Source organism: Pseudomonas sp. JE3303 (genome assembly GCF_056312565.1).
Genome location: NZ_JBWGIF010000005.1, coordinates 1 through 57288, shown reverse-complemented (window position 1 = coordinate 57288; position 57288 = coordinate 1). Strand labels below are relative to the sequence as shown.

General features: G+C 62.6%; 48 protein-coding genes and 2 tRNA genes. 34 read left to right on the top strand and 16 right to left on the bottom strand.

From position 1 onward, the window contains the following. Nucleotides 1-73: 73 nt before the first annotated feature. From carA to AC0ZZU_RS08595, 4 genes are all read left to right on the top strand, one after another. Nucleotides 74-1210, top strand: a complete 1137-nt coding sequence (gene carA, locus AC0ZZU_RS08610; protein WP_476340086.1) for a glutamine-hydrolyzing carbamoyl-phosphate synthase small subunit — start codon at nucleotides 74-76, stop codon at nucleotides 1208-1210. A 107-nt stretch (nucleotides 1211-1317) separates the two neighbouring features. After that, entirely contained in the window at nucleotides 1318-4539 is a 3222-nt protein-coding gene (carB, locus tag AC0ZZU_RS08605) for a carbamoyl-phosphate synthase large subunit (protein ID WP_476340084.1), read from the top strand. Then, on the top strand, nucleotides 4536-5012 hold the full coding sequence (gene greA / locus AC0ZZU_RS08600; protein ID WP_476340083.1) for a transcription elongation factor GreA: 477 nt from the start codon (nucleotides 4536-4538) through the stop codon (nucleotides 5010-5012). Before carB ends, greA begins: the two co-directional genes overlap by 4 nt. Continuing rightward, nucleotides 4990-5436: an MFS transporter gene (locus tag AC0ZZU_RS08595; protein WP_476340081.1), complete on the top strand. Its 447-nt coding sequence runs from the start codon at nucleotides 4990-4992 to the stop codon at nucleotides 5434-5436. The genes greA and AC0ZZU_RS08595 overlap by 23 nt, the downstream gene beginning before the upstream one ends. 11 nt (nucleotides 5437-5447) lie before the next feature. On the opposite strand, the gene yhbY is transcribed toward AC0ZZU_RS08595, so the two are convergent. Further along, nucleotides 5448-5756 carry a ribosome assembly RNA-binding protein YhbY gene (gene yhbY / locus AC0ZZU_RS08590; protein WP_158461694.1) on the bottom strand — a complete coding sequence of 103 codons (309 nt, stop codon included), beginning with the start codon at nucleotides 5754-5756 and terminating at the stop codon, nucleotides 5448-5450. A gap of 103 nt (nucleotides 5757-5859) precedes the next feature. Between yhbY and rlmE the strand changes: the two genes are divergently transcribed. From rlmE to AC0ZZU_RS08510, 16 genes are all read left to right on the top strand, one after another. Further along, nucleotides 5860-6483 (top strand): 23S rRNA (uridine(2552)-2'-O)-methyltransferase RlmE, encoded by a 624-nt coding sequence (gene rlmE / locus AC0ZZU_RS08585; RefSeq protein WP_158461693.1) that lies wholly within the window; start codon nucleotides 5860-5862, stop codon nucleotides 6481-6483. A gap of 211 nt (nucleotides 6484-6694) precedes the next feature. Beyond that, nucleotides 6695-8602 (top strand): ATP-dependent zinc metalloprotease FtsH, encoded by a 1908-nt coding sequence (ftsH, locus tag AC0ZZU_RS08580; protein ID WP_476340080.1) that lies wholly within the window; start codon nucleotides 6695-6697, stop codon nucleotides 8600-8602. 8 nt (nucleotides 8603-8610) lie between these two features. Further along, on the top strand, nucleotides 8611-9462 hold the full coding sequence (gene folP / locus AC0ZZU_RS08575; RefSeq protein ID WP_476340079.1) for a dihydropteroate synthase: 852 nt from the start codon (nucleotides 8611-8613) through the stop codon (nucleotides 9460-9462). A 17-nt stretch (nucleotides 9463-9479) separates the two neighbouring features. Then, nucleotides 9480-10820 (top strand): phosphoglucosamine mutase, encoded by a 1341-nt coding sequence (gene glmM / locus AC0ZZU_RS08570; protein WP_476340078.1) that lies wholly within the window; start codon nucleotides 9480-9482, stop codon nucleotides 10818-10820. A 65-nt stretch (nucleotides 10821-10885) separates the two neighbouring features. Further along, nucleotides 10886-11641 (top strand): triose-phosphate isomerase, encoded by a 756-nt coding sequence (gene tpiA, locus AC0ZZU_RS08565; protein ID WP_476340077.1) that lies wholly within the window; start codon nucleotides 10886-10888, stop codon nucleotides 11639-11641. Between the two features lie 3 nt (nucleotides 11642-11644). Continuing rightward, on the top strand, nucleotides 11645-12037 hold the full coding sequence (gene secG, locus AC0ZZU_RS08560) for a preprotein translocase subunit SecG (protein WP_476340076.1): 393 nt from the start codon (nucleotides 11645-11647) through the stop codon (nucleotides 12035-12037). A 20-nt stretch (nucleotides 12038-12057) separates the two neighbouring features. Next, nucleotides 12058-12143 (top strand) — tRNA-Leu (locus tag AC0ZZU_RS08555). Nucleotides 12144-12241: 98 nt separating this feature from the next. Then, nucleotides 12242-12318, top strand: a tRNA-Met gene (locus AC0ZZU_RS08550). A 129-nt stretch (nucleotides 12319-12447) separates the two neighbouring features. Then, nucleotides 12448-12906 carry a ribosome maturation factor RimP gene (gene rimP, locus AC0ZZU_RS08545; protein ID WP_158461718.1) on the top strand — a complete coding sequence of 153 codons (459 nt, stop codon included), beginning with the start codon at nucleotides 12448-12450 and terminating at the stop codon, nucleotides 12904-12906. 59 nt (nucleotides 12907-12965) lie between these two features. Further along, nucleotides 12966-14447: a transcription termination factor NusA gene (gene nusA / locus AC0ZZU_RS08540; protein ID WP_158461687.1), complete on the top strand. Its 1482-nt coding sequence runs from the start codon at nucleotides 12966-12968 to the stop codon at nucleotides 14445-14447. Nucleotides 14448-14474: 27 nt separating this feature from the next. After that, nucleotides 14475-17000: a translation initiation factor IF-2 gene (gene infB / locus AC0ZZU_RS08535; RefSeq protein WP_476340074.1), complete on the top strand. Its 2526-nt coding sequence runs from the start codon at nucleotides 14475-14477 to the stop codon at nucleotides 16998-17000. Between the two features lie 121 nt (nucleotides 17001-17121). Further along, a complete protein-coding gene (gene rbfA / locus AC0ZZU_RS08530) occupies nucleotides 17122-17520 on the top strand; it encodes a 30S ribosome-binding factor RbfA (RefSeq protein ID WP_476340072.1) in 399 nt (132 codons plus the stop codon). 3 nt (nucleotides 17521-17523) lie between these two features. Continuing rightward, nucleotides 17524-18441: a tRNA pseudouridine(55) synthase TruB gene (gene truB / locus AC0ZZU_RS08525; protein WP_476340071.1), complete on the top strand. Its 918-nt coding sequence runs from the start codon at nucleotides 17524-17526 to the stop codon at nucleotides 18439-18441. Nucleotides 18442-18590: 149 nt separating this feature from the next. Further along, entirely contained in the window at nucleotides 18591-18860 is a 270-nt protein-coding gene (rpsO, locus tag AC0ZZU_RS08520; RefSeq protein ID WP_158461683.1) for a 30S ribosomal protein S15, read from the top strand. 250 nt (nucleotides 18861-19110) lie between these two features. Continuing rightward, nucleotides 19111-21216: a polyribonucleotide nucleotidyltransferase gene (gene pnp / locus AC0ZZU_RS08515; RefSeq protein ID WP_158461682.1), complete on the top strand. Its 2106-nt coding sequence runs from the start codon at nucleotides 19111-19113 to the stop codon at nucleotides 21214-21216. 266 nt (nucleotides 21217-21482) lie between these two features. After that, on the top strand, nucleotides 21483-21836 hold the full coding sequence (locus AC0ZZU_RS08510) for a BON domain-containing protein (RefSeq protein WP_476340069.1): 354 nt from the start codon (nucleotides 21483-21485) through the stop codon (nucleotides 21834-21836). A 116-nt stretch (nucleotides 21837-21952) separates the two neighbouring features. Here the strand turns inward: AC0ZZU_RS08510 and AC0ZZU_RS08505 are convergent, their stop codons facing one another. The 12 genes from AC0ZZU_RS08505 to dksA form a co-directional block, all read right to left on the bottom strand. Then, nucleotides 21953-24898 (bottom strand): DUF748 domain-containing protein, encoded by a 2946-nt coding sequence (locus tag AC0ZZU_RS08505; RefSeq protein WP_476340068.1) that lies wholly within the window; start codon nucleotides 24896-24898, stop codon nucleotides 21953-21955. A gap of 245 nt (nucleotides 24899-25143) precedes the next feature. Continuing rightward, complete coding sequence (gene acs, locus AC0ZZU_RS08500) at nucleotides 25144-27078, bottom strand: acetate--CoA ligase (RefSeq protein WP_476340066.1); 1935 nt, start codon at nucleotides 27076-27078, stop codon at nucleotides 25144-25146. Between the two features lie 106 nt (nucleotides 27079-27184). Beyond that, on the bottom strand, nucleotides 27185-28849 hold the full coding sequence (pgi, locus tag AC0ZZU_RS08495; protein WP_476340065.1) for a glucose-6-phosphate isomerase: 1665 nt from the start codon (nucleotides 28847-28849) through the stop codon (nucleotides 27185-27187). 127 nt (nucleotides 28850-28976) lie between these two features. Continuing rightward, nucleotides 28977-29837 (bottom strand): pantoate--beta-alanine ligase, encoded by an 861-nt coding sequence (gene panC / locus AC0ZZU_RS08490; protein WP_476340064.1) that lies wholly within the window; start codon nucleotides 29835-29837, stop codon nucleotides 28977-28979. Then, the gene (gene panB, locus AC0ZZU_RS08485; RefSeq protein ID WP_476340063.1) at nucleotides 29834-30634 is read right to left on the bottom strand and encodes a 3-methyl-2-oxobutanoate hydroxymethyltransferase; all 801 of its coding nucleotides are present in this window, start codon (nucleotides 30632-30634) and stop codon (nucleotides 29834-29836) included. Before panB ends, panC begins: the two co-directional genes overlap by 4 nt. A gap of 245 nt (nucleotides 30635-30879) precedes the next feature. Beyond that, nucleotides 30880-31359: a 2-amino-4-hydroxy-6-hydroxymethyldihydropteridine diphosphokinase gene (gene folK / locus AC0ZZU_RS08480; protein ID WP_476340061.1), complete on the bottom strand. Its 480-nt coding sequence runs from the start codon at nucleotides 31357-31359 to the stop codon at nucleotides 30880-30882. A gap of 3 nt (nucleotides 31360-31362) precedes the next feature. Then, a complete protein-coding gene (locus AC0ZZU_RS08475) occupies nucleotides 31363-32760 on the bottom strand; it encodes a polynucleotide adenylyltransferase PcnB (protein WP_476340060.1) in 1398 nt (465 codons plus the stop codon). A gap of 680 nt (nucleotides 32761-33440) precedes the next feature. Next, nucleotides 33441-34880, bottom strand: a complete 1440-nt coding sequence (locus AC0ZZU_RS08470; protein ID WP_476340059.1) for a sigma-54-dependent transcriptional regulator — start codon at nucleotides 34878-34880, stop codon at nucleotides 33441-33443. A 4-nt stretch (nucleotides 34881-34884) separates the two neighbouring features. Continuing rightward, a complete protein-coding gene (locus AC0ZZU_RS08465) occupies nucleotides 34885-37860 on the bottom strand; it encodes a sensor histidine kinase (RefSeq protein WP_476340058.1) in 2976 nt (991 codons plus the stop codon). Then, complete coding sequence (locus tag AC0ZZU_RS08460; RefSeq protein WP_003250005.1) at nucleotides 37844-38020, bottom strand: hypothetical protein; 177 nt, start codon at nucleotides 38018-38020, stop codon at nucleotides 37844-37846. Before AC0ZZU_RS08460 ends, AC0ZZU_RS08465 begins: the two co-directional genes overlap by 17 nt. 259 nt (nucleotides 38021-38279) lie before the next feature. Then, nucleotides 38280-39167 (bottom strand): tRNA glutamyl-Q(34) synthetase GluQRS, encoded by an 888-nt coding sequence (gene gluQRS, locus AC0ZZU_RS08455; protein WP_476340057.1) that lies wholly within the window; start codon nucleotides 39165-39167, stop codon nucleotides 38280-38282. A gap of 86 nt (nucleotides 39168-39253) precedes the next feature. Beyond that, entirely contained in the window at nucleotides 39254-39700 is a 447-nt protein-coding gene (gene dksA / locus AC0ZZU_RS08450; protein ID WP_476340056.1) for an RNA polymerase-binding protein DksA, read from the bottom strand. 211 nt (nucleotides 39701-39911) lie between these two features. On the opposite strand from dksA, the gene AC0ZZU_RS08445 reads away from it, so the two are divergent. Together AC0ZZU_RS08445 and sfsA are read left to right on the top strand one after the other, a co-directional pair. After that, nucleotides 39912-41084 carry a pyridoxal phosphate-dependent aminotransferase gene (locus AC0ZZU_RS08445; protein ID WP_476340055.1) on the top strand — a complete coding sequence of 391 codons (1173 nt, stop codon included), beginning with the start codon at nucleotides 39912-39914 and terminating at the stop codon, nucleotides 41082-41084. Beyond that, on the top strand, nucleotides 41084-41797 hold the full coding sequence (sfsA, locus tag AC0ZZU_RS08440; RefSeq protein WP_476340054.1) for a DNA/RNA nuclease SfsA: 714 nt from the start codon (nucleotides 41084-41086) through the stop codon (nucleotides 41795-41797). The genes AC0ZZU_RS08445 and sfsA overlap by 1 nt, the downstream gene beginning before the upstream one ends. Here the strand turns inward: sfsA and AC0ZZU_RS08435 are convergent. Continuing rightward, nucleotides 41787-42110, bottom strand: coding sequence for a Rieske (2Fe-2S) protein (locus AC0ZZU_RS08435; RefSeq protein ID WP_476340334.1), 324 nt, complete (start codon nucleotides 42108-42110; stop codon nucleotides 41787-41789). The genes sfsA and AC0ZZU_RS08435 overlap by 11 nt on opposite strands. A gap of 165 nt (nucleotides 42111-42275) precedes the next feature. On the opposite strand from AC0ZZU_RS08435, the gene AC0ZZU_RS08430 reads away from it, so the two are divergent. From AC0ZZU_RS08430 to AC0ZZU_RS08420, 3 genes are read left to right on the top strand one after another with little or no spacing between them, the layout of a single operon-like run. Next, nucleotides 42276-43154, top strand: a complete 879-nt coding sequence (locus tag AC0ZZU_RS08430; protein WP_476340053.1) for a heme/hemin ABC transporter substrate-binding protein — start codon at nucleotides 42276-42278, stop codon at nucleotides 43152-43154. A gap of 50 nt (nucleotides 43155-43204) precedes the next feature. Next, nucleotides 43205-44188 carry a FecCD family ABC transporter permease gene (locus tag AC0ZZU_RS08425; protein WP_476340333.1) on the top strand — a complete coding sequence of 328 codons (984 nt, stop codon included), beginning with the start codon at nucleotides 43205-43207 and terminating at the stop codon, nucleotides 44186-44188. Further along, nucleotides 44188-44955 carry a heme ABC transporter ATP-binding protein gene (locus tag AC0ZZU_RS08420; protein WP_476340052.1) on the top strand — a complete coding sequence of 256 codons (768 nt, stop codon included), beginning with the start codon at nucleotides 44188-44190 and terminating at the stop codon, nucleotides 44953-44955. Before AC0ZZU_RS08425 ends, AC0ZZU_RS08420 begins: the two co-directional genes overlap by 1 nt. A gap of 200 nt (nucleotides 44956-45155) precedes the next feature. Here AC0ZZU_RS08420 and AC0ZZU_RS08415 read toward each other — a convergent pair whose 3' ends face one another. Together AC0ZZU_RS08415 and AC0ZZU_RS08410 are read right to left on the bottom strand one after the other, a co-directional pair. Further along, nucleotides 45156-45428, bottom strand: a complete 273-nt coding sequence (locus tag AC0ZZU_RS08415) for a TfoX/Sxy family protein (protein ID WP_476340051.1) — start codon at nucleotides 45426-45428, stop codon at nucleotides 45156-45158. Between the two features lie 151 nt (nucleotides 45429-45579). Further along, nucleotides 45580-47142 carry a bifunctional aminoglycoside phosphotransferase/ATP-binding protein gene (locus AC0ZZU_RS08410; RefSeq protein WP_476340050.1) on the bottom strand — a complete coding sequence of 521 codons (1563 nt, stop codon included), beginning with the start codon at nucleotides 47140-47142 and terminating at the stop codon, nucleotides 45580-45582. Between the two features lie 116 nt (nucleotides 47143-47258). On the opposite strand from AC0ZZU_RS08410, the gene mrcB reads away from it, so the two are divergent. The 9 genes from mrcB (at nucleotide 47259) to msrQ (ending at nucleotide 57104) form a co-directional block, all read left to right on the top strand. Beyond that, a complete protein-coding gene (gene mrcB, locus AC0ZZU_RS08405) occupies nucleotides 47259-49580 on the top strand; it encodes a penicillin-binding protein 1B (protein ID WP_476340049.1) in 2322 nt (773 codons plus the stop codon). Between the two features lie 4 nt (nucleotides 49581-49584). Next, entirely contained in the window at nucleotides 49585-50361 is a 777-nt protein-coding gene (locus tag AC0ZZU_RS08400) for a tetratricopeptide repeat protein (RefSeq protein ID WP_476340048.1), read from the top strand. After that, on the top strand, nucleotides 50358-50690 hold the full coding sequence (locus AC0ZZU_RS08395; RefSeq protein WP_476340047.1) for a YqcC family protein: 333 nt from the start codon (nucleotides 50358-50360) through the stop codon (nucleotides 50688-50690). The genes AC0ZZU_RS08400 and AC0ZZU_RS08395 overlap by 4 nt, the downstream gene beginning before the upstream one ends. Nucleotides 50691-51098: 408 nt before the next feature. Continuing rightward, a complete protein-coding gene (locus AC0ZZU_RS08390) occupies nucleotides 51099-52823 on the top strand; it encodes an acetolactate synthase 3 large subunit (protein WP_476340046.1) in 1725 nt (574 codons plus the stop codon). A gap of 1 nt (nucleotide 52824) precedes the next feature. Beyond that, the gene (ilvN, locus tag AC0ZZU_RS08385; RefSeq protein ID WP_116551972.1) at nucleotides 52825-53316 is read left to right on the top strand and encodes an acetolactate synthase small subunit; all 492 of its coding nucleotides are present in this window, start codon (nucleotides 52825-52827) and stop codon (nucleotides 53314-53316) included. 53 nt (nucleotides 53317-53369) lie between these two features. Beyond that, a complete protein-coding gene (gene ilvC / locus AC0ZZU_RS08380) occupies nucleotides 53370-54386 on the top strand; it encodes a ketol-acid reductoisomerase (protein WP_158461657.1) in 1017 nt (338 codons plus the stop codon). A gap of 147 nt (nucleotides 54387-54533) precedes the next feature. After that, nucleotides 54534-55385, top strand: a complete 852-nt coding sequence (gene pssA / locus AC0ZZU_RS08375) for a CDP-diacylglycerol--serine O-phosphatidyltransferase (protein ID WP_158461656.1) — start codon at nucleotides 54534-54536, stop codon at nucleotides 55383-55385. Nucleotides 55386-55461: 76 nt separating this feature from the next. Continuing rightward, the gene (msrP, locus tag AC0ZZU_RS08370) at nucleotides 55462-56475 is read left to right on the top strand and encodes a protein-methionine-sulfoxide reductase catalytic subunit MsrP (RefSeq protein ID WP_476340045.1); all 1014 of its coding nucleotides are present in this window, start codon (nucleotides 55462-55464) and stop codon (nucleotides 56473-56475) included. Further along, a complete protein-coding gene (gene msrQ, locus AC0ZZU_RS08365; RefSeq protein ID WP_476340044.1) occupies nucleotides 56475-57104 on the top strand; it encodes a protein-methionine-sulfoxide reductase heme-binding subunit MsrQ in 630 nt (209 codons plus the stop codon). Before msrP ends, msrQ begins: the two co-directional genes overlap by 1 nt. Nucleotides 57105-57288 lie beyond the last annotated feature (184 nt).

Below are 57288 nucleotides of genomic sequence, written 5' to 3'. Positions count from 1 at the left end.
TGACGTTCATACGTCATTCCGCTTTTTTGCAACCTGCGATCGCCCCTTCAGGCTTGATTTACGGGAGGTCTTCTTGACTAAGCCAGCCATACTCGCCCTTGCCGATGGCAGCATTTTTCGCGGTGAAGCCATCGGAGCCGACGGTCAGACCGTTGGTGAGGTGGTGTTCAACACCGCAATGACCGGCTACCAGGAAATCCTGACCGACCCTTCCTACGCCCAGCAAATCGTTACCCTGACTTACCCGCACATCGGCAACACCGGCACCACCGCCGAAGACGCCGAGTCCGACCGCGTATGGTCGGCTGGCCTGGTGATCCGCGACCTGCCGCTGCTCGCCAGCAACTGGCGCAACACCATGCCGCTGGATGAGTACCTCAAGGCCAACAACGTCGTGGCGATCGCCGGCATCGATACCCGCCGCCTGACCCGCATCCTGCGTGAGAAGGGCGCGCAGAACGGCTGCATCATGGCTGGCGACAACATCAGCGAAGAGGCGGCCATCGCCGCGGCGCGCGGCTTCCCGGGCCTCAAGGGCATGGACCTGGCCAAGGAAGTCAGCACCAAGAAAGCCTACGAATGGCGCTCCACCGTCTGGAACCTGCAGTCCGACAGCCACCCGACCCTCGAAGCCGCAGACCTGCCGCACCACGTGGTCGCCTTCGACTACGGCGTCAAGGTAAACATCCTGCGCATGCTGGTTGCCCGCGGCTGCCGCCTGACCGTGGTGCCTGCCCAGACCCCGGCAAGCGAAGTCCTGGCGCTGAATCCGGACGGCGTGTTCCTGTCAAACGGACCGGGCGATCCAGAGCCCTGCGACTACGCGATCAAGGCGATCAAGGACATCCTGGAAACCGACATCCCGGTATTCGGCATCTGCCTCGGTCACCAGCTGCTGGCTCTGGCCGCAGGCGCCAAGACCGTCAAGATGGGCCACGGCCACCACGGTGCCAACCACCCGGTCCAGGACCTGGATTCGGGCGTGGTCATGATCACCAGCCAGAACCACGGCTTCGCCGTCGACGAAGCTACCCTGCCGGGCAATGTGCGCGCCATCCACAAGTCGCTGTTCGACGGCACCCTGCAGGGTATCGAGCTCACCGACAAGAGCGCGTTCAGCTTCCAGGGTCACCCTGAAGCGAGCCCAGGCCCGACTGACGTCGCGCCACTGTTCGATCGTTTCATCGATGCCATGGCCAAGCGCCGCTGAGCATCCTGCGACAAGGCCCCGGACCGGCACTGCCCGCGTCCGGATGCGCCTGACCAAGAATGTTCAAGACGGCTAGCCGACTGACCTGCGGATTTGAGTGACAACCCATGCCAAAACGTACAGACATAAAAAGCATCCTGATTCTTGGCGCTGGCCCGATCGTGATCGGCCAGGCCTGTGAATTCGACTACTCCGGCGCCCAGGCCTGCAAGGCCCTGCGCGAGGAAGGTTTCCGCGTCATCCTGGTGAACTCCAACCCAGCGACCATCATGACCGACCCGTCGATGGCCGACGCCACCTACATCGAGCCGATCAAATGGCAATCGGTGGCCAAGATCATCGAGAAAGAGCGTCCAGACGCCCTGCTGCCGACCATGGGCGGCCAGACCGCGCTGAACTGCGCCCTGGACCTCGAGCGCCACGGCGTGCTCGAGAAGTTCGGCGTCGAGATGATCGGCGCCAACGCCGACACCATCGACAAGGCCGAAGACCGCTCGCGTTTCGACAAGGCCATGAAGTCCATCGGCCTGGACTGCCCGCGTTCCGGTATCGCCCACTCGATGGACGAAGCCAACGCGGTGCTCGAGCGCCTGGGCTTCCCGTGCATCATCCGTCCGTCCTTCACCATGGGCGGCACTGGTGGTGGTATCGCCTACAACCGTGAAGAATTCGAAGAAATCTGCGCCCGTGGCCTGGACCTGTCTCCGACCAAGGAACTGCTGATCGACGAATCGCTGATCGGCTGGAAGGAATACGAGATGGAGGTGGTCCGCGACAAGAAGGACAACTGCATCATCGTCTGCTCCATCGAGAACTTCGACCCGATGGGCGTCCACACCGGCGACTCCATCACTGTCGCGCCAGCCCAGACGCTGACCGACAAGGAATACCAGATCATGCGCAACGCCTCCCTGGCGGTGCTGCGTGAAATCGGCGTCGAAACCGGCGGTTCGAACGTGCAGTTCGGTATCTGCCCGGACACCGGCCGCATGGTCGTCATCGAGATGAACCCGCGCGTGTCGCGTTCCTCGGCACTGGCCTCGAAAGCCACCGGCTTCCCGATCGCCAAGATCGCCGCCAAGCTGGCTGTCGGCTACACCCTCGACGAACTGCAGAACGACATCACCGGCGGCCGCACTCCAGCCTCCTTCGAGCCGTCGATCGACTACGTCGTCACCAAGCTGCCGCGCTTCGCCTTCGAGAAATTCCCGAAAGCCGACGCCCGCCTGACCACCCAGATGAAATCCGTGGGTGAAGTCATGGCCATCGGCCGTACTTTCCAGGAGTCGTTGCAGAAAGCCCTGCGCGGCCTCGAAGTCGGTGTCTGCGGCCTGGACCCGAAAGTCGACCTGGCGAGCCCTGAAGCCGCCGGTATCCTCAAGCGCGAACTGACCGTGCCGGGCGCCGAGCGCATCTGGTATGTCGCCGATGCCATGCGTTCGGGCATGAGCGTGGAAGAAATCTTCTCCCTGACCATGATCGACCGCTGGTTCCTGGTACAGATGGAAGACCTGATCAAGGAAGAGGAGAAGGTCAAGACCCTCGCCCTGACCGCGATCGACAAGGGCATGATGCTGCGCCTCAAGCGCAAGGGCTTCTCGGACCAGCGCCTGGCCAAGCTGCTCGGCATCACCGACAAGAACCTGCGCCGCCACCGTCACAAGCTCGAGATCTTCCCGGTCTACAAGCGCGTCGACACCTGCGCCGCCGAGTTCGCCACCGACACCGCCTACCTGTACTCGACCTACGAGGAAGAGTGCGAGGCCAACCCGTCGACCCGCGACAAGATCATGATCCTCGGCGGTGGCCCGAACCGTATCGGCCAGGGCATCGAGTTCGACTACTGCTGCGTGCACGCGGCCCTGGCGCTGCGTGACGACGGGTACGAGACCATCATGGTCAACTGCAACCCGGAAACCGTCTCCACCGACTACGACACCTCCGACCGCCTGTACTTCGAGCCACTGACCCTCGAGGACGTGCTCGAAGTGGTGCGAGTCGAGAAGCCGAAAGGCGTGATCGTCCAGTACGGCGGCCAGACCCCGCTGAAACTGGCCCGCGCCCTGGAAGAAGCCGGCGTGCCGATCATCGGTACCAGCCCTGACGCCATCGACCGCGCCGAAGACCGCGAGCGCTTCCAGCAGATGGTCCAGCGCCTGAACCTGCTGCAGCCGCCAAACGCCACCGTGCGCAGCGAAGAAGAAGCGATCCGCGCCGCTGGCCAGATCGGCTACCCGCTGGTCGTGCGTCCGTCCTATGTACTGGGCGGCCGTGCCATGGAGATCGTCTACGAGCTGGACGAGCTCAAGCGCTACCTGCGTGAAGCGGTGCAAGTGTCGAACGACAGCCCGGTGCTGCTCGACCACTTCCTCAACTGCGCCATCGAGATGGACGTGGACGCGGTCTGTGACGGCACCGATGTGGTCATCGGCGCAATCATGCAGCACATCGAACAGGCTGGCGTGCACTCCGGTGACTCGGCTTGCTCGCTGCCACCGTACTCGCTGCCAGCCCACGTGCAGGACGAAGTCCGTGACCAGGTCCGCAAGATGGCCCTGGAGCTGCAAGTGGTCGGCCTGATGAACGTGCAGCTGGCGCTGCAGGGCGACAAGATCTACGTGATCGAAGTCAACCCGCGTGCATCGCGTACCGTGCCGTTCGTCTCGAAGTGCATCGGCACTTCGCTGGCGATGATCGCGGCCCGTGTCATGGCCGGCAAGACCCTCAAGGAGCTGGGCTTCACCAAGGAAATCATCCCGAACTTCTACAGCGTCAAGGAAGCCGTCTTCCCGTTCGCCAAGTTCCCAGGGGTTGACCCGATCCTCGGCCCTGAGATGAAATCCACCGGTGAAGTCATGGGTGTTGGCGACAGCTTCGGTGAAGCCTTCGCCAAGGCCCAGATGGGCGCCAGCGAAGTACTGCCGACCGGCGGCACTGCGTTCATCAGCGTGCGTGACGACGACAAGCCACAAGTGGCTGGCGTTGCCCGCGACCTGATCGCCCTGGGCTTCGAAGTGGTAGCAACCGTCGGCACCGCCAAGGTCATCGAAGCGGCCGGCCTGAAAGTGCGCCGTGTGAACAAAGTGACCGAGGGTCGCCCGCACGTGGTCGACATGATCAAGAACGACGAAGTGTCGCTGATCATCAACACCACCGAAGGCCGTCAGTCGATCGCCGATTCCTACTCGATTCGTCGCAATGCGCTGCAGCACAAGATCTACTGCACGACTACCATTGCGGCCGGTGAAGCCATCTGCGAGGCGCTCAAGTTCGGTCCCGAGAAGACCGTGCGCCGCTTGCAGGATCTGCATGCAGGACTCAAAGCATGATCAAGTACCCAATGACCGTCCAGGGCGCCCGCGCCCTGGAAGAAGAACTGACCTTCCTGAGCAAGACCGAGCGCCCGCGCCTGAGCCAAGCCATTGGCGAAGCACGCGAGCTGGGTGACCTCAAGGAAAACGCCGAATACCATGCCGCCCGCGAGGAGCAGGGCATGGTCGAGGCACGTATCCGTGATATCGAAGGCCGCCTGCAGAACTCGGTGGTGATCGACGTGACCAGCATTGCCCACACGGGCAAGGTGATCTTCGGCACGACCGTCGAGCTGGCCAACACCGAGACCGACGATCGCGTGACCTACCAGATCGTTGGCGAGGACGAAGCCGACATCAAGCGTGGCAAGCTGTCGGCCGGTGCGCCGATCGCCCGTGCCATCATCGGCAAGGAAGAAGGTGATGTCGTGGTGGTCAAGACGCCAAACGGCACGGTCGAGTACGAGATTGTCGAAGTCAAGCATCTCTGACAGGCGCCTTCGGGCGCCGGCCCTCGAGGGCATCCTCTGGCAACTGGCCCAGGTTTTCTGGGTCGGAGGCCTGTGGGTGTTTCACGTGGGGCTGGTGCCTGCGCTGAAGGTCAGCGGCCTGGCGCCGTTGCTGGTCCAGGACGTGGCTGCGCAGATCGACCGCTGGTTGATCGGCGTGGCCTTGCTCGGCTTGATGACCCAGCTGGCAGTGCTGGCGAGGGTAGATGGCCTCGCGGCCTGGTGGCAGCAGTTTCGCGGCCAGATGCTGTTGCTCGGCTTTGCTGCCTGCATCAGCTACTACACGCTGCGCTACGGGATTTCCGTGGGCGAGCGCTGGCAGATGTTCTGCTTCCTGGTGCTGGGCTTCAGTGGAATCGTGCTGGTGGCCCAGCCGGTCCCGGTCAGGGCGCGCTTGCGCCGCTGACCGGTCCGCTATCACTTGTAGCGGTGGATGTTCGACAATTGCTTGTTGGGCTGTGGGTTCTTGCGGTAGATCAGCGCTTTCTTGCCGATGGTCTGTACCAGCTCGGCCCGGCCGGCCTTGCACAGTGCGGCAATTGCGGCGGCGCGTTCTTCACGGTCTTCGGAGCGGATCTCGACCTTGATCAGTTCATGATCGACCAGCGCGCGTTCCAGCTCGGCGACCACACCTTCGGTCAGGCCGTTGCCGGCAACGATCAGGACCGGCTTCAGGTCATGACCAATGGACTTGTACTGCTTCTTCTGCTCGTTATTGAGCGGCATAATCTGACCCTTTTCGTCTGATTCTGTAAAATTGGCGGCTATTTTACCCGAGGGCTCGTGACTCCGCCCAGTCAATCGCGAACCCTAATCATCGAGGTGCCCAATGGCGCGTTCCAAGACAAGCCTTGGTTGGCTGAAAGAACACTTCAACGATCCTTACGTCAAGAAGGCGCAAAAGGATGGTTACCGCTCGCGTGCGAGCTACAAACTGCTCGAGATCCAGGACAAGTACCGGATCATTCGCCCGGGCATGAGCGTGATCGACCTGGGCGCGGCGCCTGGAGGCTGGTCGCAGGTGACCAGCCGGCTGATCGGTGGCCAGGGCCGCCTGATCGCATCCGACATCCTGGAAATGGACAGCATCCCGGACGTCAACTTCATCCAGGGCGACTTTACCCAGGACGAAGTGCTGGCGCAGATCCTCGAGGCGGTCGGCGACACGCACGTGGACCTTGTGATTTCCGATATGGCCCCCAATATGAGTGGTACGCCTGAAGTGGATATCCCCAAGGCCATGTTCCTCTGTGAACTGGCGCTGGATCTTGCGACTCGGGTGCTCAAGCCGGGTGGCGATTTCGTGATCAAGATCTTCCAGGGCGAGGGCTTCGATGTTTACCTGAAGGACACTCGCAAGAAGTTCGAGAAGGTCACGATGATCAAGCCTGACTCCTCACGTGACCGTTCGCGCGAGCAGTACCTGATGGCGAGGGGATATCGCGGCGAGTAAGGCGGTGGTTCGACGGCTTTCGCGGCATCCGATAGTTTATTCCAATCGGGTGTCCTGCCTGACTTGGCTGAACATCGTGTAGTCTAGGTTCACAAAGGGTTACAGACGGCACCTGCGTATGCGTAGGTAATGTAGTAAGTTAGGCCGGTGAATATCATGCGAGGCACGGCTGCGTCGTGCGCCGACCTCAGAGGGTAGCTAATTGAACGACATGGCAAAGAATCTGATCCTGTGGTTGATCATCGCAGCCGTCCTGGTGACGGTGATGAACAACTTCTCCAGCCCGAACGAGCCGCAGACCCTCAACTATTCCGACTTCATCCAGCAGGTGAAGGACGGCAAGGTCGAGCGCGTGGCAGTCGACGGCTATGTCATCACCGGCAAGCGCAGCGACGGCGACTCGTTCAAGACCATTCGCCCGGCCATTGCCGACAACGGCCTGATCGGCGACCTGGTCAACAACAATGTGGTTGTCGAGGGCAAGCAGCCTGAACAGCAGAGCATCTGGACCCAGTTGCTGGTCGCCAGCTTCCCGATCCTGGTGATCATCGCGGTGTTCATGTTCTTCATGCGCCAGATGCAGGGCGGCGCGGGCGGCAAGGGCGGCCCGATGAGCTTTGGCAAGAGCAAGGCGCGCCTGCTCTCCGAAGACCAGGTCAAGACCACGCTGGCTGACGTCGCAGGTTGCGACGAGGCCAAGGAAGAAGTGGGCGAGCTGGTCGAGTTCCTGCGTGACCCGGGCAAGTTCCAGCGCCTGGGTGGCCGCATTCCTCGCGGCGTGCTGATGGTCGGCCCGCCGGGTACCGGCAAGACTTTGCTGGCCAAGGCCATTGCGGGCGAAGCGAAGGTGCCGTTCTTCACCATCTCCGGTTCCGACTTCGTCGAGATGTTCGTCGGCGTCGGCGCCAGCCGTGTCCGCGACATGTTCGAGCAGGCCAAGAAGCACGCGCCTTGCATCATCTTCATCGACGAGATCGATGCCGTGGGTCGCCATCGTGGCGCCGGCATGGGTGGCGGTCACGACGAACGCGAGCAGACGCTGAACCAGCTGCTGGTCGAGATGGACGGCTTCGAGATGAACGATGGCATCATCGTCATCGCGGCCACCAACCGGCCTGACGTGCTCGACCCTGCGCTGCTGCGTCCGGGCCGCTTCGACCGCCAGGTGGTGGTTGGCCTGCCGGACATCCGTGGCCGCGAGCAGATCCTCAAGGTTCACATGCGCAAGGTGCCGATTGGCGAAAACGTCAACCCTGGTGTCATTGCCCGTGGTACCCCTGGCTTCTCCGGTGCCGACCTGGCCAACCTGGTCAACGAGGCATCGCTGTTCGCCGCTCGTGGTGGCAAGCGCCTGGTCGAGATGAAGGAGTTCGAGCTGGCCAAGGACAAGATCATGATGGGCGCCGAGCGCAAGACCATGGTCATGTCCGAGAAAGAGAAGCGCAACACGGCCTTCCACGAAGCCGGTCACGCTATCGTCGGCCGCATCGTGCCAGAGCACGACCCGGTCTACAAAGTGTCGATCATCCCTCGTGGCCGCGCCCTTGGCGTGACGATGTTCCTCCCCGAGGAAGACCGCTACAGCCTGTCCAAGCGTGCGCTGATCAGCCAGATCTGCTCGCTCTACGGCGGCCGTATCGCTGAAGAGATGACGCTCGGCTTCGACGGTGTCACCACCGGCGCGTCCAACGACATCATGCGCGCCAGCCAGATCGCTCGGAACATGGTCACCAAGTGGGGCCTGTCCGAGAAGCTGGGTCCGTTGATGTACGCCGAGGAAGAAGGCGAAGTGTTCCTGGGCCGCAGTGCTGGCAGCCAGCATGCAAGCCTGTCCGGTGAAACCGCGAAGATGATCGACGTCGAAGTGCGCAGCATCATCGACGGCTGCTACGCCACGGCCAAGCAGATCCTCACCGACAACCGCGACAAGCTGGACGCCATGGCCGATGCGTTGATGAAGTACGAAACCATTGATGCCGACCAGATCGACGACATCATGTCGGGCCGTACTCCTCGCGAGCCGCGTGACTGGGATGACAATTCCGCTTCCGGCACGCCGCCGGCTGCGCAAGGCGATCGTCCGGAAACGCCGATCGGCGGTCCAGCGGCTCAACTCTAAGGGCACCTATGAGCTCAAAGCAGTACCCGACCCGGTTGCCTTGCGGCAACCGGGTTCTTGATTTGTCGCGTACCCATGTCATGGGTATTCTCAATATCACTCCAGACTCATTCTCCGACGGCGGCCGCTTCAACCAGCGTGATGCGGCCTTGCGTCATGCCGAGGCCATGGCCGCGGCAGGAGCGACGCTGATCGATGTCGGTGGCGAATCCACGCGCCCTGGTGCGCGTGTCGTGTCGCCGGTCGAGGAGCTCGAGCGCGTCGCGCTGATTGTCGAGGCCATCAACGCAAGCCTGGATGTGGTCATCTCCGTCGATACCTCGACCCCTGCCGTCATGCGCGAAGTCGCCCGCCTGGGTGCGGGGCTGATCAACGACGTGCGTGGCCTGGAGCGCGATGGCGCCCTGGATGCCGCGGCGGCTACCGGCTTGCCGGTGTGTCTCATGCACATGCGCGGCGAGCCTGGCAATATGCAGGACGATCCTCATTACGAGGATGTGACCGCCGACGTGACGCGCTATCTTGAAGGTCGTATGGCTGCCTGCGCGGCAGTGGGTATCGACGCACAACGGATCATCCTTGATCCAGGCTTCGGTTTCGCCAAGACCCTGGCGCACAACCTGAGCCTGTTCAAGCACATGGAAGCACTCTATCGCCTGGGGCGCCCACTTCTCGTGGGGGTTTCACGCAAGAGCATGATCGGCCTGACGCTGGATCGTCCGGTCGAAGAGCGGCTTTACGGCAGCCTGGCGCTGGCGGCGCTGGCCATGACCAAGGGTGCGAGTATCCTTCGCGTCCACGACGTGGCCGAGACCGTGGATGTAGTGCGCATGATCGCTGCGGTGCAAGACGCCGAATAAAAAAGATTGGAGCCCCTATGAGCAGAAAATATTTTGGTACCGATGGTATTCGTGGGCGCGTGGGCGAGTTTCCCATCACGCCTGATTTCATGCTTAAGCTCGGCTGGGCGGCAGGCATGGCCTTCCGCAAGCACGGCGCCTGCCGCGTTCTTGTAGGCAAGGACACGCGTATCTCGGGGTACATGTTCGAATCCGCGCTCGAGGCCGGCCTGTCCGCCGCTGGCGCTGATGTAATGCTCCTGGGGCCGATGCCGACACCGGCCATCGCCTACCTGACCCGCACCTTCCACGCCGAAGCCGGCATTGTCATCAGTGCCTCGCACAATCCGCACGATGACAATGGCATCAAGTTCTTCTCGGGGCAGGGCACCAAGCTGCCTGACGATATCGAAATGATGATCGAAGAGCTGCTCGACCAGCCAATGACCGTCGTCGAGTCGGGCAAGCTGGGCAAGGTGTCGCGTATCAACGACGCCGCAGGCCGCTACATCGAGTTCTGCAAGAGCAGCGTGCCCACCAGCACCGATTTTGCCGGTCTCAAGCTGGTCATCGACTGCGCCCACGGTGCGACCTACAAGGTGGCCCCCAGCGTCTTCCGCGAGCTCGGCGCGCAGGTCACTGTGCTGCACGCCCAGCCCGACGGCCTGAACATCAACGAAGGCTGCGGATCGACCCATATCGAGTCGCTGCAGGCCGCTGTACTGGTCGGCCATGCGGACCTCGGCATCGCCTTTGACGGCGATGGTGACCGCGTGCTGATGGTCGATCACACCGGCGCCATCGTCGATGGCGACGAGCTGCTCTACGTCATCGCCCGCGACCTGCACGATCGCAACAAGCTGCAGGGCGGCGTCGTTGGCACGCTGATGAGCAACCTTGGCCTGGAGCTGGCGCTCAAGGACCTGGACATCCCGTTCGTGCGGGCCAAGGTCGGCGACCGGTATGTCATGGCTGAGCTCCTCGAGCGCAACTGGCAGCTCGGTGGCGAGAACTCCGGCCATGTGGTGTGCTGCAACCACACCACCACAGGCGATGCGATCATCGCCGCGCTGCAGGTACTGATGGCCCTCAAGCGCCGTGGAGAGACGCTGGCGCAGGCTCGCCAGGCGTTGCGCAAGTGCCCGCAGGTGCTGATCAACGTGCGCTACGGCGCAAGCACGGTCGACCCGCTGGAGCATCCATCGGTGCAGGAAGCCAGCGCCAAGGTTACCGAGGCGATGGCCGGTCGTGGCCGTGTGTTGCTGCGCAAGTCCGGCACCGAGCCACTGGTTCGCGTGATGGTCGAAGGCGACGACGAAAACCAGGTTCGCGGCCATGCCGAGGCTCTGGCAAAACTTGTTGGTGAAGTTTGCGTTTGAATACGCTTGCCAGCGCTGCACGGGTTGGGTAAGATCTGCGCCCACTTTGACCGACGAGGTAAAGCATGCGTCGCACCATGGTAGCTGGTAACTGGAAGATGCACGGTACCCGCGCCAGCGTCGCTGAGCTGATCCAGGGCTTGAGTAATCTTGCTCTCCCAAGCGGTGTAGAAGTTGCGGTATTTCCACCGGCCTTGTTCATCAATCAGGTAATTGATGGATTGCAAGGCAAGGAAATTTCCGTAGGTGGCCAGAATTCTGCTGTAATGCCCGAACAGGGCGCGCTGACCGGCGAGATTGCGCCGAGCCAGCTGGCCGAAGTGGGTTGCAAGTTGGTGTTGATAGGGCACTCCGAACGTCGCCAGATCGTTGGCGAAACAGACGAAGTACTCAATCGCAAGTTTGCAGCCGCCCAGGCAAGTGGTTTGAAGCCGGTGCTTTGCATAGGGGAAACTCTTGAAGAGCGCGAGGCTGGCAAGACGCTCGAAGTTGTAGGGCGTCAACTGAGCAGCATCATCGAAGCTTTCGGTGTTGATGTTTTTGCCAATGCAGTAATTGCCTATGAGCCTGTATGGGCCATCGGCACCGGCCTCACGGCCACGCCCCAGCAGGCTCAGGATGTGCACGCAGCCATCCGGGCCCAGCTGGCGGCAAAGAATCCTGAAGTTGCCCGTAAGGTGCAGCTTCTATACGGCGGCAGCGTGAAGGCGGCCAATGCGGTCGAGCTGTTCGGCATGCCGGATATCGATGGGGGGCTCATTGGTGGAGCTTCCTTGAACGCAGACGAATTCGGTGCAATTTGTCGCGCCGCAGGAAACTGAACCATGCTGGAAACAGTCGTAGTTGTTCTTCATCTGTTGGGCGCGCTCGGTGTTATCGTGCTGGTCTTGCTGCAACAGGGTAAGGGTGCGGAAGCAGGTGCATCTTTCGGCGCAGGTGCTTCAAATACTGTGTTCGGAAGCCAAGGTTCTGCTACCTTCCTGAGTAAGTTTACTGCTATACTAGCTGCCTCTTTCTTCTTGACCGCACTTGGGTTAGGATACTTCGCCAAGGAGCAGGCCAATCAGCTGACTCAAGCAGGTTTGCCAGATCCAGCGGTGCTTGAAGTACAAGAGCAAAAGCCGGCAGTAAATGATGATGTACCGGTTCTTCAGCAACAGAAGAGTGAAACCACCACTACAGGTGATGTACCTCCTCCGGCGCAAGAGCAGAAGTAAAGGGTTTCAAATGTAGTATTGCCGAGGTGGTGGAATTGGTAGACACGCAACCTTGAGGTGGTTGTGCCCATAGGGTGTAGGGGTTCGAGTCCCCTTCTCGGTACCAATTAAAGCATGAGAGCCCGCTTTAGCGGGCTTTCGTGTAGGTGGAGGTCGGATTGACCCTTTCAGGGGTTCGGTCTTATACTTTCGCCCCAGCTATGACGCGGGGTGGAGCAGTCTGGTAGCTCGTCGGGCTCATAACCCGAAGGTCGTTGGTTCAAATCCAGCCCCCGCAACCAGTTTTGGCGGAGCCCCTTTTCAGGGGCTTTTTGCTAGCTGATCAGTTCTCAGCGCCGGTATTCAACGGCGTTTCAGGGATGGGCGCTTCGCCCATTTTTTATTTGCACAGCATGCACGAGGGGGTTCAGGTGTCGAGCAAGCTAGAACAGTTGCAGGCCTTGTTGGCCCCGGTGGTCGAGGGTCTTGGCTATCAATGCTGGGGGATCGAATTCATCTCTCAGGGCAAGCATTCGGTCCTGCGTATCTATATCGACAAGGAAGACGGCATCCTGGTGGAAGACTGCGAAGCGGTCAGTCGTCAGGTAAGCGGCATCCTTGATGTTGAAGACCCGATCAGCTCCGAATACACCCTTGAAGTGTCCTCTCCTGGCATGGATCGCCCGCTGTTCACGCTCGAACAGTTTGCCTCGCATGCCGGCCAACAAGTGAAGATAAAGCTGCGCACGCCCTTCGAGGGTCGTCGCAACTTCCAGGGCCTTCTCCGCGGCGTGGAGGAGCAGGATGTCATCGTCCAGGTGGACGATCACGAGTTCCTGCTGCCGATCGACTCGATCGACAAGGCCAATATTATTCCCAGTTTTGACTGAGACGTGCCTGGCCCGGTGGATGTTCCGGGGCCACTGGCTTGCGCAAGGCGAGGCGTACGATGAGCAAAGAAGTACTGCTGGTTGTTGAATCGGTATCCAACGAAAAGGGTGTACCACCCGGCGTCATTTTCGAAGCGCTGGAAGTGGCCCTGGCCACTGCAACCAAAAAACGTTTTGAAGACGAAGTCGACCTGCGTGTGGAAATCAACCGCCACACCGGTAACTACGAGACTTTCCGTCGCTGGACCGTAGTCGCGGAAGACGATCTCGACGATCCTGCGATCGAAACCTGGCCAAGCAAGATCCTGGAAACCTATCCAGAGGCCAAGGTCGGTGACGTGATCGAAGAGAAGATCGAGTCCATCGAGTTCGGTCGCATCGCCGCGCAGACCGCCAAGCAGGTCATCGTCCAGAAGGTCCGTGAAGCCGAGCGCGCCCAGGTGGTCGACGCCTACCGCGAGCGCGTTGGCGAGATCATCTCCGGTACCGTCAAGAAGGTTACCCGCGACAACGTCATCGTCGACCTGGGCAACAACGCCGAGGCGCTGCTGGCACGTGAAGACATCATTGCCCGCGAGACTTTCCGCGTCGGCGTGCGCCTGCGTGCGCTGCTCAAGGAAATCCGCACCGAGAACCGTGGTCCTCAGCTGATCCTGTCGCGTACCGCGCCACAGATGCTGATCGAGCTGTTCCGCATCGAAGTGCCAGAAATCGCCGAAGGCCTGATCGAAGTCATGGCTGCGTCCCGTGATCCGGGTTCGCGTGCCAAGATCGCTGTCCGCTCCAAGGACAAGCGTATCGACCCGCAAGGTGCCTGCATCGGCATGCGCGGTTCGCGCGTCCAGGCCGTATCCGGCGAACTGGGCGGTGAGCGCGTGGATATCGTCCTGTGGGACGAGAACCCGGCACAATTTGTCATCAACGCCATGTCGCCGGCCGAAGTCGCGGCGATCATCGTTGACGAAGATGCCCATGCCATGGACATCGCCGTAGGTGAGGACAACCTTGCCCAGGCGATCGGCCGTGGTGGTCAGAACGTTCGCCTGGCCAGCCAGCTTACCGGCTGGACCCTGAACGTGATGACCGAGAAAGATATCCAGGCCAAGCAACAGGCCGAGACCGGTGACATCCTGCGCAACTTCATCGACGAGCTGGAAGTCGACGAAGAGCTGGCACAGGTACTGGTCGACGAAGGTTTCACCAGCCTGGAAGAGATTGCCTACGTACCGTTGGAAGAAATGCTCAACATCGATGGCTTTGACGAGGATATCGTCAATGAGCTCCGTGCTCGTGCCAAGGACCGCCTGTTGACCAAAGCCATCGCTACCGAGGAAAAACTGGCAGACGCCCATCCGGCCGAAGACTTGCTCTCTCTCGAGGGCATGGACAAGGACCTGGCGGCGGAACTGGCGGTGCGCGGCGTGGTTACCCGCGAAGACCTGGCCGAGCAGTCGATTGACGACCTGCTCGACATCGACGGCATCGACCAAGAGCGTGCCGGCAAGTTGATCATGGCCGCCCGAGCCCACTGGTTCGAGTAATTAGGCGCGGCCTGAGGAGAGAAGTGCATGACGCAAGTCACGGTGAAAGAACTGGCCCAAGAGGTCGAAGCACCGGTAGAGCGCCTGCTGCAGCAGATGCGTGAGGCAGGTCTGCCGCACACCGACGCCGGTCAGGTAGTGACCGACAACGAAAAGCAGGCTTTGCTGGCCCATCTGAAAAGTGGCCACAAGGCGAAGGTGGAAGAGCCGCGCAAGATCACCTTGCAGCGCAAGACCACCAGCACCCTGCGTGTCGCCGGTAGCAAGAGCATCAGCGTAGAAGTACGCAAGAAGAAAGTATTCGTTCAGCGCAGCCAGGAAGAAATCCAGGCTGACCAGAAGCGTGATCAGGAAGAGCGCCGCGTGGCAGAAAATGCCGCTCGCGAAAAGGCCAACACCGAATCGCGTGAGCGTATCGAAGCCCAGGCTCGTCGCGACTCTGGCGTTTCGGCTCCTGCAGCCGCTGCTCCTGCAGCGCCTGCCCCTGCTCCTGCAGCAGCGCCGGCACCGGCTCCTGTGGCAGCAGCTCCGGTAGATCCTGCCGCGCCGGTTGCCGACCGCAAGAAAGACGACGCCCGTCGTGGCGACCGCACCCGTGACGACGATCGTCGCGGTGGTGAGCGCCGCAACGAAGCGCCACGCGTCTCGGTCAAGGTCAAGGAAAAAGAGAAAGCGCCGACTCCGCGTGCCGCGCCTCGCACCACCGACGAGGAAAGCGATGGCTTCCGTCGCGGCGGCCGTGGCAAGGGCAAGCCGAAGAAGCGCAATGCGCATGGCTTCCAGAGCCCGACCGGTCCCGTCATTCGTGACGTGTCCATCGGCGAGACCATCACCGTTTCCGAGCTGGCACAGCAGATGTCGGTCAAGGGCGCTGAAGTCGTCAAGTTCATGTTCAAGATGGGCACTCCGGTGACCATCAACCAGGTACTCGACCAGGAAACCGCGCAGCTGATCGCTGAAGAGCTGGGCCACAAGGTGAGCCTGGTCAGCGACAACGCCCTGGAAGATTCCCTGGCCGAATCGCTGAAGTTCGAAGGCGAGACTTCGGGCCGTGCACCGGTGGTTACCGTCATGGGTCACGTTGACCATGGCAAGACCTCGCTGCTCGACTACATCCGTCGCGCCAAGGTAGCTGCCGGCGAAGCCGGTGGTATCACCCAGCACATCGGTGCCTACCACGTCGAAACCGACCGTGGCATGGTGACCTTCCTCGACACCCCGGGCCACGCTGCTTTCACCCAGATGCGTGCCCGTGGTGCCAAGGCGACCGATATCGTCATCCTGGTCGTGGCTGCGGACGACGGCGTGATGCCGCAAACCCGTGAAGCCGTTCAGCATGCCAAGGCTGCTGGCGTCCCACTGGTTGTCGCGGTCAACAAGATCGACAAGCCGGGTGCAGACCTCGACCGCATTCGCAACGAGCTGTCCGTCGAAGGCGTGACCTCCGAGGAGTGGGGTGGTGACACTCCATTCGTCAAGGTCTCGGCGAAGATGGGTACCGGTGTCGACGAGCTGCTCGAAGCCGTGCTGCTGCAGGCCGAGATCCTCGAACTCAAGGCCACTCCATCCGCGCCTGGTCGTGGTGTCGTGGTCGAATCGCGCCTGGACAAGGGCCGTGGCCCGGTTGCCACCATCCTGGTTCAGGACGGTACGCTGCGTCAGGGCGACATGGTCCTGTGCGGTTCCAACTATGGCCGCGTCCGCGCCATGCTGGACGAGAACGGCAAGCCTGTGAAGGAAGCCGGTCCGTCGATCCCGGTCGAGATTCTCGGCCTGGACGGCACGCCGGACGCTGGCGACGAGCTGAGCGTGGTTGCCGACGAGAAGAAGGCGCGTGAAGTCGCCCTGTTCCGTCAAGGCAAGTTCCGCGAGGTCAAGCTGGCCCGTGCTCACGCCGGCAAGCTGGAAAACATCTTCGAGACCATGGGTCAGGAAGAGAAGAAGACCCTCAACATCGTCCTCAAGACCGATGTGCGTGGCTCGCTCGAGGCGCTGCAAGGCTCGCTCGGCGGCCTGGGCAACGACGAAGTGCAGGTCCGTGTGGTCGGCGGCGGTGTCGGTGGTATCACCGAGAGCGATGCCAACCTGGCCCTGGCGTCCAACGCGGTGCTGTTCGGCTTCAACGTTCGTGCCGATGCCGGTGCGCGCAAGATCGTCGAGCAGGAAGGTCTGGATCTGCGTTACTACAACGTGATCTACGACATCATCGAAGACGTCAAGAAAGCCCTGACCGGCATGCTCGGCAGCGATGTTCGCGAGAACATCCTGGGTATCGCCGAAGTGCGTGACGTGTTCCGCTCGCCGAAGTTCGGCGCCGTTGCTGGCTGCATGGTCGTGGAAGGCACGGTCTACCGTAACCGCCCGATCCGTGTACTGCGCGACGACGTTGTGATCTTCGAAGGCGAACTGGAATCGCTGCGTCGCTTCAAGGACGATGCCGCCGAAGTTCGTGCCGGCATGGAGTGCGGTATTGGCGTCAAGAGCTACAACGACGTCAAGGTCGGCGACAAGATCGAGGTCTTCGAGAAAGTCCAGGTGGCTCGTACGCTCTAAGCGTCGAGCGTGGGAGCCAGCCAGTGTCGCCGCAAGGCGCCTGGCAAGGTCTCTGATGGTAGCGCCCGGTCAGGCTTTTCGCCTGTCCGGGCGTTTGCCGCTCTAGTTACAGGTAGCAAAAATGGCAAAAGAATACAGCCGTACCCAACGTATCGGTGATCAGATGCAGCGCGAGCTGGCCGATCTGATCCGCCGTGAAGTCAAGGACCCGCGCGTGGGCCTGGTGACCATCACCGCCGTCGACGTCAGTCGCGACGTGGGCCACGCCAAGGTCTACATCACTGTCATGGGGCAGGATGACGCAGAATCGGTCAAGCAGTCGCTGAAAGCGCTCAACAGCGCCGCCAGCTTCCTGCGCCTGCACCTGGGCCGCGCGATGCAGCTGCGCAGCGTGCCGCAATTGCACTTCCACTTCGACGAAAGCGTCGGCCGTGGCGTACACCTTTCAGCGCTGATCGAGCGTGCGGTCGCGGAAGACCGTCTGCACGGCGGTGCCGACGAGCCGGACACCAAGGAGTAACAGGTGGCCCAGGTCAAACGTATCCGCCGCAACGTCAGTGGCATCATCCTGCTCGACAAGCCGCTGGGCTTCACGTCCAACGCGGCGCTGCAGAAGGTCCGCTGGTTGCTCAACGCCGAGAAGGCGGGGCATACCGGCAGTCTCGATCCCCTGGCTACCGGTGTCCTGCCGTTATGCTTCGGCGAGGCAACCAAGTTCTCCCAGTACCTGCTCGATTCCGACAAGGGCTACGAGACGGTCATGCAAATGGGTCAGACGACCACCACGGGTGATGCCGAGGGCGAAGTTCTGCTGACTCGCGAGGCGACCGCTGGTCGTGACGACCTCGAGGCGGTGTTGCCTCGTTTTCGTGGGGAAATCAGTCAGATACCGCCGATGTACTCCGCCCTCAAGCGCGATGGCCAGCCGTTGTACAAGTTGGCGCGTGCAGGAGAGGTAGTGGAGCGCGAGGCGCGTTCTGTTACTATTAACCGCTTGGAGCTGCTCGAGTGCGAAGGCACCCGTGCGCGCCTCTCGGTTGGTTGCACCAAAGGCACCTATATCCGCACGCTGGTCGAGGATATCGGTGAGGCATTGGGCTGTGGCGCGTATGTCGCCGAGCTGCGCCGGACCCACGCGGGTCCCTTCGAGCTGGCCCAGACCGTGACCCTCGAGGAGTTGGAGCAGGCACATGCCGAAGGTGGCAACGAAGCGATCGATCGCTTCCTGATGCCCTCCGACAGCGGGTTGCAGGACTGGCCGCTGCTGCACTTCTCCGAGCACAGCGCGTTCTACTGGCTGCATGGGCAACCGGTTCGCGCTCCGGACGCGCCGAAGTTCGGCATGGTCCGGGTACAGGATCACAATGGCCGCTTCATCGGTATCGGTGAAGTGAGCGAAGACGGGCGCATTGCGCCGCGTCGCTTGATTCGATCGGAATGATCGAAGCCGTGAGCCGAGGTTCAGACCAACGCTTGCGGATCCGAGGATGGCTGTCAGTAGGCACGGTCAGACCTCTTTTATGAATACAGGGATTTCATTCCCTGGCCTATTGGACCCCGCTCGCGGGATCCGTTATCAGGAGATGCCTCATGGCCCTCAGCGTTGAAGACAAAGCCCAGATCGTTGCCGATTATCAGCAAGCCGCCGGCGACACCGGTAGCCCGGAAGTGCAGGTTGCTCTGCTGACCGCCAACATCAACAAGCTGCAAGGCCACTTCAAGGCCAACGGCAAAGACCACCACTCCCGTCGTGGTCTGATCCGCATGGTAAACCAGCGTCGCAAGCTGCTGGACTACCTGAAAGGTAAAGACACCACCCGTTACAGCGCCCTGATCGGTCGTCTGGGCCTGCGTCGCTAATAGCGGCCTGGCCAGTGGTGTGCACGGCGTGCTGCAGTCACCAGGCGGAGCCTCTGGCCCCCGCATTGGTGAGCACGCCGCGCGTATCTAGAAGGTTGGCTGTCTGTTCTTCCCGAGCGGTTTTCCGCAAGGGCAGGGCAGGCTCCCAACCTTTAGTTTTATCTGGACGGTCAATGGGGCCGAATCCCCGTTCTGCCCAAGAATTCGCAAGAACCAGTTCCCCACAGAGCCATTGAAAAGGTAGGAAACCGTGAACCCGGTAATCAAACAATTTCAGTTCGGTCAATCGACCGTAACTCTCGAGACGGGCCGAATCGCTCGTCAAGCGTCCGGCGCAGTGCTGGTCACCGTCGATAACGATGTCACCGTGCTGGTGACCGTGGTCGGTGCCAAGCAGGCAGATCCGGGCAAGGGCTTCTTCCCGCTGTCCGTTCATTACCAGGAAAAGACCTACGCCGCTGGCAAGATCCCTGGTGGTTTCTTCAAGCGTGAAGGCCGTCCTTCCGAGAAAGAAACCCTGACTTCGCGCCTGATCGACCGTCCGATCCGCCCGCTGTTCCCAGAAGGGTTCATGAACGAAGTGCAGGTCGTCTGCACCGTGGTTTCCACCAGCAAGAAGACCGATCCGGACATCGCTGCGATGATCGGTACCTCGGCTGCACTGGCTATCTCCGGCATTCCTTTCGAAGGCCCGATCGGCGCTGCCCGTGTCGCTTTCCATGAAAGCACCGGCTACCTGCTGAACCCGACCTACGAGCAACTGGCTGCCTCGAGCCTGGACATGGTCGTTGCCGGTACCTCCGACGCCGTGCTGATGGTTGAATCGGAAGCCAAGGAGCTGACCGAAGACCAGATGCTGGGCGCCGTGCTGTTTGCCCACGACGAATTCCAGGCTGTCATCAAGGCCGTCAAAGAGCTGGCCGCCGAAGCTGCCAAGCCTACCTGGGACTGGACTGCCAAGGCCGAGAACACCCCACTGCTGAGCGCCATCCGTGGCGAGTTCGGTGCCGCGGTTTCCGACGCCTACACCATCACCGTCAAGGCTGACCGCTACGCCCGCCTGGGTGAGCTGCGTGAGCAGGTGATCGCCAAGTTCTCCGGCGAAGAAGGCCAGCCGACCTCGGCCGAAGTCAAAGAGATCTTCGGTGAGATCGAATACCGCACCGTTCGCGAGAACATCGTCAACGGCAAGCCACGTATCGACGGCCGCGACACCAAGACCGTGCGCCCGCTGAACATCGAAGTCGGTGTCCTGCCGAAAACCCACGGTTCCGCGCTGTTCACCCGTGGCGAAACCCAGGCACTGGTCGTTGCGACCCTGGGTACCGCCCGTGACGCGCAGCTGCTGGACACCCTCGAAGGCGAGAAGAAAGACCCCTTCATGCTGCACTACAACTTCCCGCCGTTCTCGGTGGGCGAGTGTGGCCGCATGGGTGGCGCTGGCCGTCGCGAAATCGGCCACGGCCGTCTGGCCCGCCGTTCGGTCCAGGCCATGCTGCCTGCCGCTGACGTGTTCCCGTACACCATCCGTGTGGTATCGGAAATCACCGAATCCAACGGTTCGAGCTCCATGGCTTCGGTCTGCGGTGCTTCCCTGGCACTGATGGACGCCGGTGTACCGATGAAGGCGCCAGTTGCCGGTATCGCCATGGGCCTGGTCAAGGAAGGCGAGAAGTTCGCGATCCTGACCGACATCCTGGGTGACGAAGACCACCTGGGCGACATGGACTTCAAGGTAGCCGGTACCGCCAAAGGCGTCACCGCGCTGCAGATGGACATCAAGATCAACGGCATCACCGAAGAGATCATGGAAATCGCCCTGGGCCAAGCCCTGGAAGCGCGCCTGAACATCCTCGGCCAGATGAACCAGATCATTGGCCAGTCGCGTACCGAGCTGTCGGCCAACGCGCCGACCATGATCGCGATGAAGATCGACACCGACAAGATCCGTGATGTCATCGGCAAGGGCGGCGCCACCATCCGCGCCATCTGCGAAGAGACCAAGGCTTCGATCGACATCGAAGACGACGGCTCGATCAAGATCTTCGGCGAAACCAAGGAAGCGGCCGAGGCAGCACGCCAGCGCGTCCTGGGCATTACCGCCGAAGCCGAGATCGGCAAGATCTACGTCGGCAAGGTCGAGCGTATCGTCGACTTCGGCGCGTTCGTCAATATCCTGCCGGGCAAGGACGGCCTGGTGCACATCTCCATGCTCAGCGATGCGCGTGTCGAGAAGGTCACTGACATTCTGAAGGAAGGCCAGGAAGTTGAAGTGCTGGTACTGGACGTGGACAACCGCGGCCGTATCAAGCTCTCGATCAAGGATGTAGCAGCAGCCAAGGCTTCTGGCGTCTAAGACGGCCTGGCGGTACTGAAAAAGGACTCTTCGGAGTCCTTTTTTTTTATGCTCGAATGCAACTTTTTGCGTACTTGCATCTTGCATGCAGGATTATGCGGTTGCTTGCAATTTGCACGAAATAGCGCAATGCCATGAAATGTTAAGTCGTTGTTTTATAAGGTTTTATTGTTTTTGAAAAAGCTGGCACGAGCCCTGCAATGATACTTGCACATCTGCCGCCAGGACTTTCGGCGCAGACCTTTCGAAAAACAGGAGTGTCTCGTATGAAGAAGTTTGCCATTGCTGCTGCTGCTGCCACCGCTCTGACCCTGACCATGACCAACGCTGCGTTCGCCGCCCAGTCGACCACTCAGGCGCCAATGGTGCTTGCCGCTGGTGAAATGACCAAGGCCAAGGAAGAAACCAGCGATACCTGGATCACCACCAAGGTCAAGGCGGACTTGCTGACCGAGAAGGGCATCCCAGGTAGCGACATCAAGGTTGAAACCAACAAGGGTGTTGTCTCCCTGTCTTCCGATGTAGCCGTGACCGAATCGCAGAAAGACATGGCCGTTGCCATCACCAAGAAGATCAAAGGCGTGCGTGATGTTTCGGCTGGCGGCCTGAAAGCCGAGTAAGTGTTTCCCTCGCTTGATCCATCGGTTCATGCGAAGACCAAAAGGACTTGGTCGCCTACATGAAAAAACCCCAGCACAGGCTGGGGTTTTTTTTGGACGGAATTTGCCGGGAAGGCTTATTCCGCATCCAGATGCATTGGCGTCACGATGCGGCCATCGCTTTCGGCCTGCCCAAGGCGGGTGTCGATGAAATACACCCGGTCATCGGCAAGCTGCCCTTTGTCCACCAGGTAGTCCTTGATGCTGCTGGCCCTGGCCTGGCCCAGCTGGCGCAGCAGCGCAGCGTTCTGGGCCCACGAAGAAATCACTGCATCATGCAGCCTGGCGGTACGGTCATCGCGGTCGAGCTGCTCCCATTGCGCAGGTGGCTGCTGCTTGAGGCGCGTTCTGTAGATGCCTTCGAGCATCGCAGGCTTGTCTTCTTCGTCGACCTGCAGCATCGAGGCATTGGCAGGGACCTTGTCGCCACGGCGCTGCAGGATCTTGTACCAGATGCTCTGGTATTCACGCTCCAGGCGTTGCTGCGCGATCAGGGGACCGTCGCTGGCCTGCGCACTGGTGCCTTCGATCTCCAGGCGCAGGGCAGGGCGCTCCTTGAGGGCCGCGCCGAGTTTGTCCAGGGCACCCTGGGCTTCGTCACTGAGGTCGCTGGAGCCGGGCGCGAAGGCTACGGTGCCCAGATCCTCCGACCCGCCACCACTCACCAGCCCGCCGATGAACTTGAAGGGCGCTTGCGCCGCGCGCAGCACCAGGTTGCGCAAGGTCTGCCAGACAATCGGCATGACGCTGAACTGCGGGTTGTTCAGGTCACCTGACACGGGCAGCTCGATGGAGATCTTGCCCTCGGTGTCCTTGAGCAGGGCCACTGCCAGGCGAAGCGGGAGGTCCACGGCATCCGGGCTTTCGACCTTCTCGCCCAACTGCAACTGTTCGACCACTACCTTGTTCTCCGCCTTGAGCTGGCCTTTGGTGATCAGGTAGTGCAGGTCGAGGTTAAGCCGCCCCTTGCGGATGCGGTAGCCGGCGAACTTGCCGGAGTAGGGCGTGAGCGTGGTCAGCTCGACGCGGCGGAAGCTGGTCGCGATGTCGAGGCTGGCCATCGGGTCGAAGGGGTTCAGGGCCCCTTTGATGGTGACAGGCGCGTAACGGTCGACCTTGCCCTTGATGTCGACCTTGGCCGGATCGGGCTGGCGATTGTCGATGGTGCCGATCTGGCCATTGAGCTGCTGGACTGCCGTGGCGAAATTCGGCGTCAGGCTGAAGTCGGCGAAGTTGGCCGAACCGTCGTTGATGCTGATCTGCCCGATCCGCACGCCCAGGGGCTTGGCGCTGCTGGCAGGAGCGGTCTTGGCGGTCTTGGTCGTACTGGCGGCGGGTGCATCTGCGGGCTGGGCGATCAGCAGGTCGTCGATGTTGGTGGTGCGGTCCTCGTTGATCATGAAGCGCGCGTAGGGCTGGAGCAGATCGACCTTGGCGATCGAAAGCGCATCGCCGTGGCGGTAGCTGAGGCCTTCCAGGTCAAGCTGCTGCCATTTGACGAAATCCCGGTCCTTGATGGTGTCCAGCGTGTGCAGCTGGCTCACCCGTGCCTTGCCTTCGACGGTAAAGGCCAGTGGCTCGGTGCTGGCCAGGTCGACCTTGAGATCGCTCGCCAGCATGCCGCTGCGCAGTTCCAGGCGCATGAGCGGGGTGATGTAGGCCTGGGCCACGCGCAGGTCGATATCATGGGTGCTGACGTCGAGCCGGGCGCTGACGGGCGCCAGGTTTACCTGCCCCGACGCCTGCAGCTTGCCCTGCTTGCCCACGCCGGTGTCGAGCCGCAGGGTGAAGGGCGACTGGTTGAGGCTATCGAAACCCTGCAGGTCGACATTCAGCGGGCCGACATCCAGGGCTACGGGATCTTTCTGGCTGCGATCGGCCAGGTGGACCTGGTAATTGCGCAGCTGCACGTCCTTGAGCAGTACCTGCCAAGGCTTGCTCGCCTGCGCGGCGGCTTTTTCCTGTTTGGAAGGCTCGGCCGCGGCGGGTTCGGCTTTCTGCTGTGGGGTCGCCTTGGCCGGTTGGCCGGCGAACAGCTTCTGCCAGTCGAGCTGGCCGTCGCTTTCGAGGGCAGCCCAGGTCTCCAGCTTTTCGCTGCGCAGCTTGCCCACGGTCACACGCTGCTTGGCGAGGTCAATGGACGACTCACTGACCGCCAGGCTCGCAAGGCGCACCAGCGGGCGGCCATCGGGTGCCTTGATGGCAAAGGGCGCGATACGCAGCGAGGTCTTGTCCAGCAGCAATTCGGTGTTCTTGGCGAGGTTGAGCTTGTAGTGGGTGTCGAGGTTCAACAGGCCATTCTCAAGCACCAGCGGCACGGCATCGCGCACGTACGGCCACCAGAGCTTCATCTTGCCATCGGTGATCTTCAGGGTGCCTTCGGAGGCAATGGGCGACAGGCTCAAGGTGCCTTTCCAGTCGATACGTCCGCCCTCGGGGCCGTTGGCGACCAGGGTCATGTCGGCGTTGTCGTCGGGCAGGGTGCTGAGGTTCTTGAGCTCCAGGTTCATCGAATCGTAGAGAAACTCGATGGGCTCGCTTGGGCGCAGGTCCTGGAAATGCAGGTAGCCTTCGCTCAGCTTGATGCTCGCAATACGCAGCGGGAAGGGCTCGCTGGGCGGCTCGTCGGGCTTGGGCTCGGAGGCGGGCAGCTTGAACAGTCGGGTCAGGTTGAGGCTGCCATCCTTGGCGAACAGCAGCTCGGTCCGCGGCTTGTCGAGTTCGACGGCAGACAGGTTCAGCGCCTTGCTCCAAAGACTGTCTAGTTGCAGGTTGGCGTAGAGGCGCTCGAAGCCGACCTGCTCCTTGCCCGGTTCACCGATCTGCAGGCCCCAGAGGGTCAGCTCGAGGCTGTAGGGATTGAATTCGATGCGCTGCAGGTGCGCGGGCGTTGTCGCGTACTGGGCCAGTTGCTGGTTGGCGACGCGCAGCGCGACGCCGGGAACGATCAGGAAACCCAGCAGGCTGTACAGGGCCACGAGGGCCAGCAGGGCGCCAAGTGCGCGTTTCAATCCTTTGGGCATGTGTGGCGTCGTCGGTCACAAGCGGGAGTGCTTGGAGTATGGCAGGTTAAATCGGTTCCGAACCCGGGATGAAAATCACCTGACCCTGTGGGAGCGGGCTCGTCCCGCGATCGGGCCCGAAGGGACCGTAACCCTGTGTCCGCAGTGTGCCTGGTTAAACACGGTTGCTGATTTCACGACTGCTTCGCAGCCGATCGCGGCACGAGGCCGCTCCCACAGGGTGGCCACAGAAGTACGACGCCTTGTCATTGATTCAGCCGCTTGTCGATCAACCCCTGCACCACACTCGGATCGGCCAGGGTCGAGGTGTCGCCCAGCGTGTCCAGCTCATTGCAGGCGATCTTGCGCAGGATGCGCCGCATGATCTTGCCCGAGCGGGTCTTGGGCAACGCAGGCGCCCACTGGATCAGTTCCGGCTTGGCGAAGCTGCCGATCTCCTTGCTGACCAGGGCCAGCAGCTCGGCCTTGAGCGCATCGTCGGGTTCGACGCCGTTCATGGCGGTGACAAAGGCATAGATGCCCTGGCCCTTGAGGTCGTGGGGATAGCCGACCACGGCCGCCTCGGCAATGCTGTCATGCAGCACCAGCGCGCTCTCGACTTCGGCGGTGCCGATCCGGTGCCCGGACACATTGATCACATCGTCGATGCGCCCGGTGATCCAGTAATCGCCGTCGGCATCACGACGCGCCCCGTCGCCGGTGAAGTAATAGCCCGGCATCGGCTTGAAGTAGGTATCGACCATGCGCTGGTGGTCACCGTAGACGCTGCGGATCTGTCCCGGCCAGCTCGCCTTGATCGCCAGCAGGCCGCTGCCGGCACCCTCGATCAGCTTGCCTTTGTCGTCCAGCAACACCGGTTGCACGCCAAACATCGGTTGCGTCGCGCAGCCTGGCTTGAGGCGCTGGGTGCCGGGCAGTGGACTGAGCATGATGCCGCCGGTCTCGGTCTGCCACCAGGTGTCGACGATAGGGCAACGCTTGCGCCCGACCTCCTCGAAGTACCACTCCCAGGCTTCCGGGTTGATCGGTTCGCCAACGCTGCCGAGCAGGCGCAGGCTGCGCCGCGAGGTGCCTTGCAGCGGGCCGGGGCCTTCGCGCATCAAGGCGCGCAGGGCGGTAGGCGCGGTATAGAAGATATTGACCTGGTGCTTGTCCACGACCTGCCAGAAACGCGAGGCGTCGGGGTAGTTGGGCACGCCCTCGAACATCAGCGAAACCGCGCCGTTGGCCAGGGGGCCGTAGAGAATGTAACTGTGCCCGGTGACCCAGCCGACGTCGGCCGTGCACCAGAACACCTCGCCGTCGCGGTAGTCGAAGACGGTCTTGAAAGTGAGGGCCACCTGCAGCAGATAGCCCGCGGTCGTGTGCAGCACCCCTTTGGGTTTTCCGGTACTGCCAGAGGTGTACAGGATGAACAGCGGGTCCTCGGCGTCCATTGGCTCGGGAGGGCAGTCGTCGCCTGCCTTTTCGACCGATTCGTGGTACCAGAGGTCACGCCCTTCCTGCCACTCGACCTGGGCCTTGGTGCGCTTGACCACGAACACGCTGGCGACATTCGGGCAACTGAGCAGTGCCTTGTCGACGTTCTGCTTGAGGGCTACGCGCTTGCCGCCGCGAATGCCCTCGTCGGCGGTGATCAGCGTGCGGCAATCCGAGTCCAGGATACGGTCACGCAGCGCATCGGGCGAAAACCCTCCAAATACCACCGAGTGCACCGCGCCGATACGCGTGCAGGCCAGCATGGCGTAGGCCGCCTCGGGGATCATCGGCATGTAGATGCACACCCGGTCGCCTTTTTTCACGCCGCGCTGCTTGAGCGCGTTGGCGAGCCGACAGACCTGGCGATGCAGTTCGCGATAGCTGATGGCCTTGGAGTCGCTTGGATCGTCGCCTTCCCAGAGCAGGGCGGTCTGGTCGCCGCGGTTGGCCAGGTGGCGGTCGATGCAGTTGTAGCTGACGTTGAGCTGGCCACCGTCGAACCAGCGGGCCTCGCCTTTTTTCAGGTCGCACCGCTGCACCTGTGACCATGGCTTGATCCAGTCCAGCCGCTTGGCCTGCTCGGCCCAGAACGCATCGGGATCCTCGACTGACTGCCGGTAGAGGTGCTGGTAGTCGGCCTCGGAAAGCCCGGCGGCCTGGCTGACGGAAAAAGCGTGAGGGTAATCGCGGATATCGAACATGGCGGGGTGTCCTGCTCCAGTCGGCGCCGACGCACGGCTATTCGATAGAACAGTGTAGCCGCCGATCGCGGGAGGGGCCCGCGACCGGGGTTTCAGGCAGGTGCGGTCAGCCGCGGTGGCGACTGCGGAAGTAGTTGATCAGGCCTTGGGTAGAGCCGTCTTCAGCTGTTTCTTCCTGAGTGCCGGTAAGGCGCTGGTAGACACCCTTGCCCAGCTCCTTGCCCAGCTCCACGCCCCACTGGTCGAAGGCATTGATGCCCCAGATCACGCTCTGCACGAAGACCTTGTGCTCGTACATCGCCACCAGCGCGCCCAGGCGGCGTGGGCTGATGCGCTCGACCACCAGGGTGTTGCTCGGGCGGTTGCCCGGGATCACCTTGTGCGGCGCCAGCTTGTCGATATCTGCCTGGCTCATGCCTTTTTCACGCAGTTCGCTTTCGGCCTCGGCGCGGGTCTTGCCGAGCATCAGCGCCTGGCTCTGCGACAGGCAGTTGGCGTAGAGCCACTGGTGGTGGTCGGCCACCGGGTTGAAGCTCACCACCGGGACGATGAAGTCCGCCGGGATCAGCTGGGTGCCCTGGTGCAGCAACTGGTGATACGCATGCTGGCCGTTGCAGCCGACGCCGCCCCAGATCACCGGACCGGTATCGAGCTTAACCGGCGTGCCGTCCTGCAGCACGCTCTTGCCATTGGACTCCATGTCGAGCTGCTGCAGGTGCTTGGTGATGTTGCGCAGGTAATGGTCGTACGGCAGGATCGCGTGGCTTCGCGCATCCCAGAAGTTGCCGTACCACACGCCCAGCAAGGCCAGCAGCACCGGCAGGTTCTGCTCGAACGGGGCGGTCTGGAAATGCTGGTCCATGGTGTAGGCACCGGACAGCAGTTCCTTGAAGTTGGCGGTCCCGATGGCCAGTGCGATCGGCAGGCCGATGGCCGACCACAGCGAATAGCGTCCGCCTACCCAGTCCCACATCGGGAAGATGTTCTCTTCACGGATACCAAAGGCCACGGCCGCGGTCTTGTTGCTCGACACGGCGATGAAGTGGCGGTAAAGCTCGGCTTCGGAGCCACCCTGCGCCAGGTACCAGGTCCGGGCGGCCATGGCGTTTTTCAGGGTTTCGAGGGTGTTGAAGGACTTCGACGAAACAATGAACAGCGTGGTCTCGGCGCGCAGCTTGGCCGACAGCTCGTGGAACTCGCTGCCGTCGATGTTCGCCAGGTAGTGGCAGCGCACTCCGCGCTGGGCATAGGGCATCAAGGCCTCGGACACCAGCTCCGGGCCAAGGAACGAGCCGCCGATACCGATGTTGACCACGTCGGTGATCGGCTTCTCGCTGTAGCCGCGCCACAGGCCGTCATGGATACGGGTGACCAGCTCGGTGATCTGGTTCAGGACCTTGTGCACTTCGGGCATCACGTTGACGCCGTTGACGCTCAACTTGTCGCCCACCGGCCGGCGCAGTGCAGTGTGCAGCACCGGGCGCCCTTCGGAGGCATTGATGATCTCGCCGCCGAACATGGCCTTGATGGCGTCCTGCAGGCCGGCTTCGTTGGCAAGGCCTACAAGCAGCTCGCGGGTCTGGTCGGTGATCAGGTTTTTCGAGTAGTCGAGAAACAGGCCGCAGGTGCTGAGGGAGAATTGCTCGAACCGCTTGGGGTTTTCAGCAAAGGCATCGCGCATGCTGAAGCCTTGCATGGCATCACGGTGTTGCTGAAGCGCCTGCCAGGCGGGCAGGGCCGTCACATCATGAGGAGTACGGTAATACGCCATTGCGCGGGGTTCCTAGGTGCGTGAACCTGCCTTGGACAACTGGCAGTGCCTGCGGTTGCAGGCCGGTTTTCATTATAGGCACAGCCTGCGGCGCTGGTGGCCTCAGGCCAGTTCAATCGCGAAAATGCTAGCTGCGGGCGTCAAGATCCAGATGCAGGTTGTCGATCAGCCGTGTGCTGCCCAGGAAAGCCGCGGCCAGGATCACCAGGTCGCGGTCTTCGGCGGTGGCCGGGCGCAGGCTCAGCGCCTGGCGCACTTCCAGGTAATCCGGGCGCAGTCCGGCCGCGGCCAGCCGCTGCTGGCCAGCTGCGATCAGTGCTGGGTAATCGCGCTCGCCGTTGCCGATGGCCTCGCCCATCTGGCGCAGCACCTGGTAGACCACCGGCGCGATGGCCCGTTGCTCTGCTGTCAGGTAGCCGTTGCGCGACGACAGCGCCAGGCCATCGTCGGCGCGCACGGTGGGCTCGCCAATGATCTGGATCGGCATGTTCAGGTCGCGCACCAGGGCGCGGATCACCGCCAGTTGCTGGAAATCTTTCTGCCCGAATACCGCAAGGTCAGGTTGGACCATGTTGAACAGCTTGCTGACGACTGTTGCCACGCCCTCGAAATGCCCAGGGCGACTGGCGCCACACAGGCCTTCGGAAAGTTGCGGCACGCTGACGCGGGTCTGTCCACCCATGCCGTGGGGATACATCTCGTCCACGGTGGGGGCGAACAGCAGGTGGCAGCCGGCCTGCAGCAGCCGTTCCTGATCGGCCGCCAGGGTGCGGGGATAACTGGCGAGGTCTTCGTTGGCACCGAACTGCAACGGATTGACGAAGATGCTGGCGACCACGAAATCCACGCGTTGGCAGGCCTTGGTGACCAGCGCCGCGTGGCCGCTGTGCAAGTTGCCCATGGTCGGCACGAAGCCGATGCGCTTGCCTTCGCTACGGGCGCGCGCAACGGCGGCGCGCAGTTCGCGGACGGTCTTGACTGTGTTCATGCGCTGAATCCGTGTTCGCTACCGGGGAAACTGACGTCCTTGACCGCGCCGACATAGGCGCGCAGGGCACTCTGGATGTCGGGCTGGCCGACCATGAAGTTCTTCACGAACTTGGGCACCCTGCCGGTGAGGGACAGGCCAAGCATGTCGTGCAGTACCAGGACCTGGCCGTCGGTGGCGCTGCCCGCCCCGATGCCGATCACCGGGATACCCACGGCCTGGGTAATTTCAGCGGCCAGCTCGCTGGGCACGCATTCGAGCAGCAGCATGGCCGCGCCTGCCTGCTCCAGGGCAATGGCATCGGCGCGCATCTGCCGGGCCTGGGCTTCCTGGCGGCCTTGCACCTTGTAGCCGCCGAGCACGTTGACCGTCTGCGGCGTCAGGCCCATGTGCGCGCAGACTGGCACGCCCCGTTCTGCCAGCAGGCGAATGGTCTCGCCCAGCCAGGCGGCGCCTTCCAGCTTGATCATGTGTGCGCCGGCCTGCATCAGCGTGGCGCAGTTGGCGAAGGCTTGCTCGGGGGTGGCATGGGCCATGAACGGCAGGTCGGCAAGAATCAGCGCACCCTCGTTGCCGCGTTTCACGCAGGCGGTGTGGTAGGCCATTTCGGTGGTAGTGACCGGCAGTGTGCTGTCATGGCCCTGCAGGACCATGCCCAGTGAGTCACCCACCAACAGCACGTCCACGCCCGCCTGGCTGGCGGCCTTGGCAAAAGTCGCGTCGTAGCAGGTCAGCATGGTGATTTTTTCACCCTTGGCCTTCAAGCCATGGAGGGTGGTCAGGGTTACATCAGGCATGTGAAAAATCCTCTTCAGGCGCTGTGAACAACTGCGTGCAACGCGTGTATTCATCGGCTGGAACAGCACATCATCGAGCGTGGTGTTTGGGTACAGACCTGTTCCAGTCCTGGCTACGCCTCAGGTGGCACATCGAAGCCACGGGAGGCCTATAGTCGTGAGGGAGGGGGGCGAAGTCAATGACCCAGGCGGCGCATTGTTACAGGCAAGTGTTACCGGCGTTACCGCCCGCTGAAACGCCTGGTCTACAGGCGTTCAAGGCCGACAAATGGGCAGTCCGCCAGCAACTGGGCGAGGCTGCTCCGGTCGGCCAGGCAAAAGTCTGGCGGCACCAGCTCGGCCAAGGGATAGAGCACGAAGGGGCGGGCCTGCATGTGGTAATGCGGGACCTTGAGGCGGGGCACGTCGATGACCTGGTCGCCATAGAGCAGGATGTCCAGGTCGAGGGTGCGGGGCCCCCAGCGCTCCTTGCGCTCGCGTCCCTGGGCAGCCTCGATGGCCTGCAGGGCATCGAGCAGGGGCAGGGGCGCAAGCTCGGTATCGAGGGCGGCCACGGCGTTGGTGTAACGCGGCTGGCCGGGCGATAGCGAGTCGCTGGCATAGAAGGACGACACGCCGGCCAGGCTGCTGCGCTCGATCTGATCGAGGGCCTGCAGGGCGCAGCGCAGTTGATCGGCAGGGTCGGCCAGGTTGCTGCCCAGGCCGATATACACGCGTGTCGCCATGCCTTAGTCCAACTGCTCGTCGCTGCGCTTGCGCTTGCTGGCGCTGCTGCTGCGCTTGCGTTTGCGCGGGGCGGCACTGGTGCCTTCATCGCGGCTGCCCAGCTCGCGAATCATGTCGCGGCGCTCGCTGTCGTTGGCTTCCTGGTAATCGGTCCACCATTGGCCCAGCTCGTCGGTCTGTTCACCCGCGCTTTCCCGCAGCAGCAGGAAATCGTAGCCGGCGCGGAAGCGTGGGTTGTCGAGCAACAGGTCGGCGCGCTTGCCGCTGCGGCGTGGCAGGCGTTCCTGCATGTCCCAGATCTCGCGGATCGGCAGGGTGAAGCGCTTGGGTACCGCGATGCGCTGGCACTGCTCGGCGATCAGCTGATGGGCCGCTTCGTTCATGGCCGGGATCGGCGGCATGCCCTGGCTCTGCAGGCGCAGCGCGCGGGCGGGCAGGGCGGGCCAGAGCAGGGCGGCGAACAGGAAGGCCGGGGTTACCGGCTTGCCCTGCTTGACGCGCAGGTCGGTATTGGCCAGGGCCTGGCTGATCAGGGTGTGGGTGTAGCTCGGCTGCTCTTCCAGGGCCTGGGCACTGGCCGGGAACAGCGGGTCGAACAGGTGCAGGTCGACCAGCATTTCGAAGGTCAGCGCGGCCTGGCCGGAGAGGAACAGCTTGAGGCTCTCCTCGAACAGGCGCGCCGCGGGGATCTCGCGCAGCATGGGCGCCAGGTCGCGGATCGGCTGTACCGTGTGCTTCTCGATGCCGAAGTTGAGCTTGGCGGCGAAGCGCACGGCACGCAGCATGCGCACAGGGTCTTCCTGGTACCGCTGGACCGGGTCGCCGATCAGGCGGATCAGGCGGTTGCGGATGTCATGGACGCCATTGGCGAAGTCCAGAATGCGCTCGCTGACCGGATCGTAGTACAGGGCGTTGATGGTGAAGTCGCGGCGTTGCGCGTCTTCCTCAAGGGTGCCGTATACGTTGTCACGCAGGATGCGACCGCTCTCGTTGCGCGACGAGCGGTGGCTTTCGACCTGCTCTTCCTCGGCTTCGGGATGGTTGGCGCGGAAGGTGGCGACTTCAATGATGTCGCGGCCGAAATGCACATGCACGAGCTTGAAGCGGCGGCCGATGATCCGCGCGTTGCGGAATTCGCCGCGGATCTGCTCGGGGGTCGCGCTGGTGGCAACGTCAAAGTCCTTGGGCGCGATGCCCAGGAGCTGGTCGCGCACGCAGCCGCCGACCAGGTAGGCCTGGTAACCGGCGTTTTGCAGGCGCTCGACGATGCTCACCGCGTGACGGCTGAACTGGCTGCGCTGCAGCGAGTGTTGAGCACTGTTGATCACTTCAGGCGTGGTGCGCATGTGGTGCTGGCCACGGATGGGAGGACGGAACGACTGGAACAGCTTCTTCAGCATGGGATGCACTGTTTGAAGGAATGTTCGGCCAACGATGACAGAATGGCCGCATGATGGGCGGGGATTCTAGCATTTACTCGGGGAATGGTGTAGGCGGTAGCGTCGGAGCGCTGACGAGAGAAACTACAAGGGGAGCCGAAGCTCCCCAAGAAGTAGTTGCGTGCTCTTATTGTTTTTCTGCTGGGCTTCTTGTTTTTGTTGAGTGCCCTGTCCAAAAGTCTTGAAGCTTGTGGACGACTCCCAATTCGGGAGTGAAGAGCAAACGGATTGCTTTGGTCGCTGATGTCGAGCTGATCCTTAGATCCATCCAGTACAGGTGCTGCTTTTTAGTGCAGTTTTTGTTGTTCTCTGCCTGGCTGTGGGGCTAGCCCCAAACACAAGTCCTCTCCAAAAGAATCAGTTAGCTGCGCCTCCGCCGTCTTGTATTTGTTATGCGTGAGCCGTTTCGTCTTGTTCTTGTTCTGTTTTGCTGTGCTTGTTGTTGTTCTTGTACCAGAACATATAGCAGGTGCCGTGCCAACTTTGTCAGGCCTAGCAAAATCAGGGGGTTGGGCGGTTGAGAGGGCCTGGAAGGGGGCGGGAACGGCATGGATTCGTTACCGTAAACCCCGCCATTTGTTACGCCGTGTCAGCTGGGTAACAGATTTTTGCAGTTGTGGGCTCCCACTGGGGAGCCGCGGTCATTCGCTGGTCGCGCCGCTCTTGCGGCGTGGAATGCCCAGGCGCTGGCGGCGCTCCCACAGGCATTTGCGGCTGACGCCCAGCTTGCGGGCCAGCTCGGTTTCGGTCATGTGATCCTGGTGCTCGAGCACGAAATGCTGGAAGTAATCCTCCAGCGACAGGTCCTCGGTGGGTTCGTGGCTCGCACTGGTGGCACCATTGCCGGCGCTCGCTGGCAGGCTGGCGAAGCCTTCGTCGTCTTCCAGGTCGCTCAGCTCGATGTCGATGCCCAGCAGCTCGGCGGAAATCTCCGGGCTCTCGCTGAGAATGACCGCGCGCTCGACGGCGTTTTCGAGCTCGCGCACGTTGCCCGGCCAGCTGTAGTGACGGATCGCCTGCTCGGCATCGTGGGAAAAGCGCAGGTCGTCGCGGCTGATACGCGCGCTCTGGCGAGCGAGGAATGCATTGGCGATCTCGTTCACGTCCGGCCCGCGTTCGCGCAGCGCCGGCAGCTTGAGGGCAATCACGTGCAGGCGGTAATAAAGGTCTTCACGGAACTGCCCGATCTTGGCGAGGTTCTTCAGGTCGCGGTGAGTCGCAGCGATCAGGCGCACGTCGACCTTCTGCGACTGTACCGAACCCACCCGGCGGATCTCGCCTTCCTGCAGCACCCGCAGCAGGCGGGCCTGGGCCTCGAGCGGCAACTCGCCGATCTCGTCGAGGAACAGTGTGCCGCCATCGGCGGCCTCGACCAGTCCGGCACGCCCGGCGCTGGCGCCGGTGAAGGCACCTTTCTCGTGGCCGAACAGTTCCGATTCGATCAGGGTCTCGGGAATCGCCGCGCAGTTGACCGAGATCATCGGGGCCTTGGCCCGTCGCGACAGGTTGTGCAGCGCACGGGCGACCAGCTCCTTGCCGGTGCCGGACTCGCCCTGGATCAGGACATTGGAGTCGGTGGGCGCGACCTTGCGGATCTTGCTGTAGAGGTCCTGCATGGGCGGGCAGGAGCCGATGATGCCGATCTCGCCATTGGCAGCGTTACTGGCGCCCTTGTCTGCGCTGGCCGCCTTGCCGTTGGCGCGCGCCTCGGGGGCGGCGGCGGGGGCGCGCGGCCGGTCGCGAAGGATACGCGCCACGGCCTGGAGCATCTCGTCATGATCGAACGGCTTGGCGATGTAGTCGACCGCGCCCATCTTCATGGAGTCGACCGCCGAACGCAGGCTGGCATAGCTGGTCATGATCAGCACGGGGATGCCCTGGCCGAGCTTGATCAGCTCGGTGCCCGGTGCGCCGGGCAGGCGCAGGTCACTGACGATCAGGTCAAAGGTGGCAATGCTGAAGCGTTCCTGGGCTTCCTGCACCGAGCCGGCTTCGCTGACCTGGTACTGGTTCCGCTCGAGCAGGCGACGCAAGGCCGAGCGGATGATGGTTTCGTCTTCGACGATCAGAATATGCGGCATTGATTCAATTCTCTCGACGGTCTCGAATGTCAGGGGACGTCGCTACGACATGCCTGGGCAAGGTCACGCGGATCCGGGTGCCACGCTGGCGCTGAAGGTCGGCCGGGCTGTCGATGGTGATCTGTCCATAATGCTCTTCCACGATGGAATAGACCAGAGCAAGCCCAAGACCGGTACCTTCGCCTGGATCCTTGGTGGTGAAGAAGGGTTCGAACAGGCGGTCCATGATGTTTTTCGGGATCCCGCTGCCCTCGTCCTCGACCACCAGGTCGACGGTGTGCTCGCTGGTCTCGCTGCGCACGCGCACGGCGCTGCCGGGCGGCGACGCATCGCGGGCGTTGGACAGCAGGTTGATGAGCACCTGTGCCAGGCGCTGTGGATCGCCCTCGACCCAGTGGTCGGGGTCGCACAGGTTGAAAAACTGTACTTCGAAATTGCGCCGGTTCAACGCCAGCAGACCGATGGCGTCCTGCGCCACTTCGGCCAGGCAGACAGGCTCTTCGCTGTTCTGGTGGCTGCCCCCTGCATGGGCGAAGCTCATCAGTGACTGCACGATGCGCGAGACGCGCTTGGTCTGTTCGAGGATCTGGCTGCTGAGCTCGGTGATCTCGCCGTCACCCTCGCGTTCTTCGCGCAGGTTCTGCGCCAGGCACGCGATGCCGGTGATGGGGTTGCCGATCTCGTGAGCCACCCCGGCGGCCAGGCGGCCGATACTTGCCAGCCGCTCGGAGTGCACGAGCTTGTCTTCAAGGGCCTGGGTTTCGGTCAGGTCCTCGACCAGCAGCACCAGGCCGCTGTTGCCCGGGGCCAGCGGTTCGTCGATGGCGGCCTTGTGCAGGTTGAGCCAGCGGGTCTGGCCATCCAGGCCCAGGCGCTGCTTGTGCAAATGCTCGTCCGGCACGTTGATGAAGCCCAGCAGCATCCCGCGCCAGGGCTCACCGATGGTGGTCAGGCGTGAACCGACCACGTGCTTGGCGGCGATGCCGGTCAGCTCCTCCATGGCCTTGTTCCACATCAGGATCTCCTGGTCCTTCGCCAGGGAACACACACCCATCGGCAATTCCTGCAAGGTCTGGCGATGGTAGCGGCGCAGGGCATCGAGCTCGGCGGCGAGGCCGGTCAGGCGCGAGTGGTAGTCTTCGAGGCGGCTTTCGATGAAGTGGATGTCCTCGGTGACGTAGTTTTCGCTGGCAGACTTGTAGGGCAGGAAAGTCTCGACCATGTCCTGGGCCACGCTCGGTCCCATCAGGCCGGAGAGGTTGGCTTCGATCCGGTCGCGCAGCCGGCGCAAGGCATAGGGGCGGCGCTCGTCGAATGGCAGGTAGAGGTCGCGCAGGGCCTGCTCGACTTCCTTCTGGGCAGCCTTGGCACCCAATGGCTTGGCCAGCTGGGTGGCGAATTCCTGGGGCGATGCGGCATGCAGCTCGCGGCGTTGCGGGCGGCGCACGTTGTCCACGGCGCACGCTTCGGCGGCGCTCACTTCCTCGCTGCTGGCATTGGTGAACAACGAGATCAGGGTGAACAGCAGCACGTTGGCCGCGAGCGAGGCGATGGCGCCCATGTGCCAGCTGGTGTCGTCCAGCACGTAGATCATGTTGAACAGCGGGATGTAGAAGCCCTGCAGGTTGCCGATCAGCGGCAGCAGCATGGTCACCATCCATACCAGGATCCCGGCGAGCAGGCCCGCGATGAAGCCGCGCCGGTTGGCGGTCGGCCAGTACAGCACCGACAGCACGCCCGGGAGGAACTGCAAGGTGGCGACAAAGGCGACGATGCCAAGGTTTGCCAGGCTCTGGTGGGTATTCTGGGTCAGGTAGAAGACGAACCCGGCGGCGATGATGGCGACGATCAGGGCGCGGCGTGTCCATTTCAGCCAGCGGTAGATGTTGCCTTCGGCCGGTGGCTGGTACAGCGGCAGCACCAGATGGTTGAGGGCCATGCCCGACAGCGCCAGGGTCGTGACGATGATCAGCCCGCTGGACGCCGACAGCCCGCCTATATAGGCGAGCATGGCGAGGGCCTTGCTGTTCGCAGCGATGCCCAGGCCGAGCGTGAAGTACTCGGGATTGGTGCTGGCGCCCATGCGCAAGCCGGCCCAGAGGATCAGCGGCACGGCCAGGCTCATCAGCAGCAGGAACAGCGGCAGCCCCCAGCTGGCGCTGACCAGCGCGCGCGGGTTGAGGTTTTCGGTGAACGCCATGTGGTACATGTGCGGCATGACGATGGCCGAGGCGAAGAAGACCAGCAGCAGCGTGCGCCAGGGGCCTTCCTGCAATGGCGTGTGCAGCGCGGCCAGGGCGGTCTGGTTCTGCAGCAGCCAGATCTCCAGCTGGTGCGGGCCGCCGAACACGCCGTACAGGGCGTACAGGCCGATGCCGCCCAGGGCCAGCAGCTTGATCACCGACTCGAAGGCGATCGCGAACACCAGCCCTTCGTGTTTCTCACGCGTGGCGATATGGCGCGAGCCGAAGAAGATGGTGAACAGCGTGATCAGTGCGCAGAACGCCAGCGCTACCCGCGCCTTGACGGGCTCGCCGGTAAGGATACTGATCGAGTCGGCCACGGCCTGGATCTGCAGCGCCAGCAGTGGCAGCACGCCGATCAGCATGAATATCGTGGTCAGCGCGCCGGCCCAGGTACTGCGGAACCGGAACGCCAGCAGGTCGGCCAGTGACGACAACTGGTAGGTCCGGGTGATCTTGAGGATCGGGTAGAGCAGCACCGGTGCCAGCAGGAATGCCCCGGAAACACCCAGGTAACAGGCGAGGAACCCATAGCCGTACTGGTAGGCCAGCCCTACCGAGCCGTAGAACGCCCAGGCACTGGCGTAGACGCCCAGCGACAGGGTGTAGGTCAGCGGGTGGCGGATGATCGAGCGCGGGATCAGGCCGCGTTCGCTGACCCAGGCCACGCCGAACAGCACCAGCAGGTAGGCGGCGCTGATCAGGATCATCTGGGTCAGGCTAAAGCTCATCGGCATCACGTTGGCTCTGCAGGATAAAGGTCACGACGATCAGGATCAGCCAGAGCAGATAGGGGCGATACCACGCACCGGTCGGTTCGATCCACCAGTCCATGATGGCCGGGGAGAACAGGTAGATCCCCACGACCAGTAGCAGGACCAAACGATAGATGTACATGCTGGCCTCGAAGTCAGGGCGCTGCGGTTTGGACTTATTATTGGCTTGAATAGCCGGGGGGATGCTAGCGGGAATCGGCAGGATTAGCCAAGGGGTTGAATTTATTGGGCTTCTGATTTGTGATCGAGGTTGCCTGTTGGGGCCTCTTCGCTGCGGTTCGGCGCTCCGACAAGCCAGCTCCCACAGGTACAGCGTTGACCTCAAGGGCGGCGCCGTATCCCGTGGGAGCTGGCTTGCCAGCGAAGAGGCCCTTACTGCCTCAGCGCAAATCAGCCTCTGGCACCGTAGTCCTGCGCGCGATCGCCTCCGGCCGCCAGCGCTCGCGAGCCACGGCCAGCACCTGTGCTGGTGTCGCCTCCAGCAGCTGGGGGCTGGTTTCCTGCCCCAGCGCGCGCAGCGCCCGGAGCAACAACGGCGTAGCCTGGTCATGCGCCAGCGGCGGTGAGCGGTACGACTTGCCGAGCTTGTGCCCATCCGGCTGGGTGATCAGCGGGATATGCAGGTAACGCGGCTGGGAAAACCCCAGCAGCTCCTGCAGGTAAAGCTGGCGCGGGGTGTTGTCCAGCAAGTCGGCGCCGCGCACGATATCGGTGACCCCCTGCCAGGCATCGTCCAGCACCACCGCCAGCTGATAGGCATACAACCCATCGCGCCGCTGGATCACGAAATCACCCACCTCCCGGCCAAGGTGCTGCTCGAAGCGGCCCTGGACCCGGTCGTCGAAGTGATAGCTCAGCTCCGGTACCCGCAGGCGGATCGCTGCGCCATCACGGGAGTGCCCGGCATTGCGGCAGAAACCGGGATAGATGCCGTTGTAGTCCTCCAGCTGCTTGCGCGAGCACGTGCAGGCATACGCCAGCCCCTGGCGGAACAGACGCTCGACCACGTCGGCATAGGCATCGTGGCGCTGGCTTTGATAGACCACCTCGCCGTCCCACTCCAGGGCGTAGCGCTCGAGGGTCTGCAGGATCGCATCACGCGCCCCGGGCGCCTCGCGCGGTGGGTCGATGTCTTCCATGCGCAGCAGCCAGCGTCCACCCACTGCGCGGGCGTCGAGCCAGGAAGCGAGGGCGGCGACCAGCGAGCCGAAATGCAGGAAACCGCTAGGGGTAGGGGCAAAGCGCCCGATGTAACCGGACTCGTTCATGGGCTGCAGCAACCATCGGTAGGAATGAAGCATTCACTGGAAACGAAACGGGGCGCTCAAGGCGCCCCGTTCAGGTGGAATCAGGATCAGGCCTTGCCGACCTGCTTCTCCTTGATTTCGGCCAAGGTCTTGCAGTCATAGCACAGGTCCGCGGTGGGACGCGCTTCCAGGCGGCGAATGCCGATCTCGACGCCACAGCTTTCACACCAGCCGTAGTCTTCGTCCTGGATGAGTTGCAGGGTCTTGTCGATCTTCTTGATCAGCTTGCGCTCGCGATCGCGGTTGCGCAGTTCGAGGGCGAATTCTTCTTCCTGGCTGGCACGGTCGGCCGGGTCGGGGAAGTTGGCTGCCTCGTCCTTCATGTGGTCCACAGTCTGGTCCACGCTTTCCATCAACTCCTTCTTCCAGCCATTGAGCAGCTTGATGAAGTGCTCACGCATGGGTGCACCCATGTACTCCTCGCCCTTGGTTTCCTTATAAGGTTCGAAACCGCGAACGAGTTGACTGGTTTGTTGCTTTTCTTGGGTGGACATGAATAGACCGCCTCTCACTCATCTGATCCATTACGCAGGCTGCTCCATCTCCGGCGACCGCCGGCCCTGCGACTGCGAGCCGCCGAACTTAGCAGATAGTCTCGGGGTACGCCACCCCGCCCGTCTCAACGAGTTGACAACGCCCGACGGCTCACGTTCAGCGCTATGCGCAGGTAGAATCAACAGTTTAGTCCCAATTGAGAGAAGGCCCATGGCTCAGCCCTACAGCGCGCGCAGTCGCGCCATCGAACCCTTCCATGTCATGGCGTTGCTGGCGCGGGCCAATGAGTTGCAGGCGGCGGGTCATGATGTGATCCACCTCGAGATCGGCGAACCGGATTTCACCACCGCGGCCCCGATCGTCGCGGCAGGGCAGGCAGCGCTGGCCGCCGGGCACACCCGTTACACCGCGGCGCGCGGCCTGCCGGCGCTGCGCGAGGCGATCGCGGGGTTCTATGGGCAACGCTATGGGCTGTCGATCGACCCCGATCGTATCCTCGTCACTCCCGGCGGTTCCGGGGCCTTGCTGCTGGCCAGCAGCCTGCTGGTCGACCCGGGCAAGCACTGGTTGCTGGCCGACCCTGGGTATCCGTGCAACCGGCATTTCCTGCGTCTGGTCGAAGGCGGCGCGCAGCTGGTGCCGGTAGGGCCGCAGGACAACTATCAGCTGAACGCCGGGCTGGTCGACCGCTATTGGAACCAGGACAGCGTTGGCGCCCTGGTCGCCTCGCCAGCCAATCCGACGGGTACCGTGCTCGACCGTGATGCGCTGGCGGGCCTGTCAGCAGCGACGCGCGCCCACGGTGGGCACCTAGTTGTCGACGAGATCTACCACGGCCTGACCTACGGCATGGAGGCGCCGAGCGTGCTGGAGGTGGACGACCAGGCCTTTGTCCTCAATAGTTTTTCAAAGTATTTCGGCATGACCGGATGGCGGCTTGGCTGGCTCGTGGCGCCCCCGGCTGCGGTGGCTGATCTCGAGAAGCTCGCGCAGAACCTCTACATCAGTGCGCCGAGCATGGCCCAACATGCTGCCTTGGCGTGCTTCGAGCCTGAAACGCTGGATATTCTGGAACAGCGCCGCGGCGAGTTCGCCCGCCGCCGTGACTACCTGCTGCCTGCCTTGCGCGAGCTGGGGTTCCGCATTGCCGTCGAGCCCCAGGGCGCCTTCTATCTGTATGCAGACATCAGTGCGTTTGGCGGCGATGCCTTTGCCTTCTGCCGCCACTTCCTGGAAACCGAGCACGTGGCGATCACCCCGGGCCTGGACTTCGGCCGCCACCAGGCCTCCCATCATGTTCGCTTTGCCTACACGCAAAGCCTCGAACGATTGGAAGAGGCGGTGCAGCGCATTGCCCGTGGACTGCGGAGCTGGCAAGGCTGATGGCTGTTTTTCCCGAGCTGGAACAGGCGCGCCTGCTGCGCCGCTACAAACGTTTCCTGGCCGACATCGAACTGGCCACCGGCGAGCAGCTGACCATCCACTGCCCCAACACTGGCTCGATGCTCAATTGCATGCGCGAAGGCGGGCAGGTGTGGTTCAGCCGCTCCAATGATCCCAAGCGCAAGCTCCCGGGTACCTGGGAGATCAGCGAGACACCACAGGGGCGCCTTGCCTGCGTCAACACCGGGCGGGCCAATGGGCTGGTCGAAGAGGCGTTGCGCGCTGGCCGGATCAGCGAGCTGGCCGGCTTTACCGCGCTCAGGCGCGAGGTGGTGTACGGACAGGAAGGCAGCCGCATCGACTTTCGCCTGGAATTTCCAGAAGGCCCGGCCTACATCGAGGTCAAGAGCGTGACGCTGGGGTATCCGGACACGCCGATCGCGGCGTTCCCCGACGCCGTGACCCGGCGCGGCGCCAAGCACCTGCGCGAGCTGGCGGCGCTGGCACGCGAGGGCATACGGGCGGTGCAGCTATATTGCGTGAACCTGACGGGGGTCGAGGCCGTGCGCCCGGCCGACGAGATCGACTCGGCCTACGCCGATGCATTGCGTGCTGCCGTGGCTGATGGTGTCGAAGTACTCGCCTATGGCACCCACCTGGACGCTGGGGAAATCTACATCGACCGGCCGCTGCCGGTGCTGCTCATGTCTTGAGCCAGATACCCTGGCTGTCTTCCAGGCAGTCAAGGGCCTCTAGCTGCTCGCCTTCGCAGGGACCGGCCACACACTCGCCGGACTCGATGACAAAGAGCGCACCATGGTGCGCGCATTGGATCAGGCTGGCGCTGTCGTCGAGCAAGGCATCGGGGTTGTCTTCCCAGCTCAGGGGAATGCCACGGTGCGGGCAGCGATTGCGGTAGAGATGGACTTGCCCCTGGCGGCGCACGCCAAACAGGGACATCCCCTGCGCGGTAAAGGCGCGGCTCTGGTTTTCGGCCAGCTCGCGGGAGGAACACAGGAAATACAAGTGGGACATGGTGTTGAGTATCGAGGGGGAAGTGTCGGAACGAAGGCTTGACGCGGCAATGCGAATAATTATCAAATTTCCGCGATTGCTGCGTCCGGCTGTCTATAGTGCGCAGTCCCACCGTACACCACAAGGCGTGCGGTCTGTCTTCTGCAAAGGAATTCGATGATGCGTCGTCCTGCTGCCTTGCTGTCCCTGTGCGCCGGTCTCGTTCTTGCCTCCCAGGCTCTGGCCGCCGACGTTCCGCAGCGCTGGGTCAGCGCGGGTGGGGCACTCAGTGAATGGATCAGCGCCCTGGACGGCGAACCCCGCCTGGTGGGTGTCGACACTACCAGTCAGCATCCCGCGTCGCTGGAAGCCCTGCCAAGCATAGGCTACCAGCGCCAGCTGTCTGCCGAGGGCATTCTGAGTCTGCGTCCGGATGTGCTGGTCGGTACCGAGGAAATGGGTCCACCGCCGGTGCTGGCGCAGATCCGCGCGGCAGGTGTGCAGGTGGAGCTGTTCTCCAGCAAGGCCCAAGTCGATGCCGTGGAGCAGAACCTCACGCATCTGGGCGCCTTGCTGGGCAGCGAGCAGAAGGCCGCCCAGCTGGCTGCCGATTACCGCCAGCAGCTGGAGGCACTGCACTCGCAGCTCGAACCTTTGAAGCACAAGTCCCCAGGCGTCCTGCTGCTGGTGGGTCACGGCGGTGCCAAGCCGATGATCGCAGGCAAGGGCACCGCAGGTGACTGGCTGCTGCAACAGGCCGGTGCGCGCAACCTCGCTGACAATCAGGGTTACAAGAACTTCTCGGCCGAAGCGCTGGCGGCGCTCGATCCGGACGTGCTGGTGGTGGCCGACCGCAGCCTCGAGGGCGAGCAGGCCCTGCAGGCGCTGCTGAAGGAAAACCCCGCCTTGGCGGCATCGCGTGCGGTCAAGACCAAGCGGGTAGTGCCGCTGGATCCGACGCTGCTGGTCGGGGGGCTTGGTCCGCGTCTGCCCGGTGCCTTGCATGAGCTGGCGCGTGCCTTCTATCCGTCGGCGCAGGCCAGCCTCTCTCCATGAAACGTCTGGTTGCGCCGCGTACGCTGTTCATTGCCCTGACCCTGCTGTGCCTGTTGGCGGTCTGGCTGTCCCTGGCCCTGGGGCCAGTCAGCCTGCCGCTGTTCGACACCCTGCGCGCCGGCCTGCGCCTGCTGGGGGTACCGATCGCTGCCGACGGGCTGGAGCAGGCCGAACTGATCCTTGGGCAGATTCGCCTGCCCCGGACTCTGCTTGGCCTGGGCGTCGGTGCGGTGCTGGCGCTATCGGGTGTCGCCATGCAGGGTCTGTTTCGCAATCCGCTGGCCGATCCCGGACTGGTCGGGGTTGCCAGTGGAGCAGCGCTGGGCGCGGCGGTGGCCATTGTCGGCGGCAGCTGGATGGGAGGTATCCCGGAGTGGTTCGCGCCATACCTGCTGTCTGCTTGCGCGTTTGCCGGCGGGCTGGGCGTGACCGCACTGGTCTACCGGCTAGGGCGGCGTGACGGCCAGACCAATGTCGCGACCATGCTGCTGGCCGGCATCGCCCTGACGGCGTTGGCAGGCTCCGCAGTCGGCCTGTTTACCTATCTCGCCGATGACGCCACCCTGCGCACCCTGACGTTCTGGAACCTCGGCAGTCTCAATGGCGCCAGCTACCAGCGGCTGTGGCCGCTGCTGATCGTGGTGTTGGTGGTGATGCTGTGGCTGCCGCGCCGTGCCAAGGCCCTCAATGCCCTGTTGCTGGGCGAATCGGAAGCGCGCCACCTGGGTGTCGAGGTCGAATCGCTCAAGCGCGAACTGGTGTTCTGCACCGCGCTGGGCGTTGGCGCCGCCGTGGCCGCCGCCGGGCTCATCGGCTTCATCGGCCTGGTGGTGCCGCATCTGGTACGGCTGCTGGCCGGGCCGGATCATCGCGTGCTGCTGCCCGCCTCGTTGCTGGCCGGTGGTGCGCTGCTGCTGTTCGCCGACCTGATCGCGCGGCTTGCGCTGGCACCGGCGGAACTGCCGATCGGGATCGTCACTGCGTTCATCGGGGCGCCGTTCTTCCTGTTCCTGTTGATCCGGGGGCGCAGCTGATGCTCGAAGTCCAAGGCCTGCACCTCGACCGTGGCGGCGTGACGGTGCTGCACGATATCAACCTGGGCCTGGCGCCTGGACAGGTGCTGGGTGTGCTCGGGCCCAATGGCGCTGGCAAGAGCAGCCTGCTGGGCGCGCTGTGTGGCGAGCTGACGCCGGGCCGGGGCGAAGTCCGGCTGCAAGGGCGCAGCCTGGCGGACTGGCCGGGCCAGGAGCGCGCGCAGCGCCTGGCGGTGCTGCCGCAGGTGTCGAGCCTGGGCTTCGCTTTTCGGGTCGAGGAGGTGGTGGGGCTCGGACGCCTGCCACATGACACCGGCCAGCAGTGCGACCAGCAGATCATCGGGGCGGCGCTGCGGGCCGCCGATGCCAGCCATCTGGCTGATCGCAGCTACCTGGCGCTGTCTGGCGGGGAGCGCCAGCGAGTGCACCTGGCCCGGGTACTGGCGCAGCTCTGGCCGGGCGAGGAGGGCGCGACGCTGTTGCTTGACGAGCCAACCTCCATGCTCGATCCGCTGCACCAGCACACCACCCTGCAGGCCGTCCGCGCCTTCGCCGATCGCGGTGCGGCGGTGCTGGTGATCCTGCATGACCTGAACCTGGCTGCGCGCTACTGCGACCGGATACTGTTGCTTGAGCAGGGGCGCTGCCACACCATCGGGACGCCGCGAAAGGTGCTGCGGCCTGATGCATTGAAGGCAGTGTTCGGGATCGAAGTGCTGGTGCAGGAGCATCCCGAGCGGGGGCATCCGTTGATTATTGCGAGGTAAGCAGGGGGCTACCGGGGGCTACTGCACGCAAAAAAAAGACCCGGCAAAAGTGCCGGGTCAATAACCGTGATTAGCCTGATGAGGAGATAATCTGAGAGTCCGAACCAGGGGCTTTCAGGTTATCCAACCAGTCTCGCGACCAGTTGTGATAATCATAACGATTCTCATTTCACTGTCAATCGTTTCTCCGCATTTATTTTTCATTTCTTCACTGGCGGGCTTTTCTCATCCAGCTGCTGGTTCAGCGCTTCTTTGCGTTCGGCCGGCAAATCGTTCCAGTGCATGTCGAGCAACGCGCCTTCGATGGCGTACAACAACACCTTGGATGCGCGGAAACCTCGGGTCTTCACAGCTTGGTAGGCCCCCACCGCACCGAGTCGGCGAAGGTCCGATGCGCTGTGGATGCCAACAGCGTGCAGCCACTGTGCAGAGGTCTTCCCCAGGTTCTTCAGGTGCTGCAGTTCATCGTTCATCAGGCCTCCTTGCGATGGCTGAACGGTCGTTGAGATAAATCGCGAGCAGGTCAGGGTGCAGTGTAGCGGGGGATGGCGAACATGAAGCTTTTTGCCATGGGGGAGGGTGTTCAAGACAGCGCAGCCCGGCGGGCTGCGCGTCCCTGGCGCGTTACAGGCCTGGCAAGCGCTGGCGGATCTGCTCGACCAGCTGGTCCAGGCTGCCACCTTCATTGGTTTCGATGCGCTTGCTTTGCAGCAGCTCGTGGTCGTCCAGCGGCTCACGGTTCTGCTGCTGCACCTTGATCACTTCAAGCGTCGCATCGGACGGATCGGTGCTGTCAGCCTGACGTTGGGCCAGCCAGCTGGCGATCACGGCGTCCGGGGCGTTGCAGTCCAGGATCAGGAAGGGTACGCCGGTCGAGCTGGCAATCTCGGCCGCGGCCTTGCGCTGCTCGCGCTTGAGGTAGGTAGCGTCGAGCACCACCGGGAAGCCGGCACGCAGGATGACCGCCGCCAGTTGATGCAAGCGCTCGTACGTCGCCTGGCTCGCATGCTCGGCATAGATCCCGGCCTGCAGCTGGCCGCTGGCCTGCTCTTGCTGGTCACCGTGCAGGCGCTTGCGCTCGACGTCCGAGCGCAGGCGAACGGCTCCCAGAGACTCGACCAGGCGCATGGCCACGTGGCTCTTGCCCACTGCGGAGACGCCGTGGGTCACCGCCAGCAGACGCGAGGGGATGGCGCTGTAGCTTTCCGCCAGGTTGGCGTAGTTGCGGTAGGTGCGCAGCGTGGTCGCGCGCTGCACGCCATCGGCATCGGCAGGCATGCTGAACAGCGCCACCTTGGCACGCACCAGGGCGCGATAGGCCTTGTAGAAATTCAGCAGCTCGAGGCCGGCGTAATCGCCAGTCAGCTCCAGGTACTGGCTGATGAAGCGTCGCGCGAGACACTTCAGGCCCCGGTCTTCCAGGTCCATGGCCAGGAAGGCGGTGTCGGCCCAGACGTCGGTGAGGCGGAACGGCTCGTTGAACTCGATGCAGTCGAAAATCACCACCTTGCCGTCGATCAGCGTCGCGTTGCCCAGGTGGATATCACCGTGGCACTCGCGGATGAAACCGTCGGCCTTGCGCGTCTCAAGCAGGCCGTGCAGGCGCTGGTAGCTGCTCTGCGCCCACGCTTGCAGCGCGTCGAGCTGTTGCAGGTCGGCCTTGTCGCTGAGGAACGGGCGGATCTGCTCGAAATTCTGCTCGACCGGCGCCATGGCGCTTTCCGGCGTGCCCAGGGGGTGGTCCAGCGGCACGCGGGGGGCCTGCAGGTGGAACTCGGCGATCTGCCGGGCCATCTGGTCGATATGCCCAGCGGTCAGCTCGCCATTGGCTTGCAGGGTGTTGAGCATCTGTCCCTGGGGGAACTGGCGCATCTTCAGCGCGTACTCGATGGGCTCGCCTTCGCCCGCGAGTTGCGGTGCCTCGGCGGAGCCGGTGATTGGCAGCACGTCGAGGTACAGGCCTTCGGTCAGCCGCTGGTTCAGGCGCAGCTCTTCACGGCAGAAATGACCGCGCTGGCTCAGTTCGGTGAAGTCGAGAAAGCCGAAGTTCATCGGCTTCTTGATCTTGTAGGCGTACTCGCCCGTGAGCAGGACCCAGGAAATATGTGTCTCGATAAGCTGGAAACCATCGACCGGGTGAGGGTAGAGGGCGGGATTCTGTAGGGCGGTGATCAACGCTTGGCTCACGGGCGGTCCTTTTGGGTCCGGGAATTCGAAGGCGTTATTATGGTCAATGGTGCCGTCCCTGCAAACCGCCGGAGGGCGCCTGCCCCGGCTTTATAAAGTGCGTATAATCCGCCGCCATGACTCGAACCCAAAACTCCCGTACCCCGAAAAAACGTCCGTCCGGCCGCTCCCGCGCCTGGCTGGGCTGGGCTTTGAAGCTCAGCCTGGTCGGTCTTGTGGTGCTTGCCGGCTTCGCCGTCTACCTCGATGCCGTCGTCCAGGAAAAGTTTTCTGGCAAGCGCTGGACCATCCCGGCCAAGGTCTATGCCCGGCCGCTGGAGCTGTTTGTCGGCCAGAAACTGAGCCGCAACGACTTTCTCGTCGAGCTTGATGCCTTGGGCTATCGGCGCGAAAGCGCAGCCAACGGCCCGGGTGCTGCCTCGGTCAACGGCAACACCGTCGAGCTGAATACCCGTGGTTTCCAGTTCTATGAAGGCATCGAGAAAGCACAGGCAGTCCGTGTGCGCTTCTCGGGCGACTACGTGGCCGGGCTCAGCGGTGCCAATGGCAGCAAGCTCGACGTGGTCCGCCTTGAGCCGCTGCTGATCGGCGGCATCTATCCCAAGAACCTTGAAGACCGCATCCTGATCAAGATCGACCAGGTGCCCCCGCACTTGCTCGAGACCCTGGTAGCGGTGGAAGACCGCGACTTCTACCACCACTTTGGTGTCTCGCCCAAGTCGATCGCGCGGGCGGTCTGGGTCAACACCTCGTCGGGCGCCATGCGCCAGGGCGGCAGTACCCTGACCCAGCAGTTGGTCAAGAACTTCTACCTGACCAATGAGCGCAGCCTGAGCCGCAAGATCACCGAGGCCATGATGGCCGTGCTCCTCGAGGTGCACTACGACAAGCGCGAGATTCTCGAGGCCTACCTCAACGAGGTCTTCGTCGGCCAGGACGGACAACGCGCGGTGCATGGCTTCGGCCTGGCCAGCCAGTTCTTCTTCAGCCAGCCGCTGTCGGAGCTCAAGCTGCACCAGATCGCCTTGCTGGTGGGCATGGTCAAGGGCCCGTCCTATTACAATCCGCGCCGCTATCCCGAGCGCGCGCTCACGCGCCGCAACCTTGTGCTCGACCTGCTGGCCGAGCAGGGCGTGGCAAGCAAGGACGTGATCGAGGCGGCCAAGAAAATGCCGCTGGGCGTGACCAGGCGCGGCAGCCTGGCCGACAGCTCGTTCCCGGGCTTCCTCGACCTAGTCAAGCGCCAGTTGCGCCAGGACTATCGCGATGAAGACTTGACCGAAGAAGGCCTGCGCATCTTCACAAGCTTCGACCCGATCCTGCAGATGAAGTCCGAAGCGGCGATGGCCGAGACCTTCAAGCGCCTGGATGGCCGCAAGGGCGGCGACCAGGTCGAAGCGGCGATGGTGGTGACCAACCCGGAAACCGGCGAGGTCCAGGCCCTGCTTGGCAGTCGCCAGGCCGGTTTCGCCGGTTTCAACCGGGCCATCGATGCCGTGCGTCCGATCGGCTCGCTGGTCAAGCCGGCGGTCTACCTGACCGCGCTGGAGAAGCCGAGCAAGTACACCCTGACCAGTTGGGTGCAGGATGAGCCTTTCTCGGTCAAGGGCGCCAACGGCCAGGTCTGGCGTCCGCAGAACTACGACCGGCGTGCCCACGGCACCATCTACCTGTACCAGGGGCTGGCGCATTCCTACAACCTGTCCACCGCCAAGATCGGCCTGGACGTGGGTGTGCCCAACGTCATCAAGACCATCAGCCGCCTGGGCGTCGATGTCGACTGGCCGGCGTTCCCGTCCATGCTGCTCGGCGCTGGCGGCATGTCGCCGATGCAGGTCGCGACCATGTACCAGACCCTGGCCAACGGCGGCTTCAATACGCCGATGCGCGGGATTCGCAGTGTGCTGACCGCCGAGGGCGAGCCGCTCAAGCGCTATCCGTTCCAGATCCAGCAGACCTTCGATCCGGGCTCCATCTACCTGGTGCAGAACGCCATGCAGCGGGTGATGCGCGAGGGTACCGGGCGCTCGGTCTACAATGTGCTGCCCGGCAACCTCACCCTCGCGGGCAAGAGCGGGACCAGCAACGATTCGCGTGACAGCTGGTTCGCAGGCTTCAGCCAGGACCTGCTGGCGGTGGTGTGGATTGGTCGTGACGATAACGGCAAGACGCCGTTCACCGGCGCCACGGGTGCATTGCAGGTCTGGACCAGCTTCATGCGCAAGGCCGATCCGCTACCCTTGGACATGCCGCAACCCGACAATGTGGTGCAGGCCTGGATCGATCCGTACAGCGGACAAGGCTCCGATGCCAGCTGTCCGGGAGCGGTGCAGATGCCGTATATTCGTGGCAGTGAACCGCCTGCTGGCCCGGCCTGTGGCAGTCAGGCGACCCCTGAAGACTCCGTCATGGACTGGGTCAAGGGCTGGATGAATTAAGCACATGAGAGGGCGTGAATTGAACAAGTGGTGGTTTCCTGCCTTGACGGCGCTGGCCTTGCTCAATGGCTGCGCCAGCGTCCCGCGTGGCTCCATCCCGGTGGTGGATTCGAGCACCCGGGTATCCAACAGCGAGCGCGTCTCTGCCAACCGCAGCGCCGCGCCAGCGGTCAGCACCGGTAGCAGCCAGGCGCAAACGGTGCCTCAGGACTCGGGCGTGATGGTGATGATCCCGCAGGGCGCGGGCTCCTCGCCAATCCAGACATTCCCTGCCGGCACGGGCACCGCCGCGATCAGCAGCGGGCCGATCACCCCGGGGCCGGTCGACAACGAACCGTTCGACATCGCCTCGATGAACAGCGCGCCCACCCCGGCAAGCACGCCGAGCACGTCGAGTGCTCCGACCGGTATACCTCGCAGCAATGCTGCAAGCAGCGGCCTGTCGGCGGACGAACAGCTCGATGGGCCGGTGCTGGCGCTATTGACCACCGCCCAGCAGCAGCAGGGCACTGGCGATTACAACGGTGCCTCCTCCAGCCTGGAGCGTGCCCAGCGCATCGCGCCGCGCGAGCCGCAGGTGCTCTATCGCCTCGCCCAGGTGCGCCTCGCCCAGGGCGATGCCGCCCAGGCCGAGCAGCTGGCCCGGCGCGCGCTGACCTACGCCAATGGCCGTCCAGACCTGCAGGCGGGCCTGTGGAACATCATTGCCCAGGCTCGCGAGAAGCAGGGTGACAGCGCTGGCGCCGCCTTGGCGCGTCAGAAAGCCAAGGTCAACCTGTGATGGAGCAACGTATTCTGGATATTGCTGACCACCTGCTGCTGATCGAGCGAGAACTGCATGTCCAGGGCTGGTGGAGCGATCAGCCTCCAACTGCCGAGGCACTGGGCAGTGTGGTGCCCTTCGCGGTCGACAGCATGAGCTTCGAGCAGTGGCTGCAGTGGATTTTCCTGCCACGCATGAAGCAGATCCTGGAACACGGCCTGGCCCTGCCCAACGCCTCGGGGATCCTGGTCATGGCTGAAACGGTCTACAGCAACCGGCCGGATGAAAGTCGCGAGTTACGACGGCTGCTAGCAGAATTCGACCAATTGATCAGTCCATCCGCCTGATTTCCTCTCTTTTTCCTATAAGGGCCGCAGATTGTGGCCCTTTTTGTTGGAAATCTTAACAGTTCTGCTGCAAGCGATTGAATTCGTGGTGCTGGAGAAACGTCCTTGGGAAAAATTGGCAATAATTTTTCTTGACTTGAGGGCGCCAAATCTTAAGAATCCAGATTCCGCTGTAGGGGGACTGCCAGAAGCAGACCCGCTAAGCAGATCATGAGGCGCACACCCGCGCCGACTTGCTTCACCCCGCAACGCGTTACCTCGCGCTGGGTGGGAAAACCCCGCAACACTCTGGGGGGCTCCCAATACTTGCTCAGTCAGTGCTGACGTTCGCTCATGCTCTGCTTGGCAGTAAACCTATTAAGACCCGCCCGGTTGGGGCGGTATTCTGGCGTTTTAGAGGTGAACAACGTGGAGCTTTTATCTGGCGCTGAGATGGTCGTCCGCTTTTTGCGGGACGAAGGCGTTAAGCACATCTACGGGTACCCTGGTGGTGCTCTCCTGCATGTTTACGACGCGCTGTTCAAGGAACCGGAAGTCACCCACATCCTGGTTCGTCATGAGCAGGCGGCTACCCACATGGCCGACGGCTATGCCCGTGCCACCGGCAAGGCCGGCGTGGTGCTGGTGACTTCCGGCCCCGGCGCGACCAATGCCATCACGGGTATCGCCACCGCCTACATGGACTCCATTCCGATGGTGATCCTGTCCGGCCAGGTGCCGAGCACCATGGTGGGCACCGATGCCTTCCAGGAAACCGACATGATCGGTATTTCCCGGCCGATCGTGAAACACAGCTTCATGATCAAGCATGCCTCGGAGATCCCCGAGGTCATGAAGAAGGCGTTCTACCTCGCGCAATCCGGCCGTCCCGGCCCGGTCGTGGTCGATATCCCCAAGGACATGACCAACCCGGCCGAGAAGTTCGAATACGTCTACCCCAAGAAGGTCAAGCTGCGCTCATACAGCCCGGCTGTCCGCGGTCACTCGGGCCAGATCCGCAAGGCAGCCGAGATGCTCCTGGCGGCCAAACGTCCGGTAGTGTACGCCGGCGGCGGCGTCATCCTGGGTGGCGGCTCCGAAGCACTGACCGAGATCGCCAGGACCCTCAACCTGCCAGTCACCAATACCCTGATGGGTCTGGGTGGCTATCCAGGTACCGACCGCCAGTTCCTCGGCATGCTGGGCATGCACGGCAGCTACCCTGCCAACATGACCATGCACAACGCTGACGTGATCTTTGCCGTCGGTGCGCGGTTCGACGACCGTGTGGTCAACGGCCCGGCCAAGTTCTGCCCGAATGCCAAGATCATCCATATCGACATCGACCCGGCGTCGATCTCCAAGATGATCAAGGCCGACGTGCCGATCGTGGGTCCGGTGGAAAGCGTGCTCAGCGAAATGCTCGGCATCCTGCGCGAAATCGGCGAGCAGCCAGACAAGTCCGCCATGGACGCCTGGTGGAAGCAGATCGAAGAGTGGCGCGGCACGGGTGACATGTTCCCCTACGACAAGGGCGACGGCAGCGTCATCAAGCCGCAGACCGTGATCGAGACACTCTGCGAAGTCACCAAGGGCGATGCCTTCGTCACCTCCGACGTGGGTCAGCACCAGATGTTCGCGGCGCAGTACTACCGCTTCAACAAGCCCAACCGCTGGATCAACTCCGGTGGCCTGGGCACCATGGGCTTCGGCTTCCCGGCGGCCATGGGCGTCAAGCTCAACTTCCCGGACCAGGACGTTGCCTGCGTGACCGGTGAAGGCAGCATCCAGATGAACATCCAGGAGCTGTCCACCTGCCTGCAGTACGACCTGCCGGTGAAGATCGTCAACCTCAACAACGGCGTACTGGGCATGGTTCGCCAGTGGCAGGACATGGCCTACAACAGCCGTCACTCGCACTCCTACATGGAGTCGCTGCCGGACTTCGTCAAGCTGGCCGAGGCCTATGGCCATGTGGGTATCCGCATCACCAGCCTGAAGGACCTCAAGCCGAAACTGGAAGAGGCCTTCGCGATGAAGGACCGCCTGGTGTTCATCGACATCCAGGTCGACAACAGCGAGCACGTCTATCCGATGCAGATCAAGGATGGATCGATGCGCGACATGTGGCTGAGCAAGACGGAGCGTACCTGATATGCGGCACATCATTTCCCTGCTGTTGGAAAACGAACCCGGTGCCCTGTCTCGCGTCGTGGGTCTGTTCTCCCAGCGCAACTACAACATCGAGAGCCTGACCGTCGCTCCGACCGAAGACCCGACCCTGTCGCGTCTGACCCTGACGACTGTCGGCCACGATGAGGTGATCGAGCAGATCACCAAGAACCTGAACAAGCTGGTCGAAGTGGTCAAGCTGGTCGACCTGTCGGAAAGCGCCCATATCGAGCGCGAACTGATGCTGGTCAAGGTCAAGGCCACCGGCGCACAGCGCGCCGAGATCAAACGCACCACCGACATCTACCGTGGGCAGATCGTCGACGTCAGCAGCAGCGTGTACACGGTGCAGCTGACCGGTACCAGCGACAAGCTGGACAGCTTCATCCAGGCCATCGGTACCGCATCGATTCTCGAAACCGTGCGCAGTGGCGTCACCGGCATTGCCCGTGGCGACAAAGTGCTCAGCATCTAACTTCAAAAATTAGCGATGGCTCCGCTGGGGCCGAGATATAACAGGGGTATTCCATGAAAGTTTTCTACGACAAAGACTGCGACCTTTCGATCATCCAGGGCAAGAAAGTCGCCATCATCGGCTACGGCTCCCAGGGCCACGCTCAAGCGTGCAACCTGAAGGACTCCGGTGTTGACGTCACTGTCGGTCTGCGTAAAGGCTCGGCCACCGTTGCCAAGGCAGAAGCCCATGGTCTGAAAGTTGCCGACGTGGCTTCCGCCGTCGCTGCCGCCGACCTGGTCATGATCCTGACCCCGGACGAGTTCCAGGGCGCCCTGTACAAGAACGAAATCGAGCCGAACATCAAGAAAGGCGCAACCCTGGCCTTCTCCCACGGCTTCGCTATCCACTACAACCAGGTCGTTCCTCGCGCCGACCTCGACGTGATCATGATCGCGCCGAAGGCTCCAGGCCACACCGTTCGCTCCGAGTTCGTCAAGGGCGGCGGTATCCCTGACCTGATCGCGATCTACCAGGACGCCTCGGGCAACGCCAAGAACGTCGCACTGTCCTACGCCGCTGGCGTTGGTGGCGGTCGTACCGGCATCATCGAAACCACCTTCAAGGACGAGACCGAAACCGACCTGTTCGGCGAGCAGGCCGTTCTGTGTGGCGGTACCGTCGAGCTGGTCAAGGCCGGTTTCGAAACCCTGGTCGAAGCTGGCTACGCGCCGGAAATGGCCTACTTCGAGTGCCTGCACGAACTGAAACTGATCGTCGACCTCATGTACGAAGGCGGTATCGCCAACATGAACTACTCGATCTCGAACAACGCCGAGTACGGCGAGTACGTGACCGGTCCGGAAATCATCAACGAAGAATCCCGCAAGGCCATGCGCAATGCTCTGAAGCGCATCCAGGACGGCGAGTACGCGAAGATGTTCATCTCCGAAGGCGCCACCAACTACCCATCGATGACCGCCAAGCGTCGTAACAACGCCGCGCACGGCATCGAAGTCATCGGCGAGCAACTGCGTTCGATGATGCCTTGGATCTCGGCGAACAAGATCGTCGACAAGTCCAAGAACTGATCCGTTCCTGCTAACGAAAAGCGCGGCCTCGGCCGCGTTTTTTCGTTTAGGGGTCAGCTTCTGGTATAAAGCCCACAAGGCTTGCCGGACGAACCCATGCCGCGAGCCCATGTCGAACACATTCCACCCTGTTGCAAGGTATTGTCCATGAGCGAACGTCCCGAAGAGCCGAACAAGCCCTCCGACGCCGAAAGCCTGCTACCTGTCGATGAGCATGTTGAAGAAGGGCATGACGCCGAAGGGCGCAAGGTCCGGCACCGTGGCATCTATCTGCTGCCCAACCTGTTCACCACCGCCAACCTGTTTGCCGGTTTCTACTCCATCATCAGTTCCATCAGCGCGCAGAGCGCCATGAGCGCCGGCGATCCGCGCGAGGCGAGCAAGTACTTCGCCTTCGCCGCCATTGCCATCTTCGTGGCCATGGTGCTCGACGGCCTGGACGGCCGCGTTGCCCGCATGACCAACACCCAGAGCGCCTTCGGTGCCGAGTACGACTCGCTGTCGGACATGGTCGCGTTTGGTGTCGCACCGGCGTTGCTGGCCTTTGGCTGGGCCCTGGGCGACATGGGCAAGGTCGGCTGGATGGTCGCCTTCATCTATGTGGCCGGCGCCGCGCTGCGCCTGGCACGCTTCAATACCCAGGTCGGCACTGCTGACAAGCGCTTCTTCATCGGCCTGGCCAGTCCGGCCGCGGCAGGCGTAGTGGCAGGTACCGTCTGGGCGTTCAGCGACTTCGGCATCCAGGGCTCCAAGCTGTCGTTCCTGGTGGCGCTGCTGGTTGCGGCTGCGGGCATGCTGATGGTGAGCAACATCAAGTACAACAGCTTCAAGCAGCTGGACCTGAAGGGTCGCGTGCCCTTTGTCGCGATCCTGGCCGTGGTGCTGGTGTTTGCCGTGGTGTTCAGCGATCCGCCGCGCATCCTGCTGCTGATCTTCCTCGGGTATGCCGTGTCGGGCCCTGTGCAGTACTTGCTGCGCATGCGTCGCCGCAAAGCCTGAAAGATTTAATGACGCAATAATCCTCCGGCTCCATAGTCTACTGGTGCATCAGCCATCCAGTGCCATGGAGCCCATCATGCTTATCAAGCTTGCGAGAGCCTCCGACTGCAAGTTGTCGGAGGTCACTCCCGAATCCGTCTACCTTTCTCGCCGCGCCGTGCTCGGTGGCTCCCTGGCGGGGGCGGCCGTCTCGATGATTCCTGGACTCGCCTTCGCGGCAGCGCCTTCTCGCTACGCCGATGCCGAGCCGGGAAGCGCTCCTGGCTGGTTCACCCAGAAACTCGAAGGCACCCAGTGGCAGGCCATGACCGTGCAGGGCGAGGCCATCACACCGTTCAAGGATGCGACCCACTACAACAACTTCTACGAGTTCGGGGCCGACAAGGGTGATCCGGCCGATAACGCAGGTAGCCTGAAAACCGAACCCTGGACGGTGGTGGTGGACGGCGAGGTAGGCAAGCCGGGGCGCTATGCCCTCGAAGACTTCGTCAAGCCTTATCATCTGCAGGAGCGAATCTACCGCCTGCGCTGCGTAGAGGCGTGGTCCATGGTCATCCCATGGCTGGGCTTTCCTCTGGCCGACATCCTCAAGCAGGTCGAGCCTACCTCCAAGGCACGCTATATCCGCTTCGAAACCCTCCAGGACCCGAAGAACATGCCAGGCATGCGCTCGGGTTTCGCGCTGATCGACTGGCCTTACGTCGAGGGCCTTCGCCTGGATGAGGCGATGAATCCCTTGGCCATCCTGGCGGTGGGCATGTATGGGCGCGAACTGCCCAACCAGAACGGCGCTCCTCTACGGTTGGTCGTGCCTTGGAAGTACGGGTTCAAGAGCATCAAGTCCATCGTCCGGATCAGTCTGGTGAGCGAGCAGCCGCAGACTACCTGGCAAGGGCTTGCGCCTGATGAGTACGGCTTCTATGCCAACGTCAATCCGACCGTCGACCACCCGCGCTGGACCCAGGCCCGCGAGCGCCGGCTGCCCAGCGGGCTGTTCAGTCCCAATGTGCGCGAGACGCAGATGTTCAACGGGTACGCCGATGAAGTGGCTTCTCTTTATGCCGACCTCGACCTGAGGACCAACTACTGATGCGTTATCCCTGGATCCGCCTGGGCATCTTTGTGCTGGGTTGTCTGTTTCCGGCCTGGTGGCTATATGAAGCGGCAATGAGCCTGCTCGGCCCTGACCCTGGCAAGATCCTGGTTGACCGGCTGGGCCTGGGCGCTCTGATCTTTCTGCTGATTACCTTGAGCATGACCCCGCTGCAGAAGATGACGGGCTGGTCCGGGTGGATAGTGGTCCGCCGGCAACTGGGGCTGTGGTGTTTCGCCTACATTGTGCTGCACATGACATCTTATATGGTGTTCGTGCTTGGCCTGGACTGGGGGCAACTGGGTGTGGAGTTACGCAAGCGGCCCTACATAATAGTGGGAGCGCTGGGCTTCCTTGGACTGTTGGCACTGGCGGTCACGTCCAATCGCTATAGCCAGCGCCGGTTGGGCGCGCGATGGAAGAAGCTGCACAAGTTGGTGTATGTGATCCTCGCCCTGGGCTTGTTGCACTTTCTATGGATAGTGCGTGCCGATCTCCGGGAGTGGGCTGTGTATGCGGCGATTGGCGCGGGACTGCTTGCGCTGCGGATTCCTGCGGTGTCGCAGCGCCTGCCGCGGGTGAGGGGGAGGGCGCCCCGCGCAGGTGGAAAGCCGTCTCAGGAGTAACTTGAAACATTTATGAAATAAGTTCTTGACCGGATTTCGAATCCCCTTATAATGCGCCCCACTTCCAGCGTAGTTGGAACGGAAAACTCCTTGAGAATCAACGAGTTGGATGTTCAGGACAGCAGCCGGAAGTGGCTCCGGTCGAAAGATCGGTAGCGGTGAAAAAGGTGGTTGACAGCAGATT

What these genes read in the sequence shown, in the direction of transcription:
- carB (WP_476340084.1), top strand. Translation starts at nt 1,318, where the DNA reads ATGCCAAAACGTACAGACATAAAAAGCATCCTGATTCTTGGCGCTGGC.
- greA (WP_476340083.1), top strand. Translation starts at nt 4,536, where the DNA reads ATGATCAAGTACCCAATGACCGTCCAGGGCGCCCGCGCCCTGGAAGAA.
- yhbY (WP_158461694.1), bottom strand. Translation starts at nt 5,756, where the DNA reads ATGCCGCTCAATAACGAGCAGAAGAAGCAGTACAAGTCCATTGGTCAT.
- rlmE (WP_158461693.1), top strand. Translation starts at nt 5,860, where the DNA reads ATGGCGCGTTCCAAGACAAGCCTTGGTTGGCTGAAAGAACACTTCAAC.
- ftsH (WP_476340080.1), top strand. Translation starts at nt 6,695, where the DNA reads ATGGCAAAGAATCTGATCCTGTGGTTGATCATCGCAGCCGTCCTGGTG.
- folP (WP_476340079.1), top strand. Translation starts at nt 8,611, where the DNA reads ATGAGCTCAAAGCAGTACCCGACCCGGTTGCCTTGCGGCAACCGGGTT.
- glmM (WP_476340078.1), top strand. Translation starts at nt 9,480, where the DNA reads ATGAGCAGAAAATATTTTGGTACCGATGGTATTCGTGGGCGCGTGGGC.
- tpiA (WP_476340077.1), top strand. Translation starts at nt 10,886, where the DNA reads ATGCGTCGCACCATGGTAGCTGGTAACTGGAAGATGCACGGTACCCGC.
- secG (WP_476340076.1), top strand. Translation starts at nt 11,645, where the DNA reads ATGCTGGAAACAGTCGTAGTTGTTCTTCATCTGTTGGGCGCGCTCGGT.
- nusA (WP_158461687.1), top strand. Translation starts at nt 12,966, where the DNA reads ATGAGCAAAGAAGTACTGCTGGTTGTTGAATCGGTATCCAACGAAAAG.
- infB (WP_476340074.1), top strand. Translation starts at nt 14,475, where the DNA reads ATGACGCAAGTCACGGTGAAAGAACTGGCCCAAGAGGTCGAAGCACCG.
- rbfA (WP_476340072.1), top strand. Translation starts at nt 17,122, where the DNA reads ATGGCAAAAGAATACAGCCGTACCCAACGTATCGGTGATCAGATGCAG.
- rpsO (WP_158461683.1), top strand. Translation starts at nt 18,591, where the DNA reads ATGGCCCTCAGCGTTGAAGACAAAGCCCAGATCGTTGCCGATTATCAG.
- AC0ZZU_RS08510 (WP_476340069.1), top strand. Translation starts at nt 21,483, where the DNA reads ATGAAGAAGTTTGCCATTGCTGCTGCTGCTGCCACCGCTCTGACCCTG.
- AC0ZZU_RS08505 (WP_476340068.1), bottom strand. Translation starts at nt 24,898, where the DNA reads ATGCCCAAAGGATTGAAACGCGCACTTGGCGCCCTGCTGGCCCTCGTG.
- acs (WP_476340066.1), bottom strand. Translation starts at nt 27,078, where the DNA reads ATGTTCGATATCCGCGATTACCCTCACGCTTTTTCCGTCAGCCAGGCC.
- pgi (WP_476340065.1), bottom strand. Translation starts at nt 28,849, where the DNA reads ATGGCGTATTACCGTACTCCTCATGATGTGACGGCCCTGCCCGCCTGG.
- panC (WP_476340064.1), bottom strand. Translation starts at nt 29,837, where the DNA reads ATGAACACAGTCAAGACCGTCCGCGAACTGCGCGCCGCCGTTGCGCGC.
- panB (WP_476340063.1), bottom strand. Translation starts at nt 30,634, where the DNA reads ATGCCTGATGTAACCCTGACCACCCTCCATGGCTTGAAGGCCAAGGGT.
- folK (WP_476340061.1), bottom strand. Translation starts at nt 31,359, where the DNA reads ATGGCGACACGCGTGTATATCGGCCTGGGCAGCAACCTGGCCGACCCT.
- AC0ZZU_RS08475 (WP_476340060.1), bottom strand. Translation starts at nt 32,760, where the DNA reads ATGCTGAAGAAGCTGTTCCAGTCGTTCCGTCCTCCCATCCGTGGCCAG.
- AC0ZZU_RS08470 (WP_476340059.1), bottom strand. Translation starts at nt 34,880, where the DNA reads ATGCCGCATATTCTGATCGTCGAAGACGAAACCATCATCCGCTCGGCC.
- AC0ZZU_RS08465 (WP_476340058.1), bottom strand. Translation starts at nt 37,860, where the DNA reads ATGCCGATGAGCTTTAGCCTGACCCAGATGATCCTGATCAGCGCCGCC.
- AC0ZZU_RS08460 (WP_003250005.1), bottom strand. Translation starts at nt 38,020, where the DNA reads ATGTACATCTATCGTTTGGTCCTGCTACTGGTCGTGGGGATCTACCTG.
- gluQRS (WP_476340057.1), bottom strand. Translation starts at nt 39,167, where the DNA reads ATGAACGAGTCCGGTTACATCGGGCGCTTTGCCCCTACCCCTAGCGGT.
- dksA (WP_476340056.1), bottom strand. Translation starts at nt 39,700, where the DNA reads ATGTCCACCCAAGAAAAGCAACAAACCAGTCAACTCGTTCGCGGTTTC.
- AC0ZZU_RS08445 (WP_476340055.1), top strand. Translation starts at nt 39,912, where the DNA reads ATGGCTCAGCCCTACAGCGCGCGCAGTCGCGCCATCGAACCCTTCCAT.
- sfsA (WP_476340054.1), top strand. Translation starts at nt 41,084, where the DNA reads ATGGCTGTTTTTCCCGAGCTGGAACAGGCGCGCCTGCTGCGCCGCTAC.
- AC0ZZU_RS08430 (WP_476340053.1), top strand. Translation starts at nt 42,276, where the DNA reads ATGATGCGTCGTCCTGCTGCCTTGCTGTCCCTGTGCGCCGGTCTCGTT.
- AC0ZZU_RS08420 (WP_476340052.1), top strand. Translation starts at nt 44,188, where the DNA reads ATGCTCGAAGTCCAAGGCCTGCACCTCGACCGTGGCGGCGTGACGGTG.
- AC0ZZU_RS08415 (WP_476340051.1), bottom strand. Translation starts at nt 45,428, where the DNA reads ATGAACGATGAACTGCAGCACCTGAAGAACCTGGGGAAGACCTCTGCA.
- mrcB (WP_476340049.1), top strand. Translation starts at nt 47,259, where the DNA reads ATGACTCGAACCCAAAACTCCCGTACCCCGAAAAAACGTCCGTCCGGC.
- AC0ZZU_RS08400 (WP_476340048.1), top strand. Translation starts at nt 49,585, where the DNA reads ATGAGAGGGCGTGAATTGAACAAGTGGTGGTTTCCTGCCTTGACGGCG.
- ilvN (WP_116551972.1), top strand. Translation starts at nt 52,825, where the DNA reads ATGCGGCACATCATTTCCCTGCTGTTGGAAAACGAACCCGGTGCCCTG.
- ilvC (WP_158461657.1), top strand. Translation starts at nt 53,370, where the DNA reads ATGAAAGTTTTCTACGACAAAGACTGCGACCTTTCGATCATCCAGGGC.
- pssA (WP_158461656.1), top strand. Translation starts at nt 54,534, where the DNA reads ATGAGCGAACGTCCCGAAGAGCCGAACAAGCCCTCCGACGCCGAAAGC.
- msrP (WP_476340045.1), top strand. Translation starts at nt 55,462, where the DNA reads ATGCTTATCAAGCTTGCGAGAGCCTCCGACTGCAAGTTGTCGGAGGTC.
- msrQ (WP_476340044.1), top strand. Translation starts at nt 56,475, where the DNA reads ATGCGTTATCCCTGGATCCGCCTGGGCATCTTTGTGCTGGGTTGTCTG.